Source organism: Chelativorans sp. Marseille-P2723 (assembly GCF_902809845.1).
GTDB lineage: Bacteria > Pseudomonadota > Alphaproteobacteria > Rhizobiales > Rhizobiaceae > Chelativorans.
On sequence record NZ_CADDWI010000009.1, the window covers coordinates 458661 to 515881 of the forward strand.

The 57221-nt window shown below is 62.2% G+C and carries 51 protein-coding genes and 4 pseudogenes (1 of these 55 only partly in view); 13 read left to right on the plus strand and 42 right to left on the minus strand.

Annotated features, from left to right (window positions below; genetic code table 11):
* Positions 1–38 precede the first annotated feature (38 nt).
* On the plus strand, positions 39–485 hold the full coding sequence (locus tag HUS57_RS09485; RefSeq protein ID WP_246727814.1) for a metalloregulator ArsR/SmtB family transcription factor: 447 nt from the start codon (positions 39–41) through the stop codon (positions 483–485).
* A 47-nt stretch (positions 486–532) separates the two neighbouring features.
* Here HUS57_RS09485 and cydX read toward each other — a convergent pair whose 3' ends face one another.
* The 15 genes and pseudogenes from cydX to HUS57_RS09560 all read right to left on the minus strand — a co-directional run bounded on the left by cydX (position 533) and on the right by HUS57_RS09560 (position 14143).
* Positions 533–676: a cytochrome bd-I oxidase subunit CydX gene (gene cydX / locus HUS57_RS09490; protein ID WP_144705199.1), complete on the minus strand. Its 144-nt coding sequence runs from the start codon at positions 674–676 to the stop codon at positions 533–535.
* A gap of 16 nt (positions 677–692) precedes the next feature.
* On the minus strand, positions 693–1850 hold the full coding sequence (gene cydB / locus HUS57_RS09495) for a cytochrome d ubiquinol oxidase subunit II (protein WP_173933078.1): 1158 nt from the start codon (positions 1848–1850) through the stop codon (positions 693–695).
* A gap of 4 nt (positions 1851–1854) precedes the next feature.
* On the minus strand, positions 1855–3432 hold the full coding sequence (locus HUS57_RS09500) for a cytochrome ubiquinol oxidase subunit I (protein WP_173933080.1): 1578 nt from the start codon (positions 3430–3432) through the stop codon (positions 1855–1857).
* A 67-nt stretch (positions 3433–3499) separates the two neighbouring features.
* A pseudogene (locus tag HUS57_RS09505) lies at positions 3500–5207 on the minus strand (ATP-binding cassette domain-containing protein).
* A pseudogene (gene cydD, locus HUS57_RS09510) lies at positions 5204–6867 on the minus strand (thiol reductant ABC exporter subunit CydD); the annotation flags it as partial. The pseudogenes cydD and HUS57_RS09505, both read right to left, overlap by 4 nt.
* A 152-nt stretch (positions 6868–7019) precedes the next feature.
* Positions 7020–7598, minus strand: coding sequence for a GbsR/MarR family transcriptional regulator (locus HUS57_RS09515; RefSeq protein WP_144705207.1), 579 nt, complete (start codon positions 7596–7598; stop codon positions 7020–7022).
* 223 nt (positions 7599–7821) lie between these two features.
* Complete coding sequence (gene sulP, locus HUS57_RS09520; RefSeq protein WP_173933083.1) at positions 7822–9627, minus strand: sulfate permease; 1806 nt, start codon at positions 9625–9627, stop codon at positions 7822–7824.
* Positions 9628–9648: 21 nt separating this feature from the next.
* Positions 9649–10092: a DUF6691 family protein gene (locus HUS57_RS09525; protein WP_144705211.1), complete on the minus strand. Its 444-nt coding sequence runs from the start codon at positions 10090–10092 to the stop codon at positions 9649–9651.
* Positions 10092–10523: a YeeE/YedE thiosulfate transporter family protein gene (locus HUS57_RS09530; protein ID WP_173933085.1), complete on the minus strand. Its 432-nt coding sequence runs from the start codon at positions 10521–10523 to the stop codon at positions 10092–10094. The genes HUS57_RS09525 and HUS57_RS09530 overlap by 1 nt, the downstream gene beginning before the upstream one ends.
* 3 nt (positions 10524–10526) lie before the next feature.
* The gene (locus tag HUS57_RS09535) at positions 10527–10868 is read right to left on the minus strand and encodes a metalloregulator ArsR/SmtB family transcription factor (protein WP_144705215.1); all 342 of its coding nucleotides are present in this window, start codon (positions 10866–10868) and stop codon (positions 10527–10529) included.
* Between the two features lie 3 nt (positions 10869–10871).
* The gene (locus tag HUS57_RS09540; protein WP_173933087.1) at positions 10872–11753 is read right to left on the minus strand and encodes an MBL fold metallo-hydrolase; all 882 of its coding nucleotides are present in this window, start codon (positions 11751–11753) and stop codon (positions 10872–10874) included.
* Entirely contained in the window at positions 11732–12220 is a 489-nt protein-coding gene (locus tag HUS57_RS09545; RefSeq protein ID WP_246727815.1) for a TIGR01244 family sulfur transferase, read from the minus strand. Before HUS57_RS09545 ends, HUS57_RS09540 begins: the two co-directional genes overlap by 22 nt.
* Complete coding sequence (locus HUS57_RS09550; protein WP_144705217.1) at positions 12217–12423, minus strand: DUF2892 domain-containing protein; 207 nt, start codon at positions 12421–12423, stop codon at positions 12217–12219. The genes HUS57_RS09545 and HUS57_RS09550 overlap by 4 nt, the downstream gene beginning before the upstream one ends.
* A gap of 138 nt (positions 12424–12561) precedes the next feature.
* Positions 12562–13761, minus strand: coding sequence for an MFS transporter (locus HUS57_RS09555; protein ID WP_173933089.1), 1200 nt, complete (start codon positions 13759–13761; stop codon positions 12562–12564).
* Positions 13762–13774: 13 nt separating this feature from the next.
* The gene (locus HUS57_RS09560; RefSeq protein ID WP_144705221.1) at positions 13775–14143 is read right to left on the minus strand and encodes a metalloregulator ArsR/SmtB family transcription factor; all 369 of its coding nucleotides are present in this window, start codon (positions 14141–14143) and stop codon (positions 13775–13777) included.
* A gap of 93 nt (positions 14144–14236) precedes the next feature.
* Here HUS57_RS09560 and trxC point away from each other — a divergent pair, with 93 nt between their 5' ends.
* From trxC to HUS57_RS09580, 4 genes are all read left to right on the plus strand, one after another.
* Positions 14237–14686 (plus strand): thioredoxin TrxC, encoded by a 450-nt coding sequence (gene trxC / locus HUS57_RS09565; RefSeq protein WP_144705223.1) that lies wholly within the window; start codon positions 14237–14239, stop codon positions 14684–14686.
* 38 nt (positions 14687–14724) lie between these two features.
* Positions 14725–16020, plus strand: coding sequence for an FAD/NAD(P)-binding oxidoreductase (locus HUS57_RS09570; protein WP_173933091.1), 1296 nt, complete (start codon positions 14725–14727; stop codon positions 16018–16020).
* Between the two features lie 12 nt (positions 16021–16032).
* Positions 16033–16410, plus strand: coding sequence for a hypothetical protein (locus HUS57_RS09575; RefSeq protein WP_173933093.1), 378 nt, complete (start codon positions 16033–16035; stop codon positions 16408–16410).
* A 170-nt stretch (positions 16411–16580) separates the two neighbouring features.
* Complete coding sequence (locus tag HUS57_RS09580) at positions 16581–17102, plus strand: hypothetical protein (RefSeq protein WP_173933095.1); 522 nt, start codon at positions 16581–16583, stop codon at positions 17100–17102.
* Here HUS57_RS09580 and HUS57_RS18100 read toward each other — a convergent pair.
* From HUS57_RS18100 to HUS57_RS09650, 13 genes and pseudogenes are all read right to left on the minus strand, one after another.
* Complete coding sequence (locus tag HUS57_RS18100) at positions 17092–19020, minus strand: IS3 family transposase (RefSeq protein ID WP_281409289.1); 1929 nt, start codon at positions 19018–19020, stop codon at positions 17092–17094. The two genes, HUS57_RS09580 and HUS57_RS18100, sit on opposite strands and share 11 nt — an antisense overlap.
* A pseudogene (locus HUS57_RS09595) lies at positions 19020–21366 on the minus strand (phosphoketolase family protein). The gene HUS57_RS18100 and the pseudogene HUS57_RS09595 overlap by 1 nt, the downstream one beginning before the upstream one ends.
* A 336-nt stretch (positions 21367–21702) precedes the next feature.
* Complete coding sequence (locus HUS57_RS09600) at positions 21703–22962, minus strand: nitrate/nitrite transporter (protein ID WP_173933097.1); 1260 nt, start codon at positions 22960–22962, stop codon at positions 21703–21705.
* An 8-nt stretch (positions 22963–22970) separates the two neighbouring features.
* Positions 22971–23195, minus strand: coding sequence for a hypothetical protein (locus HUS57_RS09605; protein WP_173933100.1), 225 nt, complete (start codon positions 23193–23195; stop codon positions 22971–22973).
* On the minus strand, positions 23155–23517 hold the full coding sequence (locus HUS57_RS09610; RefSeq protein ID WP_173933102.1) for a hypothetical protein: 363 nt from the start codon (positions 23515–23517) through the stop codon (positions 23155–23157). The genes HUS57_RS09605 and HUS57_RS09610 overlap by 41 nt, the downstream gene beginning before the upstream one ends.
* Positions 23517–24497 (minus strand): peptidylprolyl isomerase, encoded by a 981-nt coding sequence (locus tag HUS57_RS09615; protein ID WP_173933104.1) that lies wholly within the window; start codon positions 24495–24497, stop codon positions 23517–23519. The genes HUS57_RS09610 and HUS57_RS09615 overlap by 1 nt, the downstream gene beginning before the upstream one ends.
* Complete coding sequence (gene narI, locus HUS57_RS09620; protein ID WP_173933106.1) at positions 24494–25279, minus strand: respiratory nitrate reductase subunit gamma; 786 nt, start codon at positions 25277–25279, stop codon at positions 24494–24496. The genes HUS57_RS09615 and narI overlap by 4 nt, the downstream gene beginning before the upstream one ends.
* Before the next feature lie 13 nt (positions 25280–25292).
* Complete coding sequence (gene narJ, locus HUS57_RS09625) at positions 25293–25988, minus strand: nitrate reductase molybdenum cofactor assembly chaperone (protein ID WP_173933109.1); 696 nt, start codon at positions 25986–25988, stop codon at positions 25293–25295.
* Positions 25985–27511, minus strand: coding sequence for a nitrate reductase subunit beta (narH, locus tag HUS57_RS09630; protein ID WP_173933110.1), 1527 nt, complete (start codon positions 27509–27511; stop codon positions 25985–25987). The genes narJ and narH overlap by 4 nt, the downstream gene beginning before the upstream one ends.
* Positions 27508–30778, minus strand: a pseudogene (locus tag HUS57_RS09635) (nitrate reductase subunit alpha). Before HUS57_RS09635 ends, narH begins: the two are co-directional and overlap by 4 nt.
* A gap of 1093 nt (positions 30779–31871) precedes the next feature.
* Positions 31872–32108, minus strand: a complete 237-nt coding sequence (locus HUS57_RS09640; RefSeq protein ID WP_246727817.1) for a CBS domain-containing protein — start codon at positions 32106–32108, stop codon at positions 31872–31874.
* Positions 32109–32143: 35 nt separating this feature from the next.
* Complete coding sequence (locus HUS57_RS09645) at positions 32144–33220, minus strand: ATP-binding protein (protein WP_173933114.1); 1077 nt, start codon at positions 33218–33220, stop codon at positions 32144–32146.
* A 73-nt stretch (positions 33221–33293) separates the two neighbouring features.
* Positions 33294–34202 carry a CBS domain-containing protein gene (locus HUS57_RS09650; RefSeq protein WP_348640567.1) on the minus strand — a complete coding sequence of 303 codons (909 nt, stop codon included), beginning with the start codon at positions 34200–34202 and terminating at the stop codon, positions 33294–33296.
* A 413-nt stretch (positions 34203–34615) separates the two neighbouring features.
* On the opposite strand from HUS57_RS09650, the gene HUS57_RS09655 reads away from it, so the two are divergent.
* The 5 genes from HUS57_RS09655 (at position 34616) to HUS57_RS09675 (ending at position 42199) form a co-directional block, all read left to right on the plus strand.
* Positions 34616–36049, plus strand: a complete 1434-nt coding sequence (locus HUS57_RS09655; protein WP_173933118.1) for a YfcC family protein — start codon at positions 34616–34618, stop codon at positions 36047–36049.
* A gap of 11 nt (positions 36050–36060) precedes the next feature.
* Entirely contained in the window at positions 36061–37314 is a 1254-nt protein-coding gene (locus tag HUS57_RS09660) for an arginine deiminase (RefSeq protein ID WP_173933120.1), read from the plus strand.
* An 11-nt stretch (positions 37315–37325) separates the two neighbouring features.
* Positions 37326–38327 (plus strand): ornithine carbamoyltransferase, encoded by a 1002-nt coding sequence (gene argF / locus HUS57_RS09665; protein WP_173933122.1) that lies wholly within the window; start codon positions 37326–37328, stop codon positions 38325–38327.
* A gap of 1 nt (position 38328) precedes the next feature.
* Entirely contained in the window at positions 38329–39264 is a 936-nt protein-coding gene (gene arcC, locus HUS57_RS09670; RefSeq protein WP_173933124.1) for a carbamate kinase, read from the plus strand.
* A gap of 136 nt (positions 39265–39400) precedes the next feature.
* Complete coding sequence (locus HUS57_RS09675; protein WP_173933126.1) at positions 39401–42199, plus strand: cation-translocating P-type ATPase; 2799 nt, start codon at positions 39401–39403, stop codon at positions 42197–42199.
* A gap of 34 nt (positions 42200–42233) precedes the next feature.
* Here HUS57_RS09675 and HUS57_RS09680 read toward each other — a convergent pair whose 3' ends face one another.
* The 14 genes from HUS57_RS09680 to HUS57_RS09745 all read right to left on the minus strand — a co-directional run bounded on the left by HUS57_RS09680 (position 42234) and on the right by HUS57_RS09745 (position 55607).
* The gene (locus tag HUS57_RS09680) at positions 42234–43766 is read right to left on the minus strand and encodes a bifunctional aminoglycoside phosphotransferase/ATP-binding protein (RefSeq protein ID WP_173933128.1); all 1533 of its coding nucleotides are present in this window, start codon (positions 43764–43766) and stop codon (positions 42234–42236) included.
* Between the two features lie 104 nt (positions 43767–43870).
* Positions 43871–44797 (minus strand): F0F1 ATP synthase subunit gamma, encoded by a 927-nt coding sequence (locus tag HUS57_RS09685; RefSeq protein ID WP_173933130.1) that lies wholly within the window; start codon positions 44795–44797, stop codon positions 43871–43873.
* Positions 44781–45926: a F0F1 ATP synthase subunit alpha gene (locus HUS57_RS09690; RefSeq protein ID WP_281409290.1), complete on the minus strand. Its 1146-nt coding sequence runs from the start codon at positions 45924–45926 to the stop codon at positions 44781–44783. Before HUS57_RS09690 ends, HUS57_RS09685 begins: the two co-directional genes overlap by 17 nt.
* Before the next feature lie 38 nt (positions 45927–45964).
* Entirely contained in the window at positions 45965–46105 is a 141-nt protein-coding gene (locus tag HUS57_RS09695) for a hypothetical protein (protein ID WP_173933133.1), read from the minus strand.
* Positions 46089–46871, minus strand: coding sequence for a F0F1 ATP synthase subunit B (locus HUS57_RS09700; RefSeq protein ID WP_173933135.1), 783 nt, complete (start codon positions 46869–46871; stop codon positions 46089–46091). The genes HUS57_RS09695 and HUS57_RS09700 overlap by 17 nt, the downstream gene beginning before the upstream one ends.
* Positions 46871–47152 (minus strand): F0F1 ATP synthase subunit C, encoded by a 282-nt coding sequence (locus tag HUS57_RS09705; RefSeq protein ID WP_173933136.1) that lies wholly within the window; start codon positions 47150–47152, stop codon positions 46871–46873. The genes HUS57_RS09700 and HUS57_RS09705 overlap by 1 nt, the downstream gene beginning before the upstream one ends.
* Entirely contained in the window at positions 47149–47865 is a 717-nt protein-coding gene (locus HUS57_RS09710; RefSeq protein ID WP_173933138.1) for a F0F1 ATP synthase subunit A, read from the minus strand. The genes HUS57_RS09705 and HUS57_RS09710 overlap by 4 nt, the downstream gene beginning before the upstream one ends.
* Position 47866: 1 nt before the next feature.
* Positions 47867–48172, minus strand: coding sequence for an ATP synthase subunit I (locus HUS57_RS09715; RefSeq protein ID WP_173933140.1), 306 nt, complete (start codon positions 48170–48172; stop codon positions 47867–47869).
* Positions 48169–48507 (minus strand): AtpZ/AtpI family protein, encoded by a 339-nt coding sequence (locus HUS57_RS09720; RefSeq protein ID WP_173933142.1) that lies wholly within the window; start codon positions 48505–48507, stop codon positions 48169–48171. The genes HUS57_RS09715 and HUS57_RS09720 overlap by 4 nt, the downstream gene beginning before the upstream one ends.
* Positions 48500–48898, minus strand: coding sequence for a F0F1 ATP synthase subunit epsilon (locus HUS57_RS09725; RefSeq protein WP_210256069.1), 399 nt, complete (start codon positions 48896–48898; stop codon positions 48500–48502). Before HUS57_RS09725 ends, HUS57_RS09720 begins: the two co-directional genes overlap by 8 nt.
* A complete protein-coding gene (atpD, locus tag HUS57_RS09730) occupies positions 48895–50304 on the minus strand; it encodes a F0F1 ATP synthase subunit beta (protein ID WP_281409291.1) in 1410 nt (469 codons plus the stop codon). The genes HUS57_RS09725 and atpD overlap by 4 nt, the downstream gene beginning before the upstream one ends.
* 416 nt (positions 50305–50720) lie before the next feature.
* The gene (locus HUS57_RS09735) at positions 50721–51842 is read right to left on the minus strand and encodes an ABC transporter permease (protein ID WP_173933144.1); all 1122 of its coding nucleotides are present in this window, start codon (positions 51840–51842) and stop codon (positions 50721–50723) included.
* On the minus strand, positions 51842–54574 hold the full coding sequence (gene rbbA / locus HUS57_RS09740; RefSeq protein ID WP_173933146.1) for a ribosome-associated ATPase/putative transporter RbbA: 2733 nt from the start codon (positions 54572–54574) through the stop codon (positions 51842–51844). The genes HUS57_RS09735 and rbbA overlap by 1 nt, the downstream gene beginning before the upstream one ends.
* Positions 54575–54581: 7 nt before the next feature.
* Positions 54582–55607: an HlyD family efflux transporter periplasmic adaptor subunit gene (locus HUS57_RS09745; RefSeq protein WP_246727819.1), complete on the minus strand. Its 1026-nt coding sequence runs from the start codon at positions 55605–55607 to the stop codon at positions 54582–54584.
* Between the two features lie 549 nt (positions 55608–56156).
* On the opposite strand from HUS57_RS09745, the gene HUS57_RS09750 reads away from it, so the two are divergent.
* From HUS57_RS09750 to HUS57_RS09760, 3 genes are all read left to right on the plus strand, one after another.
* Positions 56157–56603, plus strand: a complete 447-nt coding sequence (locus HUS57_RS09750) for a universal stress protein (protein ID WP_173933147.1) — start codon at positions 56157–56159, stop codon at positions 56601–56603.
* Positions 56604–56680: 77 nt separating this feature from the next.
* Positions 56681–57067, plus strand: coding sequence for a hypothetical protein (locus HUS57_RS09755; protein ID WP_173933149.1), 387 nt, complete (start codon positions 56681–56683; stop codon positions 57065–57067).
* 148 nt (positions 57068–57215) lie between these two features.
* Positions 57216–57221 carry the start of an HPF/RaiA family ribosome-associated protein gene (locus HUS57_RS09760; protein ID WP_173933151.1) on the plus strand. It continues 318 nt past the right edge of the window, so only the first 6 of its 324 coding nucleotides appear in the window; the start codon lies at positions 57216–57218; its stop codon lies off the right edge, out of view.

Genomic DNA, 57221 nt, shown 5'->3' on the forward strand with positions numbered 1-57221 from the left:
ATCGAACCCACTTGTGCGACCCTGGAAGCCATCCCGCATTGATCCGGCTCAAACCCGCCGGCCAGCAGTGGTCCTGCGGTCCGCACAGCAGGCAAAATCGTGGCTTGCATATAACATTCAAAGAACTTAAATTCAAGAACATGAATGTTATGGATATGATTCCCGCTTCCGAATCCGCCGCCGAGCTGATGCGCAGCCTGTCTCATCCCCAACGACTGCTGGTGCTTTGCGCGCTGGTGGATGGCGAGAAGTCGGTTGCTGAATTGCGTCAGGAACTAGGGATCGAGCAGGTGCCGATGTCGCAGCAACTGATGCGCCTGAGGGCGGACGGGCTCGTCGAGGCCCGCCGTGAGGGAACGGCGGTCTTCTACAGCATTACCCAGCCACAGGTCCTGACGGTGATCGAAGCGCTCCACACCGCCTATTGCAGAAAGCAACCCTCAGCCCCCCGACCCGGCCAAAGGGGAAACGAGGCGGCGGACTGACGGCCAGACCAGGCTAGTTCGCCCGACATCCAGGTCGGGCCGTCCTGTCATTCGCCAGCCTTCCCTGCTCTTCCGGAGACTGTAACCGCCTGCTTCTTTGCCGCATCATCCATCAGTTCGTACCACATAGCGTTGAGGACGGCGACGGCCGCGGCAAGGGGCAGGCCAAGCAACCATGCAAAATACCACATTGCGAATTTCCCTTGTTCAATAGGCGTGGCCTGAGCCGTCAGTGATCGACTTCTCGTCCACCTTGCCCCACAGCACGCGATAGACCCAGGCGGTGTAGGCGACCACGATCGGCACGAAAACCACGCTGACGACCAGCATGATGAAGAGCGTCATATGGCTCGACGAAGCGTCCCAGACGGTCAGGCTGGCCTGCGGCTGGATCGATGACGGCAGGATGAAAGGAAACATCGACAGCCCGACCGTCGAGATGATGCCGAGGATGGAGACGGACGAGGCAAGGATCGCCGCAACCTCGCGCCTCGCGCGCATAAAAGCATAGGCGCCCGCCGCCCCGGCAAAACCCATCGCCGGGCCGGGCACCATCCATGGATGGGTGGCATAGTTCTCGAACCAGATACCTGGCGCCCGCTCCACCGTCTTGGCGAGGGGGTTGGAGGGGCCGGTCGTGACGACCTCGCTGGTGATACGATAGCCGTCGATGCCGAGCCAGAGCCACAGCCCGCCGATCGCGAACAGGGCGATGGTCACGAGCGCGGCAATGCTTCCGTAGGCACGCGAGCGGTCGGCGACCGGGCCTTCCGTCTTCAGAACAAGCCAGGCCGCCCCGTGCATGACCAGCATGGCGACGGACAGGAGGCCAGCCAGCAACCCGAACGGGTTCAGAAGTTCAAACAATGTCGTGCCCTCATAGAAGATGCGCAGATCGCTTTCGAACCGAAACGGAACTCCTTGCAGGACGTTGCCGACGGCTACACCCATGACGAGCGCCGGCACGCCGCCGCCGATGAAGAGAGCCCAGTCCCAGGCTGTACGCCATGCCGCGCTCTCGCGCTCGGATCGGTATTTGAAGCCGACAGGGCGCAGGATGAGGGCGAACAGGATGGCGAACATCGCGAGGTAGAAGCCGGAGAAGGAGACGGCGTAGAGCGGCGGCCAGGCGGCGAAGATCGCACCGCCGCCGAGGACCAGCCACACCTGATTGCCTTCCCAAACCGGGCCGACGGAATTGATGACGACACGGCGCTCGACATCCGTTCTGGCCACGAAAGGCAACAGGAATCCCGTGCCCAGATCGAAGCCGTCCATCACGGCAAAGCCGATGAGCAGCACACCGAGCAGCAGCCACCAGGCGACGCGGAGAATTTCGTAATCGATATATTGATGCAGGATCATAGTTCTACTCCGCAGCAGCGAACGAGGTCGGAACAAGTTTGGCCTCGGGCTCGTCATCGGGCTCCGGTCCGTGGCGGATCGCCCTGATCATCAAAGCCATCTCGATGATGAACAGCACCGTGTAAATCAGCACGAAGCCGGCGATGGTGGCGAGCACCGTCGCGGCCCCCAGATTGGAGACCGCTGCGGCGGTCGGCAGCACGCCCTCGATGATCCAGGGCTGGCGACCGAATTCCGCGACGATCCAGCCCAGTTCGGCCGCGATCCATGGCAGGGGTATCGAGAAGACGGCGACGCGCAGGAGGAAAGGATAGCGGTCGAGCCGGCGGCGCGCCGAGAGGTAGAAGAACACGGCCATCAGGGCAATGAAGAAAAAGCCCAGACCGACCATGATGCGAAACGACCAGAACAGCGTTGGAACGTGGGGAACCGTGTCCAGCGCCGCCTGATGGATCTGGTCTTCAGTCGCCTGACGCGGATCGTCGACATAACGCTTGAGAAGAAGGGCATATCCGAGGTCGCGGCCATTGTTCTCGAAGGCCGTGCGCACTTCCGGTGCAACATTGGCCCCGCCATTCGTCTCCCGGATCTGCTGGAGTGCGTCGAAAGCCGTGACGCCCCGACGAATGCGTGTCTCGGCATGCTCCACCAGTTCGTCTATGCCGGGGATTTCGGCGGTCAGCGAGCGCGTGCCGATCAGGCCCATCACCCATGGAATCCTGACCGCATAATGGGTTTCGCGAGCCTCCTGGTCGGGAAGCCCGAACAGGGTGAAGGCGGCGGGCGCAGGTTCGGTCTCCCACATGCCCTCCATGGCCGCCAGCTTCATCTTCTGGTGCTCGGTCGACAGATAGCCGCTCTCGTCGCCGAGAACGACGACCGACAGCGCCGCGGCAAGGCCGAACGAGGCCGCAACCGTCATCGAGCGCTTGGCCAATTCGGAATGCCGTTCCTTGAGCACATACCAGGCCGAGACGCCGAGGACGAAAACCGCGGCGGTGACGTAGCCGGCGGAAATCGTGTGCACGAACTTCGCCTGCGCCACCGGATTGAAAAGCACCGCATAGAAGTCGTTCACTTCCATGCGCATGGTCTGCGGATTGAAGACGGAACCGACCGGGTTCTGCATCCAGCCATTGGCAATGAGAATCCATAGCGCCGAAAGATTCGAGCCGAGAGCCACGGCCCAGGTGGCGGCGAGGTGACCGACCCTGGACAGTTTATCCCATCCGAAAAAGAAGAGGCCGACGAAGGTCGCTTCGAGGAAGAAGGCCATCAGCCCTTCGATCGCCAGCGGAGCGCCGAAGATGTCGCCGACATAATGGCTATAATAGCTCCAGTTCATGCCGAACTGGAATTCCATGACAAGGCCGGTGGCGACGCCGAGCACAAAGTTGATGCCGAACAGCGTGCCCCAGAACTTAGTCATCTGGCGCCAGATCGGTCGCCCCGTCATGACGTAGACTGTCTCCATGATCGCCAGCAGCACAGAAAGGCCGAGCGTCAGGGGCACGAAGAGGAAATGGTAAAGCGCGGTGATGGCGAATTGCAGCCGCGAAAGATCTACAATGTCCAGGTCCATTAAGTATTCTCCATTCGCCCATCATCGCAAGGTGTTGCCGGCAGTCTTTGATATCGGTCAATCGCCATCAGTCCGGTCGCAAGTCTTCGAGCAGGGAGGCAAATTCCGGCCCGCCGCGCCGGACGATGGTAGTGATCGATCCCTTGTCCATGATGACAATGCTGTCGGCGAGTTCGGCCTCCCGCCGGATATGCGTGGCCAACACTATCGAACGCCCTTCGGCCCGTGCTGCAAGACGGATCAGGACGTCACGCGCCGTCGGCCCGTCGAGCCCCTCGGTCGGCTCGTCGAGCAGCCATAGCGGCGCGTCGCGCAGGAACAGGCGAGCGAGCGCCAGCGCGCAGGAACAGGCGAGCGAGCGCCAGCCGACGCGCCTGCCCGCCCGAAAGACCAAACCCCCCTTCGCCGAGCCGCGTATCGAGCTTCTCCGGGAGAGCTTCGACATCCTCTCTGAGGCCTGCGGCCTCGAGTGCGGCAAGCAGTCGGGAATCGTCGGCCTTCGGATCGGCGAGGCGAAGGTTGTCGCGCAGGCAGTCCTGAAACAGTTCGGTCCTCTGTGTCAGCAGCGTTGCCACCCGTCGTTCGACCATACCGTGTTCGGCCGCTATTTCCCCGGCAATGAGGGCGAGCAACGTCGACTTGCCGGCGCCGCTCGGTCCCACGAGCGCGACTCGCTGGCCGTCACGGATCATAAGCGAGACATCGCGCAGCGTCGGCGCGGAAGCGCCCGCATGCCTGACCGTTGCATGCGCCAGACAGACGGAAAGGCCGGCAGGAGGACCGAGGGCGGCCGATTCGGGAGGAAGAACCTCCAGACGCGGCGCGATCCGACGCGCCGCAAGCAGTGTGCGCCCCAGCTCAAGGGCGCCTCTGCGCAGTGGCGTGAAAGGTTCCAGGGCCGCGAACGCCACGAGAATGCCGAGCGCGGCGACTGGCGCGTCGATGGAACCTGTCTCGGCAAGCAGCGTCATGGCGACGACGGTGGCCGACAACAGTAGCGTCCCGACAATACCGAAAGCGATGCCCGTCTTGGTTTCTATGCGATTGAGCGCGTCGTCGCTCTCTGCAAGATAGCGGTCCACCGTGGCGGCATCTTGCTGCCGGGCAGCAAGTTGTCCTGCCATGATCAATTCCGTATGACCGGCGACGAGGTCGATGATGTGTGAGCGCAGGATTTCAAGGCCATGCGCCCGTCGCTCCGCCGGCCTTTTCGCGGCAATGGCCGCAACGGTGGGAATTCCAGCCCCCGCCAGCACGAGCAAAAAGACAATCGCGGTTCCGAACAGCGGCTCGATCAGCCCCAGCACGGTACCGCTTGCCAGCGCCACGACAAGCGCGCCAAAAAGCGGCACCAACACACGCAGGTAGAGCGAATCCAGCGCGTCGATGTCGAGCGTCAGCCGGAACAGCAAGCGGGCCGGCCGCTTGATGAGGCCGGCGGCCATGTCGGGCCGGGCCCAACCCCGGAACAGCCCCTCGCGCAGTTCGGCAAGTACGCCGAGGGTTGCATCGTGCGTCGTCAATCGCTCGCCATAGCGGGCGGCGGTGCGGACAAGCGCGAGGAAGCGGATACCTGCTGCCGGGGCGAATACGTCGAAGGCAAGCGCAGTCGTGACCGACAGGCCGGCGATCGCCGTGGCTGTGATGAACCAGCCGGAAAGGCCGAGAAGCGCTACTCCGGCCAGAGCCGTGGCGGCTGAAAGAAGCGCACCGGCAACCGGCATGAAACGATTGCCGGAGAGGAAAAGCACGAGGATCGGTCGCAGGCTGGTCATGCCGCGCGCTCCAGTCGCCCCGGTGTCACGCGCACGATCCGATCCATGCGTGCCGCCAGCACAGGATCATGCGTAGCGACGATCAGAGTGCGGCCGTCCGCCAGCGCCAGAAGAGCGTCGGCGATCTGCCGGGCGGTTACCACATCGAGATGCGCGGTGGGTTCGTCGGCGAGGATCAGCCCGGTTTCGGGGGCTGCGACAATGCGCGCGAGCGCAAGCCGCGAGGCCTCGCCTCCCGACAAGCCAACACCGCCCTCGCCGACCGGCGCCGCCCCTCTCCTGGCGCACCGCCCTCGCCGACCGGCGCCGCCCCTCTCCTGGCGGCCACCGCGCCGAGGCCCACCAGATCCAGGGCCTTTCGGACCACCTTCCTGCTTATGCCGGGTCGCCCCAGCGTGACATTGCCTGCAAGTGTCGCGGGGAAAATGTGCGGACGTTGTCCGATGAACGCCATGCGTCGGCGCAGCGCTGCAGCTGTACGCTGCGACATGACCTCTCCTCCGATCAGGATGCGGCCGCTTTCGGGCAGCGCAAAGCCGGAAAGCAGCGCGAGCAGCGTCGATTTTCCGGATCCGCTGGAACCGAGCAGCGCCACATGCTCGCCGGGGACGACGTCGAGATCGAAGCCGTCGAAGACAGGCTCGGTATTGGAAGCGTGGCGAAAGCGAAGCTTTTCGATGCGAACACCTGGCGGCGAAGATGGAGCCGGCCCGAATGGCAAATCCTCATCTTGGGCCCCGGGAAGTAGCGTGCCTTGCTGTGCAAGATCGCGAACCGCCTGCATGGCCGCCTCGCCCGCGGCCCGGTCGTGCCAGACGGTGGAAAGGTCACGCAACGGTTCGAAGAAGGCGGGCGCGAGCAGCAGAATGAACAAACCTTCTTTGAGGGAAAGCGTCGTCTCCCAGGCGCCAAAGGGGAGTTGTCCCAGAAGGTGGAAACCGACGTAGACGGCGACCATGGCGACGCCCAGCGCGGAGCACAACTCAAGCACCGCGGACGACAGGAAGGCGATCCGCAGCACCGCCATGGTGCGCAGCCGGAGATTTTCCGCATCGAGCCTTAGCCTGCGGGCGGTCATGTCGACGGCTCCGAGCGAGCGGATCGTGGCAAGACCACGCAGCCGGTCGAGCAGGAAGGCGTTCATGCTCCCCAGTTCGACGAGTTGCGCCTTGCTCGCGGCCTTGGCGCGCCAGCCGATGAGCGCCATGAAGATCGGGATCAGGGGTGCAGCGATGAGGAGCACCAGGGCGGCGGCCCAGGACCAGACGAAGACGCAAGCGAAGATCAGCAGCGGCATGATCGTCGCACGCAGTCGCGCCGGCTGGAAACGGGCAACGTGTGGTACGATCGCCTCCGCCTGCTCGGCCAGCGTGCTCGCTGCGAGGCCGGAGGCAGGACGGGCGGGGTCGATCGGCGAACGGTCCGCGAGAGCGGCCAGGGCATCGCGGCGAAGATCGGACAGGCTATGACGCGCCTGACGAAAGGCTATGCGAGCGCCGGCGGCATCGAGAACCGACCTCAGCACTCCGAGGACAAACACGCCTGTCGCATACCACCAGACCGAAGCGGCGGCGTCTCCGGCGCCGATGTTCCCCACTGCCGATGCGAGCAGCCAAGCTTGCGGAATCCAGATCGTGGACGCAAAGATTTGAAGAGCCGATCCAGTCCGGGCTTTTGCATTCGATGCCGGTCGCATGGTCGCATGGCACTGATCGGTATCAGCGCCTCCCTCGCCGCGAGATGCATCGCAAGGACCGATGACCGCGGCTTCCGCTCGCCTATCTTCCGGCGCGCTGATGGAACCGGCTTTGGTCACACTCGCCCCTTCCCGTCTTTTGTTTTCCGACGACCCACGGAGACGATCTTGTCGCTGGCATCGAGCAACCTGGAGATGCGGGAACCCAACCCAAGCAAGGTCGCGAGCCGCTGGGTGTCGAGCTGCTTGACATCATCATACCAGGTCGTCAGTTGCTCGATCAGGCCGTGCATCTCGGTCATGCGTCGCTGCGCGAAGCGTTCGCTCTCGCCCTGCGGATCCTGCATCAGAATTTCGCGCAGCACCGAAAGCGTAGGATCGATTTCGCGCTTTTTTCTTTCCTCGATCAGCGTGCGCAGGATTTGCCAGACATCATCCGGCGCGGAGAAGAACTCACGACGATCGCCCGGCTTGTGGCTTAGCAGAACAAGGCGCCACGCTTGCAATTCGCGCAAGCTCATCGAGACATTCGAGCGTGAAATGCCGAGTGCCTCGACAATCTCGTCGGCACATAGCGGCTTCGGTGAGACATAGAGAAGGGCGTAGATCTGGCCGACCGTGCGGTTGATACCCCAGCGACTCCCCATCTCTCCGAAATGAAGAACAAAAGCCTGAATGAGTGGCGGAAGGTTCACGGCGGACTTTCACGGAGTTCAGAAATTTCTGAAACTTCTATATATAAAGACGTGATTGCGCAAGTCTGCATTGCTAGCGCCTGAGGTGTACATCGCGAAAGACAAGGAACCTTCAACACATCTCGTCAGCTCAAAATGGCCATGCTTTATCGAAGCCGTGAGAACTCTGGATCGGTCAACCCCGGAAGATAGTCCGTAGGGCGCCAATGTCCGTATTCGTGGCTTATGACGTCGTACGCGCTTCCATCGGCAAGGAACAAAGGTCGTGGTCACCACTGGCTGACGGTGCATGCCCGCATATGTCTCGTTCTTCCGTGAGGCTGCGGAACGCCTCGAACTGACTGAGATAGACGGTTCCCGTCAGGTGATCGAGGAACGCGGCACGCTTGAGACGATCCATCACGGGACCCTTCACCTCGGTCAGATGGAAGGTGATACCGGCATCCTTCAGCCGGTGATTGATCTCCTCCAGGCTTTCCAGCGCGCTGGCATCGACGGTGTTGACTGCCGAACACATCAGCACAACGTGGCGCAGGTCAGGACGCTCGGCCACAAGTTCGGCAATGCGGTCTTCGAGATAGCGACTGTTGGCGAAATAGAGGCTTTCGTCGACCCGGATCGACAGGATGTGCGGATCGATCTGGACCTGATGGCGTTCGACGTTGCGGAAGTGTTCGGTCCGTGGCACCAGGCCGACGACCGCCATGTGGGGCTTGCTCGTGCGGTAGAGGTGAAGAACGAGCGACAGCGCTACCCCAGCCACCACGCCAGGCTCCACGCCCCACAACAGGGTAACGAGGATCGTCGCCGCCATCGCGGAAAAGTCGGCCTTCGAATAGTCGAAGACCTGGCGGATCGCCTTGAGGTCGACGAGCGACAGGACGGCGACGATGATGGTTGCGGCAAGGGTAGCCTGCGGGAGGCTGGTGAGGAGCGGCGTCAGGAACAAGGTCGCAAATGCGATACCGGCGGCCGTGAATACGCCGGCAGCGGGCGTTTCGGCCCCAGCGTCGAAATTGACGACGGAACGGGCGAAGCCTCCCGTCACCGGATAGCCGGTGGAAAGGCCGGAAGCGATGTTGGCAGCGCCAAGCCCGATCAGTTCCTGATCCGGAACGATGCGCTGTCGCCGTTTCGAGGCGAGCGTCTGCGCAACCGACACGGATTCGACGAAGCCGATAATGCTGATCAGGAAGGCTGGTGCGGCGAGGGTTATGACCAGATCGATGGAGATCTGGGGCAGCCCGAATGCAGGGAGACCCTGCGGGATCGTGCCGACCAGGGCCACACCCTCCCCGCCAAGGTCGAGCGCGGCTGCGATGAAGATCGTCAAGGCCACGGCAAGAATCGGCGCGGCCTTGGTCATCAGGTCCGCCGGCCGTTTCGCGATGCCGAGGCCGATCAGGAGCGGCTTCAGCCGCATACGCGCGAAATAGAGGAAGGCGAGCGCGCCCACACCGATGGCTACCGTGTAGGGATTGATCCGGGCTGCCGTCCTTGCCAGCGCGAAAACAATTTCGGGAAGGGTATCGCCACCCGCATGGACGCCGAAAATATGCTTCAACTGGCTGGCCGCGATCAGGAGTCCCGAGGCGGTGATGAAGCCGGAAATCACCGGGTGGCTGAGGAAATTGGCAAGGAAGCCGAGCCGGAACAGACCCATCAACACCAGCATCGCCCCCGACAGCAGCGCCAGCACGATTGCCGCTGTGAGATAATCCGTCGTACCTTGCGCGGCGATCTGCCCAATGGCCGATGCCGTCATGAGCGACACGACGGCGACAGGCCCGACCGCGAGTGTCCGGCTGGCGCCAAACAGCGCGTAGGCCACCAGCGGCAGGATCGACGCGTAGAGGCCGACTTCAGGCGGCAGCCCCGCGAGCATGGCATAGGCCAGCGATTGCGGGATAAGCATGATCGTGACGATGACCGCGGCAACCAGATCGCTGACCAGCGTCGTCCGATCATAGGTACGCGCCCAATCCGTCAACGGCAGATATCCGTTTATCCGCCTCGCAAGGCCGCCCATCTTCGTATCACCTTCCGCTGATCAGGCCGCGTCCGACTGCGTCCGCACTGCCATCGCGTGTCGCGCCAGGCGCGCCGCAGCGATGCCGCCCAACATCGAGCCGACAAAGAGCAGCGCGTCGGCTTCGCCCAGGCCGAGAGCCGGGATGGCACCTCCTGGACAGAAGCCGGTGATGCCCCAACCGACGCCGAACACCGCCGAACCCGCGATGAGCGCGGGGTCGATATTGCGGGCGCTCGGAAGATGAAAGGTTCGATCGAACAGGGGCTGCGGACGTCTGAGCACGAAATGATAGCCGATGGCGGTCACGATGAGCGCACCACCCATCACGAACGCGAGCGAGGGGTCCCACACGCCTGCCACATCGAAGAAACTGAGCACCTTGGCCGGGTTGGCCATACCGGAAATCGCAATTCCTGCGCCGAAGACGAGACCTGCGAAAAGGGCGGAGAGGGTCCGGATCATCAGAAGCCTCCAAGAAGGTGACGAACGATGAAGACGGTCAATGCCGTCGATGCCATGAATGTGAGCGTCGCGGCGATGGAACGTGGCGACACCCGGGCGAGCCCGCAGACGCCGTGTCCGGACGTGCAGCCGGAGCCGAAATAGACGCCAATGCCGACGATCAGCCCGCCGATGACGAGCCATGGCGCTGGTACCGCGCTCTCAAAAGGAATGACCGGCTCACCGGCAATGGCAATGATCAGGGCTGGTGCGGCGATCGCTCCGGCAATGAAGGCCGCCCGCCAGGTCCAGTCGTCCGAGAATGGCGGCAGAAGCCCAGACAGGATGCCGGTCATCCCGGCGATGCGGCCATGGAAGGCCATCAGCAGGACGGCGGCAACGCCGATCAGCGCGCCTCCAAAAAGGGAGGCAACCGGTGTGAATTCAGTCATCGATCAGTCTCGTCGTTGCGGGTTTGCGGCATCGCTCGTGCAGAACAGCCGGTGCATGGTGTGAATGAATGCTGCCACGCGCGGGTCCGCGAGGTGGTAAAAGACATGCTTGCCCTCCTTGCGACCCGCAATCAGCCCTGCCTCGCGCAACTCTGCGATCTGCTGCGACAGGCCCGGCTGGCGGATGCCGAGCAGATCCTCGAGGTCCCGAACGGAGCGCTCGGCCTCAAGGAGTGCGCAGCAGACCAGCAGTCGATCGGGATTGGACAGCTTCTTCAGAAAGCCCGATGCCTCCTCGACATTGGCCTTCAGGTCGGCTGCTTCGCAGGAAAGCGGCTCAATCACGTGTCAATCCCATGGCGCGCCGCTCAGCACGTCGAGCGGGATCTTAAGGTAACGGCGTCCGTTTGATTCGGGTACGGGCAGCCGTCCGCCATTGGTGTTGATCTGCAGCGAGTGCAAGATCAGCTTAGGCATGGCAAGCGTCCTGTCGCGGGCCTCGCGGGCGGCGACAAACTCCGCTTCCGTCCTGTATTTCGCCATATGGATGTTCTTTGCCTTCTGCTCGCTGACCGTCGATTCCCACAGCGGTTCGCGACCGCCGGGCTGGTAGTCGTGGCCGGTAAAGATGCGGGTCTCGTCCGGCAGGGCGAGGATGTCCTGGATGGACTTCCACAGCACCTTGGCGCTGCCGCCCGGGAAATCGGCGCGCGCCGTGCCGCTGTCGGGCATGAACAGCGTGTCGTGTACGAACGCGGCATCACCGATGACATAGGTGATCGAAGCGAGCGTATGACCCGGCGAGAACATCACTCTCGCGTCGATATTGCCGATCGTGAAGGTGTCGCCGTCAGCAAAGAGGCGATCCCACTGGGAGCCGTCGGCGGGAAAATCCGGCCAGTTGTAGAAGTCCTTCCAAAGCTTCTGGACCTCAGTCACCTTCTCGCCGATCGCTGTGGGCGCTCCGGTCTTTTCCTTGAGGTAGGCGGCGGCCGAGAAGTGGTCGGCATGGGGATGGGTGTCGAGGATCCACTCGACCGTGTAGCCCCTCTCCTTCACGAATTCGAGGATGCGGTCGGCGCTCTTCGATGCGGTCTGGCCGGATTTCTCATCGAAGTCATAGACGGGGTCGATGATCGCGCATTTCTTCGTCTCGGGATCAGCGACCACATATTGGATCGACCAGGTCCGCCGGTCGAAGAAGCCGGTCACTTCGGGTTTCTGTGCCATGGGAATTCTCTTTCTGCGTGCTGCTCTTGGATGAAGGTGCTAGCGGCCATGTGTGGCGAGCCAGGCCACGCCTCCGGACAGATCGAAACCATGCCTGGCTCCGAACTGCATGAGGTCGGTCTTGGCCATCCGGCCGTCGAGGACCCTCCGATTGCCCAGAGCGTCAACGATCGTGTGCCGGAGCGGCAAAAGGCAACAACGGGTCCGGCGCTTTCGGCAAGCGTCTTCTGAAAATCGCGCACGAGCTGTTCGGTGATATCGGGCCCTCGCACCGGCAGATGGGCCGAACGCAGTCCGGCCTTCTCGGCGGCGTCGGCGATTGCGCTGGCGGTCGGCTGCAGAAAGCCCTCCCCGTCCGGCCGGTTGTTGACGATTGTCGCATACCCGGCTTGCGCAAGACCGCTGATGTCCTGCGGACTGATCTGGCCGCAAACGGCAAGCCGTTCGTCGATCTGGACCGGCTTCATTTGCCACCTCTCTTAAGTGGACAGGTGTTCAGGCCAAAGATCGAATAGAGCGGGCAGGTTGAGAACAGGCCCGTGAAAAGCGGCACGAGGCCGACCAGTCCCCACCAGCGTGCGTTGCTCTCGAGGACCAACAGGAGCGACAGAAGCCCCAGGCCGATGATGATTCTCAGGGTGCGATCGACGCCACCGACATTCTTCGTCATGTCCGTTCCTCGTCATTGTTTCCGGTTCAATTCCGGCTTCTTCCTTACGTACATACGATTGCAAATAAATGCAATCAATAAAATGTTTCGAACCTACAGTTCTCTCCGGAATTCTTTCTTGCGTGGTGTGCGCCGTCGTCAGGTCGTGCCGGGTGCCTCCTGCTTTCTCCTGCTCATGCGCCACAGAAGCGGGACCAGAACGAGGGCAATCGTCGGAAATATCAGCCAGTTGATGGTCTGCCAGCCGGCCGCCGTCAGCAGCGTTCCGGAAAAGAACGAAGCTGCGGCGACGGAGCCGAAGATGAGGAAGTCGTTCGCGCCTTGCACTTTGCCGCGTTCATCTGACGTGTGGCAGTCGGTTACCATTGCGGTTGCGCCGATGAACCCGAAGTTCCAGCCAACGCCGAGCAGGATCAGCGAGATATAAAAATCGGAAAGGTTTAGCCCGGAAAGTGCGACGGCCCCGGAGCCCGCGATAAGAAGCAGTCCGGCGGCGGTCACCTTCTCCTTGCCGAAGCGACCAATGAGATGGCCGGTGATGAAGCTTGGCGCAAACATGGCGAGCACATGCCACTGGATGCCGAGCGCGGCCTCCCCGACGGTAAACCCGCAGCCGACCATAGCGATGGGGGCCGCAGTCATGACGAAGCTCATTAGCCCATAGGAGACGATGCCGGCCGCTGCTACGAGCATGAAACGAGGCGCAAGCAGGATCTCGCGAAGGGGTCGGCCGCTGCTCATCGACAGGCGGGCCTGCGCCACTTTCGGAGCGCGCAGCATTGCCAACACGGGAAGCGCCAGAAGCGCCAACACCGCCTGGCTCAGGAAGCTGCCCGCGAAAGGCGCTGCTGGCAGCGCGTCGCGCGTCCAGATCACCAACTGCGGTCCGATGATGGCTGCGATCAGCCCGCCGATCATTACCAGAGAGATCGCCCGTGCCTTGAAGCTGTCGGGGGCTGCATCGGTCGCGGCGAAACGATAGCTTTGAACGTATGCGCCGTAGAAACCGGCGAGAAAGGTGCCAAGGCAGAAGACGACGAATGCTGCTGCGACCACTCCGAGTGTCGCGACGAGGCCGGAGATGATGCCGATCCCCGCACCGAGCAAATATCCTGTGCGACGACCGAAATGACGCATCACGACCGCGGCGGGGATCGTTCCGAGCGCAAGGCCGAGATTGTAGAGGCTGACCGGCAAGGTCACGAAGGCGGGATCCGGCGACAGGACCTGATCGACGATGCCGCCGAGCGAAATGATGATCGGCGGGCTGGCGGCCCCGAGCGCTTGGGCTGCCGTCAAGATGAATACGTTCCTACGGGCAAGTGCCTCAGCCGGCATAAACAATCCCCAGTCAGTTCTGGGGCGCTTTGCGGCGCCCGATGGCAGGGCCCTCCGAGGCTGCAGCTGCCTTGGCCACCCGTGGTTCGCAGAAAGACTCGTACAAAATGGTCAGCACGTTGCGCGCGGGCTCGCTCTGGATCCGGTACCAGATCATCTGGCCGTCTCGCCGACCGGCGATCAGCCGGTCGCGGCGCAAGAGCGCTAGATGCTGGGAGACGGTCGAATCCCGGATCCCGAGATACTCCGCAAGCTGTCCAACCGACTTCTCGCCATCGATGAGCTGGCACAGGATCAGGAGACGATGCCGGTTGGCAAGCGCCTTCAGCAATTCGCTGGCATCGTCGGCGGCGGCTTCCATGATTTGAAGATCGATTTTCATTATTGCGAACCTACGCAGATTTGAATATATAGTCAATGAGAAATCGCCCTGCCGACGGCACTGCCCCGGCAAGGCGCGCTGGAGATCGGATGTATGACGAACGGTGACCGTAACGTTGTCTGCCCGCATTGCGCGGCAGTGAACCGGATTGCTACCGGGCGGGACGCCACGGCGGCCCGCTGCGGATCGTGCAAGGAGAAGCTGTTCGACGGACATCCCGTCGATGCGAATGCCCGCATGTATGATCGCCAGATCGCGCGCAGCGACATCCCGGTTCTTGTCGATGTCTGGGCGCCCTGGTGCGGGCCCTGCCGGGCGATGGCGCCGGCCTTCGCCCAGGCCAGCACCGAACTCGAGCCCGATGTCAGGCTGATCAAGCTCAATTCCGATAACGAACCGGAGGTCGCCGGACGGCTCGGCATTCGCGGGATCCCGACCATGATCCTGTTCCGCGGAGGCAGGGAGCTTGCCCGCACCTCCGGAGCCATGACCGCCAGGCAGATTTTTGACTGGACGCAAAGACATTTGGGCCCGGCAGCCTAGAACAAAGCTGATTTTGCCGTTCGGCGAGGAGGTGAGAGATGAACAGACGAGAACTACTCCTTGGCGTCAGTGCGGCCGGTGCGCTTTCCGCATTGGGCGCGTTTCCAGCCCGTGCTCAGATTTCGTCGGCGCGTGCCCGCATTGTCATCGCGGGAGCCGGTGCCGCCGGCCTGTCGCTGGCCTCCAGATTGTCGCGGCAGATGGAGAATGCAAGCATCACCATCATCGACGCCAAGCACGAGCATCATTTCCAGCCAGGCTACACCTTAATCGGCGCCGGTCTCTGGCAACCGACGGACGTGACCTTCCGGAACGCCGATTTCATCCCCCCGGGCATCGAGTGGATCGAGGAGGGTGTGGCGGAGTTCGATCCTGACGCCAATCGGGTCGCGACCACTTCGGGTCGTAGCGTGAATTACGACTTCCTCTTCGTGGCAACGGGTTTGATGCTGGATTATCGCGGCATCCAGGGTATGGACGAGTCGCTCATCGGAACGGACGGGATCGCTTCGATCTATGCCGGACCCGAGGCAGCCGCAGCCTCGTTCATGGAGATCGAAACTTTCATCGACAAGGGCGGCGTCGGCCTGTTCGGCCGGCCTCCGACGGAAATGAAATGCGCCGGCGCGCCGCTGAAGATCACCTTCATCACCGACGACAGGGCGCGCCGCAGAGGCCGGCGCGACAATGTGGAGCTGATCTACAACGCACATGCTGGCGCGGTGTTCGCAATTCCGCCGGTCAACGACAAGGTCAAGGAGATGTTTGCCGCCCGCGACGTCGCGGTGAACTATAATCATGTGCTGTCGGCAATCGACCCCGATGCGAAGAAAGCCACCTACCGGACCGAAGGCGGCGACGTCACGCTCGACTATGATTTCATTCACGTCGTACCGCCCATGCGCGCTCCTGAGGCCGTCAGGAACAGTCCCCTGCCCTGGCAGGACGGTGCGCTCGCCGCGGATGGCTGGATCGAGGCAGACAAGGCGACGCTCCGCCACCCGCGTTTTGCCAATGTCTTTGCAGTCGGCGACGTGGCCGGTGTGCCCCGCGGCAAGACAGCAGCGAGCGTCAAATGGCAGGTCCCTGTTGTCGTGGACAATCTCGTTGCCGAGACGGCCGGACGCGATCCGACCGCGACCTATAACGGCTACACCTCCTGCCCGATGGTGACCGCCTACGGCAAGGCGATGCTGATCGAGTTCGACTATGACGGCACTCTGATCCCCTCCTTCCCGTTCATCGACCCGCTCGAGGAACGCTGGATCTCCTGGGTGATCGAGGAAAAGGGGCTCAAGGGAGCCTACCGCGCCATGCTGCGCGGACGTGCGTGAGGAGCAAGGACAATGGCTGATTTCAATCCTGTGACGCTTTATTTCATTCTCTATGAAAGCATGGGCGTCTGGCTCTTCATTCTCGCCGGCGTGGCAATTCTCCTCCTTGTCGGCGTGATCATGATGACGTTCCGTCTGGGCCGTACGGGTCGTCCGGCCAAACGGCCGGCGATGGCGGCAATCGCGGCGGCGCTCGTCGTGACGGTCGTATTCTTCTTCCTGGTTCCCCGCTGGACGCTCGCCGGCATCGGCGCGTTGAGCGGCGTTGTCGATTATGCCTTCGCTGCTCTTCTTGCGCTCGTGCCAGGAGTCGCGGCCGGAGCGATCGTGTTCATGCTTGCGGCGCGTCGTTGTACTGCGAAAAGCATGAGACAGCCGGTCTCGGCCTGACGAACTCACGCGACCGCGGCAATGTGGGAACCGAGGGACAAGTCAGGTCGATTCAGCGAGGTCCGACAGGTCAACCCTCCGACCCGCCGGGCCTCGTCGCAAAAGATGGTAGCAAGACCTCTTGCACCTTCTTCACTTTCAACCGGAACACCTTGCTTAAGGCGATACAGATGCCGTCTGCGCGTACTTTCCTTCTCGCGGTCGCCGCAGCCGGCCTGGTTGGCGGATCTATCGCCTGGGTTGCTGGCGAAGAGTGGTCGCGATGGGCATGGTCAGCGGGAACGGCCGTTGTCCTCACCGGGCTGATTATCGAGATTGTCACCAGCCTGCGACGCGGCGAGGTTGGGCTCGACCTTGTCGCCGCCCTGTCCATGTCGGCGGCGCTCGCCTTTGGCGAGCCGCTGGCGGGCAATATCGTCGCGCTGATGTATGCTGGGGGTCAGTTTCTCGAAGGCTATGCCGAGGGCCGCGCGCGCCGCGAAATGACGGCGTTGCTGGGCCGCGTGGCGCGTGAAGCCAGCCGCTACGTCGATAGCAGGCTCGAAACTGTGCCGATCGAGTCGCTCCAGCCTGGCGATCGCATTCTGGTGCGCCAGGGCGAAGTGGCGCCGGTCGACGGTGTGCTGCTTTCTGCAACAGCCATGCTTTGGCCTGACCCCATAGGGTGGTCCGGTTTCAATCTTAGTTCATGATCGGCCTTGGGGCTATTGCCTGGGCAGATGACGGTGCTGCTCCGCTTGCTGGCGCAGGCCAGATGATGGCCTCGGGTGCCGGTGGCTTGTATCCAAGCGACGAGTGTGGCCTCTCGGTGTTGTAGTACCGCCGCCAGGCTTCGATGATGATCTTGGCCTCGGCGAGGCTGTAGAAGATCTCACCGTCGAGCAGTTCGTCGCGGAGCTTCGAGTTGAAGCTCTCGCAGTAGCCGTTCTCCCAAGGGCTTCCAGGTTCGATGAACGCTGTCTTTGCGCCGACGGCTACGATCCACTCCCGTACAGCCTTGGCGATGAACTCCGGGCCGTTGTCGGAACGGACATGGCCGGGCACACCACGCAGGATGAACAGGTCCGACAGGGCGTCGATGACGTCGGTCGAGTTGAGCTTGCGATCGATGCGGATTGCAAGGCATTCCCTGGTGAACTCGTCGATGATGTTGAGCATGCGGAATCTCCTGCCATCGTGGGTCCGACCCTCGACGAAGTCATAGGACCAGACATGGTTTGGATGCTCGGGTCGAAGCCGGATGCACGATCCGTCATTCAACCAGAGCCGCCCCTTCTTCGGTTGCTTCTGGGGAACCTTCAGCCCCTCCCGCCGCCAGATCCGTTCGACACGCTTGGCGTTCACCGTCCAGCCTTCAGACCGCAGCATCGCCGTGATCCTGCGATAGCCATAACGGCCATAGCGGGAAGCGAGCCGGATGATGTCGGAGGTCAACGCCTCTTCATCGGGCCGGCCTTGCGGCTTTTTGCGCTGGGTCGAACGATGCTGGCCATCGGTCGGGATGATCCTGACTTCCACGCTGCTGGTCGGATTACTTACGATTGGATCGTGGCGCTGATTTCCGGCATCATCAATCGAAATGCCCAGCCAGCGGAGCCTGTCGCAAATCCCCCAGCGCACAGTGGCGGAATGCTCGCCGATCCCGGCCGTGAAGACGAGACAATCGAGGCCGCCCAAAGTGCTTGCCAGCGCGGCAATCTCGCGAGCGGCACGGAAGACGAAAAGCTCGACTGCTTCGCGGGCGTGAGGATCTTTACTTTGCTCCAGATCGCGCATGTCCCCGGATATGCCGGACACGCCGAGCAAGCCGGAGTTCTGATAAAGCAGGTCCTGCAACTTGTCCGGCGTCATGCCGTCATGCTGCAGGAGGTAAAGGAGGATGCCCGGATCGATGGTTCCGCAACGTGTTCCCATGACAAGCCCGTCCAGCGCGGAAAATCCCATGGTGGTGTCAAGGCTATGGCCATGCCGCATAGCGCACAGGCTCGCGCCATTGCCGAGATGGGCAACCACAGTGCGCTGATCCGCTTTCCCCTCCTGCGCCAGATACGACGCGATATACTCGTAGGAAAGGCCATGGAAGCCGAAGCGCCGGATGCCTCTTTCCTCATAAGCGCGAGGCAGGGCATAGCAACCGGCCGGCGGCTCGATCGTGCGATGAAAGGCAGTGTCAAAACAGCCAACCTGCCGCAACCGCGGGCGCAGTTCCGCCATCGCATGGACCGGCGCGATGCTGCGCGGCTGATGCAGCGGCGCAAGCGGCGCCATTTTCTCGAGCGCATCGACAGTCGGCGGCGACAGCAGGACAGGATCTGAGAATACGGTGCCTCCGTGAACGATTCGATGGCCACAACCGATCAGCCGCCGCTTGCCGAACTCCTGCTCCACCCAATTGACGAGGGCGTCGATTGCGTCGCTGACATCTTCCCTTCCAACCTCACGGTCGACCAAAGACGCTCCTTCGACCGACCTGGCGACGAGCCGCGGTGTTCTGTCTGTTCGGATTGCTCCACGTGCCGCCGTTGCAGGTTCGCCTGCTTCGCCGACGTCATAGACGCCGAATTTGATGCTCGATGAACCCGTGTTCAGCGACAGGATCGCGTCGCGCATCAGTCGCCGGCCTCGGCCGCCGTTCCATAAGGCCAGGTCCAGTCGCGGATTTCGGGCATGTCCTCGCCATGCTCGCAGACGTAAGCTTTGTGCTCTTCGAGTTTCCTTTCCAGCGCGGCGCCGAATTGGGCCGACCGTTCGGCAAGTTGTGGCAGGCGGCGTAACGCAGACAGCGCCAGATGAAAGCGGTCGATCTGGTTCATCACCGCAATGTCGAAGGGCGTGGTGGTCGTGCCCTCCTCGTGAAAGCCATGAACGTGGAAATTGTCGTGGTTGTTGCGCCGGTAGGTCAGCCGGTGGATGAGATAGGGATAGCCGTGATAGGCGAAAATGACGGGCTTGTCCGTGGTGAACAGGCGGTCGAAGATCTCGTCCGCGAAGCCGTGCGGATGCTCGCTATGGGACTGCAGCGTCATCAGATCGACGACGTTGACGACACGGATCCTGATCTCCGGAAGCGCCGTGCGCACAAGATCGACGGCGGCCAGCGTCTCCATTGTCGGTACGTCCCCCGCGCAGGCTATCACGATGTCCGGTTCCTCGCCGGACGGGCCCGTGCAGGCCCAATCCCAGATGCCGGCGCCGGCCTTGCAGTGCCTTTCCGCCGCATCGGCGCTCAGCCATTGCGGCGACGGCTGTTTGCCCGCCGTGATGACGTTGATGCGATTCCAGGTCCGCAGGCAATGATCGGTGACCCAAAGCAGCGTGTTGGCGTCCGGCGGGAAATAGAGCCGGACCGTATCGGCCTTCTTGTTGGCCACGAAATCGGCGAAGCCGGGATCCTGATGGGAAAAGCCGTTATGGTCCTGGCGCCAGACATGGGAGGTCAACAGATAGTTCAACGAGGCGATCGGCTTGCGCCAGGGCAATTCCGCCGAGGTCTTCAGCCATTTCGCATGCTGGTTGACCATGGAGTCCACGATGTGGATGAAGGCTGGAAAACAGGCCATGCCGTCCAGTCAGCAGATAGCCCTCCAGCCAGCCCTGGCAGAGATGCTCCGATAGAACCTCCATGACCCTGCCTTCACGGGCAAGATGGACGTCATAGGGCTCGATTCCTTCCATCCAGACACGGTCCGTCACATCAAACACGGCGTCCAGCCGGTTCGATGAGGTTTCGTCCGGCCCCATCAGGCGGAAGTTCCGCGCTTCACCGTTCAGGCTGATGACATCGCGCAAATAGGCGCCCATGAGGCGGGTCGCTTCTGCGATCCTGCCGCCCGGTTCCGGCACCTCGATGGCAAAACTCTTCCAGTCGGGCAGGACGAGGTCCTTCTTTAACAAGCCGCCATTGGCATGCGGAAGCGCGCCCATGCGCTTTTCTCTCTTGGGTGCGAGCGCCGCGATTTCGGGCAGCAATCGCCCTTCCGCATCGAACAGTTCCTCCGGCCGATAGCTGCGCATCCATTCCTCAAGGATCTGGCGATGAGCGGCATTGCCGCGCGCATTGGAGACGGGCACCTGGTGCGAGCGCCAGAAATCCTCGACCTTCTCGCCGTCGACCTCTTTCGGTCCGGTCCAGCCTTTCGGGCTGCGCAGGATGATCATCGGCCAGCGGGGCCTGTCACCCGCCCATCCCTCCTTACGGGCGCCAGTCTGGATGTCCCGGATGCGATCCATCGCCTCGTCCAGCGTGGCCGCCATCAAACCGTGCATGGCCATCGGATCGCTGCCCTCGACGAAGAAGGGATCGTAACCATAGCCGGTGAAGAGGCTCTTCAGTTCACCGACGTCCATACGCGCCAGCAGCGTCGGATTGGCGATCTTGTAGCCATTCAGATGCAGGATAGGCAGCACCGCGCCGTCCACCCGTGGGTTGAGGAACTTGTTGGAATGCCAGGCGGCGGCCAGCGGGCCGGTCTCCGCCTCGCCGTCGCCGACGACGCAGGCCACGATCAAATCCGGATTGTCGAAAGCCGCTCCAAAGGCGTGGACCAGCGCATATCCAAGCTCCCCACCCTCATGAATCGAACCGGGCGTTTCGGGCGCGACGTGGCTCGGCACACCGCCGGGGAAGGAGAATTGCTTGAACAGCTTCCTCATCCCCTCGGCGTCTCGGCCGATGTCTGGGTAAATCTCGCTGTAGCTGCCCTCGAGCCAGGTGTTGGCAACCATGGCCGGGCCGCCATGTCCCGGGCCGCAGACGTAAAGCACGTCGAGATCGCGTTTCCGGATCAACCTGTTCAGGTGCACATAGATGAAGTTGAGACCCGGCGTAGTCCCCCAATGTCCAAGCAGTCTGGGCTTCACGTGCTCGGCACGCAGAGGTTCTCGCAGCAGCGGATTGTCCATCAGATAGATTTGTCCGACGGAGAGGTAGTTGGCGGCACGCCAATAGCGATCCATTATCTTCAGCTCAGCCGAAGTCTGATTCACGGTTCAGCCCTTTGCGTTTCTCGCGACGATATTCCTGATTCATGTCAACAACACATCATGCCCATGATTTTTGTCATGTAGCTGGAACCAGAGTCGCCGATTACGGCGTCGTCTGACGCAAAGGTTCGCCGGTCGGATAACCACGGTGCTGTACCTATCGGAATGCACATAGTATTGCCTTGGCTGGTTTCGCAGCAGCCAGCGATGCAGCAATGCTGGTTGCCCCGATAGCTGCGAAGGTCATTTTTTTCGCGCCTTGGGGATACGCGGCGGGTACACGTTCAAGACTCTCCGGATGATTTGGGGTTATCTGCCGTTGGAGGTTACACTCTCGCCCATTACGGGCGCGCGACGCACTTCCGTCAGATAATTCAATACCAGAGATACCGCGACGATCCCGTAAAGCAGCATGAAGCAACTCGAGTTTACGCCGAGCCCGTCGAGAATGACTCCGAACATGATAGGCAGTAGGAAGCCGCCCAGGCCGCCGGCCATGCCGACCACGCCGGAAACCACGCCCATGTTCTCCGGGAATTCGTCGCCGATATATTTGAACGTCGAGGCCATGCCGCAGGCGAAGGCTATGCCGAGAACAAACAGCAGAGCCGTAAACAACCAGGACGGCAAGGCGATGCCGAAACCCCGTGGACCTTCGATCGTATGAACGATCAGTTCCGTCTTGGGATAGGAGAGCAGGAACAGGCAGACCCAGGCGATCCACAGCACCCACCAAGTCACCGCGTGCGCTCCGAAGCGATCCGACAACCAGCCACCCAGGGCGCGAAACGCGCCGCCGGGCAGTGCGAATGCTGTGGCGAGTAACGACGCCTGAGCGATGGAGTAGCCGTACTCCGTCGTGAAATACTGCGGCATCCAGATCGAAAGGGCCGTGAACCCGCCGAATACGATCGAGTAGTATTGACAATATTTCCAGACCCGTGGATCGCGCAGGACCGTCAACTGCCGCATCATGGACGGCGTTGAATTGTCCGACCGCGCCGGGTCGGGCGCGGAGAATATCCAGAAGAGCGCCGCCGTGACCACCAGCGCCGCCGCATAGACCTTCGGTACCATCTCCCATCCATACTGCTCGATGAGGAATGGCGCGACGAACATGTTGAGCGCGGCCCCCACCGTGCCGGCGCCGAACAATCCCATGGCGAAGCCGCGGCGCTCCTTGGGAAAGAAGCGGGCGACATAGGGTGTTCCGACCGCGAAAGACGCGCCGACGAGACCCAGTGCGAGCCCGAGGAGAAGGAACTGCCACAAGGCGGAGGCATAGGCCGAGATCCAGAGTGGCACAGCACAGCCGAGCAGAAGAAGTAGCATGATACGGCGCCCGCCGAAACGGTCCGTCCAGATCCCGAGCGGCAATCTGAACAGCGCTCCTGTCAGCACGGGCGTGGCGGTCAAAAGGCCGAATTCGGTCGAATCGAGGCCGAGTTGCGCGCGAATCGGAATCCCGATCACGCCGAACATCATCCAGACTGCGAAGCAGACCGTGAATGCTAGCGTGGTGATCAACAGGACGGTGAAGTCACCCTGCTCGCCGGAGGTGTAGGACATTGTACCCCTCAGAAGACGATGAGGACGATCGCCACGATCACGCAAACGATCGTTGCGGCCGCCCAGATGACTGGCCAATAGGCGCCCTCGTCCTTCTTGAGGGAAACGCTTTCCATTGGATCGGTGCCCTGGTGATCGGCGCCATAGGTCGCGTCATGCACCTGCTTCATCGCCGGATTGAGCGGCGAAGCGTCAGGTGTGGAGCTTGGCCGGGGCGGCGGGACGGTGCTCATGATCTATCCTCGTCGAAGGGTCAAACACGTGGTCTTCACATACAGGCGCGGCCATGCGCCAACGCACCATGACCCTGAGGCAGGCCATTCCAGGATCGTCGCTGTCGCGCACTGTACGGCTGAGCTGCGCCCAGGCCTCCTCGTCGGCAAAACGGCTGAAATCGGCGACGGCCATACGAAGATAACCGCTCAGGGACCCGCCATCCGCAATAGCCGCCGTCTTCACCGCCTCTGCAAGTTCGGGATCGGCCGCTTCAGCCCATATCTCGAACGTCGCCGCCGAGCGCCTTGCCGAGCCCAATATGTCGCCGAGCGTTGCCATCAACTCGCCCCGATCGATTCTGGATCCATCAGTACGCCCTCGATATCCGCCGAACGCGCCAGTTCCGCCGCATAGCGCGCGCTGGCGACCGTCCACGCACGGGCGTCGAGCATATCTGCGATCCGCGGCATGACGATATCGAACGGCAGCGTCCGCCCCTCGATCTTGCGTTGCAGGCGCAGCACATGCCAACCGAAACGGGAGCGCACGGGCTCGCGGGCGGTCGTGCCTTCCGGGAGCCGTTCCAGCGCTTGCTGCACGGCTGAAACCAGTTCGCCTCGCCTCACCTGACCGAGCGACCCTCCCTGATGCGCGGTCGGGCATTTAGAGAACTCCCGGGCGGCTGCGGCGAAGTTTTCCGGGTCATCACCCAATTCGGCCGCGATGGCGTAAGCTTCACCTTCGGCTGCCGCCCAAGCGGCATCGTCCTTTCCTTCCGGTTCAATGAGGATATGCGAGGCTTCAAACAGGTCGGGCGTGCGGAACCGATCGACGCGGCTTTCATAATAGCGTCGGCATTCTTCTTCTCCGGCCTTTGCAGGCTCAACCTCTCGATCAAGTAGCATGCGGATTGTTGCATCCTCCGGCGTCTCGCCGCGCCCCTGCTCGTCTTGCTCGGGTTCAGGCTCGATATGGAGCCTATGTGCCTCCTGCAGAAGAAGCTCGCGGAGCACCAAAGCTCGCGCGGCCTCCTTCCAGGCCGTTTCGCCGTCAGAGGCAGGATGATGCTGGATTTCCTGCGCAATCTCTTCGGGCTCGATTTCGACGCCGTTGACCAGCACCGTCCCGAAACTCGGCGGCGCTGGCCGCAGCCGCGAATCGGGCGATGGTGAGCCGCAGCCGCCGCTCTCGCACGCCCCCGGCATCACAGGGGCGGAATGGACGCAGCCGCCGCTCTCGCACGCCCCCGGCATCACAGGGGCGGAATGGACGCGGCGCGTGCGGGCCGATGCCCTTGCATCGAGTATGGTATGGGTCATTGTGCACTCTCGCTGTGGGAACGGGGGATGGAATCGCCACCGAAGCTCGGAGCGAGGCCGGCGGGGCCTCGCGTCGGAGTGGTGCTGGCGCCGCTTTTCGCGCGCGATCGCACGATCTGGTAGCCCGGCCTGAACAGATACCAGACGGGCGCGCTCCAGATGTGGACCAGCCGGGTAAACGGTGTGATCAGGAACAGCGTCAGTCCCAGCACGATATGCATCTTGTAGACGAGCGCGGTGTCGATGATCAGCGCCGACGCGCCTGGGTTGAACTGAGTAAGCCCACTCGCCCAACCCATGAATAGCACCATCTCGTGACCGTCGAGCGCGTTCACGGTCCAAATAGTCGTCGCGAGCCCTAGGACAAGCTGAAGCCAGATGAGAACGAGAACGAGGATGTCTCCGATTGACGAAGAGCGTCGAATACGAGGATCGAACAACCGCCGATGAAGCAGCAGAGAGCAGCCGATGAAAGCGAATATCCCGGCAATCCCTCCGACTGTAAGCGCCGTCACCTGCTTGAAGCCGTGAGACACGCCGACGAAGCTGAAGACGGCCGCGGGCGTGAGCAGGCCGACTAAATGCCCGACAAATAGGATCAGCACGCCGAGATGGAACAGGTTGGAGCCCAGCATCATCTGTCGGCGGCGCAAGAACTGCGAGGATTGCGAGCGCCAGGTGTATTGCCCCTTGTCGAAGCGCAGGATACTTCCAACGATAAGAACCGTGATCGCGAGATAGGGATACCAGCCAAAGAGCAGGTAATTGACGAATTCTCGCATGGTTCTCTTCCCTTCAGTCCTTGATCGTCGCGGTCACCGCCCGGCGTGCTGCCCGGATCTTTGCAACTATCCCGGTTGGCCCACCGCCATCATGCAGAGGCGCCCCGAAATTGACTGGAGCTTCTTCCCATTCATCGTCGATGGATTTGTCGTCTTCCGGCTTTGCGCGGTCACGCAGCTCTGCGATTGCCGCTGGATCGGGCTTGGCATCGGGAAGCGCCAACAGCGCGTGAAACACGGCGGCATAGGACGATCCCCGTTCCGATAGCCGCTGCTCGATGACCACCAGAACGTGCGCCGGCTCGCTCAGCCATTCACGAGCCTCTTTGGCAGATGAGCAGGAGAGGAATTCAAGAAACATGGGCAGGAAATCAGGCAATTCGCTTGACTCCATAATGAATTCTCGATCCACATATTGTTGGCCAAGATCGATCATCGCCTGGCCGCGTTCGCGGCTCTCTCCATGAACATGCTCGAATAGATGAAGCGAGAGCGACCGCGAACGGTCGAAAAGCTCGCTATAGGCTACCTGAAGGTCAAGCAGATCCTCCGTCTCGAAGGAGCGCAGCAAAGGTTCAAGCCGCGCGAGGGCTTCATCAGGAAGCACCGCTTCCGAGCGAAGTGCTACCCGGACTTCGGCTATGTTTTCCTTCAGTTCGGCGGATGGATAGCCGAGCAATGCCGACAATGCGCGTAGCGTTAGCTTCATGTCGGGATGTCCATGTAGGGTTTGCGCGGCGTCCGCTTCGGCCCCCCGAACAGGTTAAGCTTCGTGGATCCATTGGTCGGTTCCTTGAAGCCAAACCCCGTCGAACCGCGCAGGAGGTAGGCATCCTCGTTCAATTCACGGTGCGTGGTCGGGATAACATAGCGGTCCTCATAGGCCGCTAAGGCCATGTAGCGGTACATTTCCTCGATCATGGGACCGGTGAGACCGACATTTTCGGCGATGCTCTCATCAATGCGACCATCAACCGTCTTCGCACGCATAAAGCCGCGCATTGCAAGCATTCGTTCCAGTGCGGCAACGATCGGCTCCTCGTCGCCCGCGGTAAGAAGATTCGCGAGATAACGCATCGGAATCCGAAGAGAGCGCACATCGGGCATGCCGTTGTTGACCGACATCTTGCCGGCTTCGGCTGCGGACTGGATGGGCGACAAAGGCGGCACGTACCAGACCATCGGCAATGTGCGATACTCGGGATGGAGCGGGAAGGCGACCTTCCACTCCATAGCCATCTTGTAGACGGGCGAGCGGGTCGCAGCCTCGATCCACGCCTCGGGCACCCCATCCAGTCTTGCCTGTTCCTGGATGGCCGGATCATAGGGATCGAGGAATACTCCCAACTGAGCGGGATAAAGATCCTTCGGATCCTCGACCGATGCCGCCGCCTGGATGCGATCTGCATCGTAGAGTACGACGCCCAAATACCGAATGCGCCCAACGCAGGTTTCGGAACAGACCGTCGGCTGCCCCACCTCAATGCGCGGATAGCAAAAGATGCATTTTTCGGATTTGCCGGTCGACCAGTTGTAGTAGATTTTTTTGTAGGGACAGCCCGACACGCACATGCGCCAGCCACGGCACTTGTCCTGGTCGATCAGGACGATGCCGTCCTCCTCGCGCTTGTAGATCGCGCCTGAAGGGCAGGAGGCAAGGCAGGACGGATTAAGGCAATGCTCGCAAAGCCGTGGCAGATACATAAGGAAGGTCTGCTCGAACTGGCCGTAGATTTCCTTCTCGACCCCCTCAAAGTTATAATCTTGCGAGCGCTTGGAGAATTCGCCGCCTAGGTCGTCCTCCCAGTTGCCGCTCCACTCGATCTTCTTCAGCACCTCCCCCGTCACGAGCGAGCGAGGCTTGGCCGAAGGCTGGGCCTCCAGTTCTGGCGCTTTTTGCAGCCATTCATATTCGAAAGTGTAAGGCTCGTAGAAATCGTCGATCTCAGGGAGGTCCGGGTTGGCGAAGATCTTGGAGAGAATCCGCCATTTGGAGCCTTGCCGAGGCACGATCTTGCCATTCTTCTTTCTGACCCAGCCGCCCTTCCAGCGGTTCTGATTTTCCCAATCCTTCGGGTATCCGACGCCCGGCTTGGACTCGACATTGTTGAACCATGCGTATTCAACGCCTTCGCGGTTGGTCCATACGTTCTTGCAGGTGATCGAGCAGGTATGGCAGCCGATGCACTTGTCGAGGTTCAAAACCATCGCGATCTGCGCGCGGACCTTCATGGCACCACCTCTGTCGTCGTCGCCGACCTGCGGCCGGTTCCCCAATCCGCCGTGGCATGCCCGCTGGCGCTGTCGTCGGCCGCCTTGTCGAACCAGTTTATCTCGCTCATCTTGCGGATGATCACGAACTGGTCGCGGTTGGCGCCGACGGTCCCGTAGTAGTTGAAGCCGTAGGCGAACTGGACATAGCCCCCGATCATATGCGTCGGCTTCATGTTGATCCGGGTCACCGAATTATGGATGCCGCCGCGCTGCCCGGTGATCTCGGAGCCGACCGTGTTCACCATCTTTTCCTGCGCATGGTACATGATCGCCGAGCCCGGCATAATGCGTTGCGAGACGATCGCGCGCGCCGTCAGAGCGCCGTTCACATTGAACGCCTCAATCCAGTCATTGTCTTCGATGCCAGCCTGCTTGGCATCGACCTCGCTGATCCACACCGTCGGCCCGCCGCGGTTGAGGCTGAGCATGATGAGGTTTTCGGTATAGGTCGAGTGGATGCCCCATTTCTGGTGCGGCGTCAGAATGTTGAGCTGGATCTCGGGGTTGCCGTTTGGCAGCTTTCCGAGAACCTGCTTGACCGACCTGGTGTCGATCGGCGGTCGCCAGGTCACAAATCCCTCGCCGAATGCCAGCATCCAATGATGATCCATGTACATTTGCTGACGTCCCGTCAGCGTCCGCCAAGGGATAAATTCATGAACATTTGTGTAGCCGGCATTGTAGCAGACATGCTCGCTTTCCAGCCCGGACCAGGTTGGCGAGGAGATAATCTTGCGCGGTTGCGCCACGACATCGCGAAACCGGATCTTCTCCTCCTCCTTGCCTTTTGCGAGATGGCTGTGATCCCGGCCGGTCGCCCTGGATAGCTCCGCCCAGGCTTTCACCGCGACTTCGCCATTCGTTTCCGGCGCGAGCATCAGAACAGTCTCGCAGGCATCGATGTCGGTATCGATCTTTGGACGGCCCGCCGCCGCGCCGTCCGGCGTCACGCCGTTCAGCGTCGCCAGCAACTGCACCTCATGCTTGATGTCCCAGGTCAACCCCTTTGAGCCATTGCCGTGCTTTTCAAGTTCGGGGCCTAGCGACGTGAAGCGCGCATAGGTCGAAGGGTAGTCGCGTTCGACAATCGCGATGCTGCTCATTGTCTTGCCCGGGATTGGTTCGCATTCGCCCTTTTTCCAATCGAGCGGCTCGTAAGGTTGGGCAAGTTCGAACTTCGTGTCGTGCATGATCGGCGTCATCACCAAATCCTGTTCGACGCCGAGCACTTCGGGTGCCACCTCCGAGAATTTCTTCGCGATCGCCCGGAAGATATTCCAGTCGCTTTTGCACTCCCATACCGGATCTACCGCCGCCGTCAGGGGATGAATGAACGGGTGCATATCCGTCGTATTGAGATCATGCTTCTCGTACCAGGTTGCGGTGGGAAGCACGATGTCGGCGTACAGGCTCGTGGTCGACATTCGGAAATCAATATTGACGATCAGGTCGAGCTTTCCGACTGGCGCCTCCTCGTGCCAGACGACTTCATCGGGCCTCTCGATGCCACCGCGCTCATCGTCGGTGCCGACAACACCATGCAGGGAGCCGACGAGATGCTTCAGGAAATATTCGTGTCCCTTGCCGCTTGCACCCAACACGTTGGAGCGCCAGAAAAACATGTTGCGCGGCCAATTCCGAGCATTGTCCGGGTCATGACAGGCAAGCTTCAGCTCACCCGACTTGAGGGCCTCGGGAATGACTTTATTGGGGTCTGCTCCGTTCTCTGCGATGCTGCGGCCAAGTTCGATCGGATTGCTCTCGAGCTGCGGGGCAGATGGAAGCCAGCCCATGCGCTCCGCCCTGACATTGTAGTCGATCATCGCCCCCGACCAGTCGCCAGGAGGCGCGGTCGGCGACAGAATATCGGAGATCTTGAGCGTTTCGTAGCGCCACTGGTTGCTGTGCGCATAAAAGAACGAGGTGCCGTTCATCTGCCGGACCGGCCGTAGCCAATCCGTCGCGAAAGCAAGCGGCAACCATCCGGTCTGCGGACGCAGCTTCTCCTGCCCGACATAATGGGCCCAGCCGCCGCCCGACTTGCCGACGCAGCCGCACATCACCAAAAGCGCGATGATGCCGCGGTAGCTCATGTCCATGTGGTACCAATGGTTGAGTCCGGCCCCCAGGATCACCATCGAGCGGCCGTTGGTCTTTTCAGCGTTGCTCGCGAATTCGCGCGCCACCTGGACGATCGCGTCACGTGGGACACCGCAGACTTTTTCTGCCCAGGCTGGCGTGAACGGGATATCCTCATCGTAGCTCGAGGCGGCGTTCTCACCCCCGTAACCACGGTCGACGCCGTAGTTGGCGAGGAAGAGATCGAAGGTCGAGGCGACATAGCTTTTGCCTCCGACGAGATTGATCTCCTTCACCGGCACGTTGCGCATCAGGATCTCGTCGTGGCCGGTGGCGACGAAGGTATCCGGCGCAACGGTCCCGAAATAGGGGAACGCGACAGGAACCACCGCATCTTCCTGTCCGGCGAGGCTGAGGCGGAGCTTCACTTCGCGGCCCTGGCCGTCCTTTTCCTCCAGGTTCCACTTGCCGCCATCGCCCCAGCGGAACCCCGCCGAGCCGAGCGGGCAAACCGGCTCTCCGCTGATCTCGTCGATCGCGACCGGCTTCCAGTCGGGATTGTTGGTCTCGCCCAATCCGCCCTCGAAATCGGCAGCCCTGACCAAGCGGTCGGGCACCAGGCGGCCATCCCGCTCGACAAGCTTTACCAGGAAGGGGAAGTCGGTATAGCGGCGGGCGTAGTCGGCGAAGTAGGGCACTTCGCGGTCGACGTAATATTCGCGCAGGACGACGTGGCGAGCGCCAAGCCGCCACCGGCGTCAGCGTCTTGCGCGCTTCCCTCCAGGCGCGCAGCAACCGGGCGCGAACGAGCGGATATTTTATGCGGGTTCCCGAATAGAGGTACCAGCTGTAGCTGGCGCCGCGGGGGCAGCCGCGCGGCTCGTGATTGGGAAGGTCGGGGCGCGTGCGCGGATAGTCCGTCTGCTGCGTCTCCCAGGTGACGATGCCGCCCTTCACGTAGATTTTCCAGGAGCAGGATCCGGTGCAGTTCACTCCATGGGTGGAGCGCACGATCTTGTCCGCCGCCCAGCGTTTCCGGTACGCATCTTCCCACTCGCGGCTCTCATTCGTAGTGATGCCGTGGCCGTCGGAAAAGGGGTCTTGACGCCTACGGAAATAGGTCAGGCGGTCCAGGAAATGGCTCACGCGATCCTCCCTGTTGTCGGGAAGTCATCCAACCTCCCAGGGAGAAGCCTAGAACTTAGCGCGTCTTTAGCAACCCTTCAAATGCGCGGGCCCTTGCCATCACGAATGAATGCCTAGGATATGCATGGTTCGTTCTCCGTGCCGGGTGTGGTTCTAAGCACCTGATCTGGGAGTGGCCTGGATAACGCAGTCGTTGTTACAATTTGTTACATCGCAGCGCACAATGTTTCGAGAATTAACCGTGGCGATTATAGGAACTTGACTTTTTTGCGCCCTACAAAGCTGTGCGACGCTGGGATCGTTCAAACGCACTGGATCGTGCTATGCTGATGGCGAGAAGCAACGCCAAGGTAGCCGACCATCAGGTGTAGATGCTCAACAAGGATAAAGAAGCGGCCGATGGTGTCTAAACCCAATCTCGTCGTCGACATGGCGGCGACGCCGTCGCCTTCGTACAGACTGAATTTCGACCCAGCCACCATCGACCGTATGATTAGTCGATGTGGGCTCCAGTTACGTGTCGTGCGCCGGCTGCCCCGGTCTCTCGCCAGTCCATTGCCCAAAAACGAGAAAAGCACGTGCTAAAGCCCATTGGTAAAGATTGGGCTCATGGAAACATTCAAATTTCTGTGCAGCTCGCCGTCTATTGGGCGGGTGTTTGATAATTACCGTGAAGGGCGCTGCGTCGCGTCGGAAACAGAAAGCTGCACATCCAAATCCGCGTCCGTCTTCACGACAGCGCCGCATGATGCCCCTCCCCTGCGCGCATCAGCTTGCCTCTCATTCAGTCGGGTCAATTCGACTAGAAGCCGCAAGGTTGGCGCACAGGATGACAACATCAGGAGCAGAATCCAACGGCATTCATTCGTCTGGTCGCTGCACTGCCAGAGTGGAGAACCGTGCTGTCGCGGTGGATGACAACTCCGGGCGACAGGCTGTCTCCAGCCGACCTTTGCCATGATATGGAAGACGCTTTCTGGAATGGCCGATTGTGAAAACGGCAGCTTCGGGTCATCTTCTTTATGCATGACCAAGCGCGTCGGCCTTGTGGGCTGCAATAGGCCGCCCTATCGCTCTTGATCTCGTACTGCAGTTATCGGTATCCGACGCACGAGACGTAATCGCTCAGCAACTGCTCTTCATACTCTACGTCTTCAAGCAGGACTTGAAGCACGTCCCTGGCGTTAAGGACTCCAATCGGCACGGAGTTCTGGTTCACAACAGGTAGGTTTTTCAGACGCCGCTCCTTGATGACGGACCATACGTCGTTCACCCAATCGTCTGGGCGGCAGAATGCAACCTCCGATGTCATCACCTGCGCCACCGCCATCGTGCAACTGCAACCGGTGCAATGACTGATACGGCTCACCACATCGGTCTTGCTGATGACACCAGCCATTTTGCCGCTATCGTCGCAGACCACAACGAGGTTGAATTCCCCAGCGTGGGGTGCAACTCTTCGATGATCGGTGCGCCGCACGCAGCGTCCTCGCAGGTCACCAGCACGTTGACTTCGTAACGAGCGAACGGCCCTCCCAGTGCAGGATCGACAGCAAACACCTCTTCGCCCCCCGCCCTGCCGATAAATGTGGCGACATTGTCGACAAGGTCGGCCTGCACCGCGTCGAGATGCTTCAGGACGGCCGGAAGATCGCGAAAACCGGCCCTTGTCTCGTCGATGGATTGACTGACGGCGCGGGCGGCAATGTCGCGATCGAGCCTGCGAACCTCGTTGCGTCGCTCCTTCTCCCAGGAAGGCAGAAGACGCACCACGCGCTCCAGTTCCTTTTCCAGCTCCCTGGTGGTTTCTTGTACTTCCCGCTTCTTCGTATCGTCCCAGGCATTGAACTCTTCGGGTGAGACGACCTTGCCTTCCCGTGCAGGTGCCAGAGCAAACCTCATCGGCGTTCGGATGAGGACGAGGCCCCGACCCTGTGCCCTGGCACCCAGCTCAGCGAACGCATCGGCCTGCTTCTTTTGGAAGGAATCGTCGATGGAGCCGCGCAGCGTCTGGTAGTCCTCGCTTTCGAACGCGACCGGCAGGGCGACCTTCAAGTCCTCGATCAGCTCCCGCATAGCGTCCCGGAAATGCGGCGCACGACCCGCAGGCAAAGCGATGGCGACCGGCCGATGGGGTTCTGCGAAATTGTTGATGTATACCCAGTCGGAGGGAGGGTCTTCCGCTGCCGCCTGCCGATTCAGCATGGCCTGCACCGTCGCGCGCATTCGCGCCTCCGGCGCGCCGATGACGAAGAGGTTGAAACCGGGCTTGTTAATCCGACTGCCGAAGCGCACCGCTTCAACAGCCCGTTCCTGGCCAATGATCCCTTCCTCAGCCCCGATGTCGGCGGTCGTTTCAAAACGTATCGTCGACAGGTCAGCGCGACGATAAAGGGCCGTTGGCGCAAGAGCGGCCGGCATCACGGTGTCGGTGCGATCCATGTCCGAGAAGCCCTCCTTCTGAAAACACAGGAAACCCGCACGGAATGTCTATCAGGTCTGCGCGGGCGGTTTCCTATGGCTGGAACAAGTCTTCCATGTCTTGGGGCAGCTGTCCCCGGATGTCCTCGATCTGCCCGGTAGAGACGCTCTCGGCGATCGCCTTGCAGATTTGCTGGAGGACTTCACCTGCCCGCTGAGAGGCAAGTCCCAGGGAGCGGGTCAACTCGTCCTCAATGGCTTTGGTCGAGACGGCACGATCGGGACCATCGGCGCACTGGTCGAGCCGCCCCTGAAGGAGCGTAGGCAATTGGGCGATCAAATCTTGCGCCTCGTTGGGAGCCAGACGCCGGCACAGCATGCAACTCACGATCAGCAAGGCCCGCTCGGCCGGATCGCGCTCCAGTCCGGCAGCCTCGGCCACCGCGTTCAGCATGCGGCCGTAAGAAGACTCGGCGCGCGCCTTGGCTCGCATCAGAGCGCGGGCCCTCGATTGCGCCGACCTGCCGGCGCTTGGATGCAGCATTCCCGCCGGCTTCTGGGGCGCCTCGACCTCGAGCTGCGCGGCGACGATTTCCCGCAATGTTTCCGGGCTTACGGATTTGTTTACAACAAGGTCATCGAAGGTCACGAGCCCGACGGGGCGGCCTTCCTCGACCAAGGGGATTCGTCGGACGCCGTGCTCCCGCATCAGCTCCGCCGCCTGCTCGACGCCGGCCCCCATCTCACAGACGGCTATCTCCTCGGACATGACGTCTCTGAGACGGGTCGTCTTCGGATGCAGATCGCTCCCGAGAACGGCCAGCGCGAGATCGCGGTCGGTCACGATTCCGGCAATGCCACGTTGATCGCTGACGAGCACCGCGCCGATATGGTTGTCCGCCATTGCGCGCGCGGCCTGATATGCTGTCGAACTCGCATTTAGAATCACCATGCGTGTTCTTCGAAACCGTTCGAGAGACATAGCGCCAAGCACCCCCTTCATTGGTGTGAATGTTTCATGGTCTTCCGACCTGTCATTGTGTCAGCCGCTGATCGCCAGCACACGGGCTGACAACTTCTTCAGGGGCGCCAAATCATCCCATGGAACTGCATGGCGCCTGAATGGACCCGAATCCAATCGGTTGTTTCACAAGAGGCAAGCAGTCGGCTCCGCTCATGTCATTGATGCACGTCAAAGCTTTCACCTAACAGACCACACCAACCCGACCTCCGACGTAAGGAACGCGGTATCTCGGCTGGCGCCTGCCGTGCAATTCTAGAGTAATTCGAGATCAAGTCCTCGATTTGCGACAGATCAAATCAATCGAACGCACCCTGTCCTAGAGATCAGATCATACGAGGCGTCGACTATCAGGCGTGGCGCCTTGTGATGGGTCAAACCAGATGGGAGCCGACATGAGCGCCATTTCCGAAACTGCACAGAGCGGGAAGTTTCGTTTTCCGACCGCTTTCACAATCCTGTTTGGGCTCATCGTATTTGTGGCGGCGTTGACCTGGATTATCCCGGCCGGCCAGTACGAGCGGGTCATCAATCCGGCGCTCGAACGCGAAGTGCCGGTCGCGGGCACCTACGCGCCGACCGACCCGAACCCGCAAGGGATCTTCGAGGTGATCATGGCGCCGATCGCCGGCTTCTATGATCCGGCCACCAACGAGGCCAACGCGATCGACGTGGCGCTGTTTGTGCTGGTGATCGGCGGCTTCATCGGGGTGGTCGCCTCGACGGGCGCCATCAATGCCGGCATCGGTCGGGCGATGACCGCGCTGAAGGGCCGCGAGAAATGGATGATCCCGGTTCTGATGGCGCTGTTCGCCTTCGGCGGCACGACCTACGGCATGGCCGAGGAGACGCTCGCCTTCTACGTGCTGCTGATCCCGATCATGATCGCCGCCGGCTATGACGCCGTCACGGCCGTTGCCATCATCCTGCTTGGCGCCGGCGTCGGCGTTCTCGGTTCGACGGTGAACGCCTTCGCCACCGTGATCGCCTCCGACGCCGCCGGGGTACCCTTTACGCGCGGGATGACGCTGCGGCTCATCATTCTCGGCCTCACCTGGCTCGCCTGCGTGGCCTATGTGATGCGCTATGCGGAACGGGTGCGGCGCGATCCAACGAAATCGATCGTATACGACCGCAAGGCCGAGAATGAGGCGCATTTCCTTTCCGGTCAGCAGGAAGGGACGCTGGCTTTCACCGGCATGCACAAGATCGTACTGGCGATCTTCGGGGCGACCTTCGTCGTGATGGTCTGGGGCGTGCTGAGGGGCGGCTGGTGGATGGGCGAGATGAGCGGCCTGTTCCTCGCTGCAGCCATCCTGATCGGCCTGATTGCACGGCCGGGTGAAGAAAATTTCGTCAACGCATTCCTCAACGGCGCGCGCGACCTGCTTGGCGTGGCGCTGATCATCGGGCTGGCGCGCGGCATCGTCGTCATCATGGACGCAGGCCGGATCAGCGACACGATCCTGCACTGGGCCGAACTTTCGGTCGCCGGACTTGGCGAAATTGCCTTCATCAACGTGATCTACTGGATCGAGGTGCTGATGTCCTTCTTCGTGCCTTCGTCCTCCGGGCTGGCTGTGCTGTCGATGCCGATCCTGGCGCCGGTCGCCGATTTCGCCAATGTCGGGCGCGAACTGGTGGTCACCGCCTATCAGTCGGCCAACGGACTGGTGAACCTGATCAACCCGACTTTCGCGGTGGTCATGGGCGCGCTCGCCATCGGGCGGGTGCCATATGAGCGGTGGCTGCGCTTCATGTGGCCGCTGCTCATCATCCTGACCGTCATCATCATGGCGAGCCTCAGCATCGCCACACTGATTTCCTGAAGGAGAGAAAAATGCCGTTCACCTATGGCGTCCACTCGGAAGTGGGCAAGTTGAGGCGGGTGCTTGTCGACCGCCCCGGCGCTGCGCTGGCCCGACTCACTCCGTCGAACTGCGATGAGTTGCTTTTCGACGACGTGCTTTGGGTCAAGCAGGCCCGCGTCGACCACATGACCTTCGTCGACGCCATCCGTTATCGCGGCGCCGAGGTCGTCTTCCTGCGCGAGGCGCTCGCGGAAACCATGCAGGACGCCGAGGCGCGCGGCTGGCTGCTGGAGCGCCGTATCAACGAGAACACGGTCGGCGTCGGACTGGCCGACGACCTGCGCGCGGCGCTTATGGAAATGGATGCCGACGCCCTGTCGCTCGTCCTCATGGGCGGCATGAGCAAGGCGGAACTGCCGGTCGAGCCGAAAGGCGCATTTGCACCCGTACTGCGGCCTGAGGACTTCATCCTGCCGCCGCTGCCCAACCACCTGTTCACGCGCGACACCACCTGCTGGATCTATGGCGGGGTGACCCTCAATCCCATGCGCTGGAATGCGCGCAAGCTGGAGACGGTCAATGTCGCCGCCGTCTACCGCTTCCATCCCGATTTCCGCGATGCCGATTTCCCCGTATGGTGGGGCGAACCCGACGCCGATTATGGCCTGGCGACGCTGGAGGGCGGCGACGTCATGCCGGTCGGGGCCGGCCTCGTGCTGGTCGGCATGGGCGAGCGCACCACGCCGCAAGCGGTTGGCGAGCGCACCACGCCGCAAGCGGTTGGCCAGCTTGCCCGGGCGCTGTTCGCGCAGGGCGCCGCAGAACGCGTCATCGCCTGCAAGCTGCCCATTGAGCGCGCGTCCATGCACCTCGATACGGTCTTCACCTTCTGCGATCGCGACCTCGTCACGCTGTTTCCCGAAGTGGTCGACGGCATCACCGCCTATTCGCTGCGCCCCGGCGAACAGGACTGGCAGATCGACGTGCGCGAGGAGGCCGGTCATCTTACCCAGGTGGTTGCCGAGGCTCTCGGCCTGCCGAAGCTGCGCGTCGTCCAGACCGGCGGCAACGCCTATATCGCCGAGCGCGAGCAGTGGGACGACGGCAACAATGTCGTCGCGCTCGAACCAGGGGTCGTCGTCGCCTATGACCGCAACACATACACCAACACGCTGCTGCGCAAGGCGGGCGTGGAGGTCATCACAGTCCCCGGTTCGGAGCTTGGCCGCGGCCGCGGCGGCGGCCATTGCATGACTTGCCCGCTGATCCGCGACCCGGCTTGAGGAGAAGAGAGATGCCAGTCAACGTGAAGGGACGCAGCGTCCTGAAGCTGCTCGATTTCTCGCCGGACGACATCCGTTTCCTGCTGAAACTGTCGGCGGCGCTCAAACAGGCCAAGTATGGCGGCTACGAGGAACAGCGCTTGAAGGGGAAGAACATCGCGCTGATCTTCGAGAAGGATTCGACGCGCACCCGCACCGGCTTCGAGGTCGCCGCTTATGATCAGGGTGCCCATGTCACCTATCTCGGTCCGACAGGCACCCAGATCGGCAAGAAGGAGTCGATGAAGGACACTGCGCGCGTGCTGGGCCGACTCTACGACGCGATCGAATATCGCGGCTTCGGCCAGGAGCAGGCGGAGACGCTCGCGGCCTATTCCGGCGTACCGGTCTACAACGGTCTGACCGACGAGTTCCATCCAACCCAGGTGCTTGCCGATTTCCTGACAATGCGGGAATTCACGCGCAAGCATCTTTCGCAGATCGCCTTCGCGTTTCTCGGCGACGCTGCCAACAATATGGGGAACTCTCTGCTCACCGGCGCCGCGCTGATCGGGATGGATGTGCGCCTGGCGGCGCCAAGGGCCTGCTGGCCCGATGCGGCGCTCGTGGACGAGAGCCGGCAAATCGCGGAAGCGACGGGCGCCAAGATTACGCTGACCGAGGATCCGATGGAGGCGGTGCGCGGCTGCGACTTCATCTATACGGACGTCTGGGTGTCGATGGGCGAGCCCGATTCGGTCTGGGAGGAGCGCATCGAACTGTTGACGCCCTATCGCGTCACCTCCGACATCATGCGCGCCAGCGGCAACCCGCACGCCAAGTTCATGCACTGCCTGCCCGCCTTCCACAACCGCGAGACCGAGATCGGCGAGCAGATCTTCCAGAAATATGGCGTCGAAAGCATGGAGGTGACGGAGGAGGTCTTCGAATCCGGAGCTTCCGTTGTTTTCGATCAGGCCGAAAACCGCATGCACACCATCAAGGCGATCCTTGTCGCCACATTGGGAGCCTGAGATGCGCGTCGTCGTGGCGCTCGGCGGAAACGCGCTGCTGAAGCGCGGCGAGCCGATGACGGCCGAGGTCCAGCGCGCCAATGTTCGCAAGGCTGCCGAGGCGCTTGCTTCGCTGGCGCGCGAGCATGACATCATCGTCGCCCACGGCAATGGACCGCAGGTGGGCTTGCTGGCGCTGCAGGCCGCCGCCTACAAGGCGGTGGCCCCCTACCCTCTCGACATTCTCGGCGCCGAAAGCGTCGGCATGATCGGCTATCTCGTTGAGCAGGAACTCACCAACGCCCTGCCTGCGGCGACCAGGTTGGCGACGCTTCTCACCCAGATCGAGGTTGATCGCGACGATCCGGCTTTCGGCAGGCCGGAAAAGCCGATTGGCCCAGTTTACGACGACGTCGAAGCGGAAAAGGCGCGCACGGCCCATGGCTGGGCCCTGGTTGAGGAAGCACAGGGGAAATGGCGACGAGTCGTGCCATCCCCCTTGCCCAAGCGCATCATCCAGATCGAGACGCTGCGGCTGCTCGTCGATCTCGGCGTCGTCGTAGTTTGCGCGGGTGGTGGCGGAATTCCGGTCATCCGCGACGAACAGAACGATCTGATGGGCGTGGAGGCAGTCATCGACAAGGATCGGGCGGCCGGGCTTCTTGCCGAAGAACTCAGCGTCGACGCCTTCCTGATGCTCACCGATGTGGACGCCGTCTATGCGGATTGGGGAACGCCGCAGCAGCGTGCGATTGACCATGTCCGGCCTGACCAGATCGACCCAGCCGACTTCCCGGCCGGTTCAATGGGCCCCAAGGTCGAAGCTGCTCGCGCTTTCGCCTCCCGCCCGGGCCGCATTGCGGGAATCGGCAGGCTCGAGGATGCTGCCGCAATCCTCGAGGGACGAGCCGGAACGCTGGTGAGCGCTACCGCCAATCCGCCTGCCCGCGGCGTTTGAGCAAACCCGCAAGACGGGAACTGATGACGGACCCTGGTTCTCCGTCCGGGTTCCGTCCTCGAAACAGCGCGTCTGTTCGTCCCTATGCCAGCAAGGGAACCGGACCGCCTGCTTGCCTTAAGGGATATGCGCGCCGATGACTTCCGACAGTTCCGAAGCGCAGGCCGTGGCCCCTCACTCGCTCACAGCCGACGATGTGCTGTCCGCGCTGAACTCGGACAGCGAGTGTGGCCTGACCTCGGAGGAAGCGTCGCAGCGTCTCCGACGTTTCGGACCTAACCGCCTCAAGGCCGCGCCGCAGGTTCCGGCTTGGCGTAAGTTCCTCGCGCAATTTACCGACATCCTCGTTCTCCTCCTGATCGCCGCGGCGCTGGTGTCGGCGTTGCTGTGGCTTCTCGATCGCGATACCGCGCTGCCCTATGAAGCGATCGCGATAGCGGCCATCGTGATCCTCAACGCGGTGATGGGCTATGTGCAGCGGGCCCGCGCGGAGAAGGCCGTGCAGGCGTTGCGGCAGATGACGGCGCCGCAGGCAAGTGTCATCCGCGACGGCGAAAGACAGGAAATTCCCGCCCTGGGACTCGTGCCGGGCGACATCATCTATATCGAGGAAGGGGACACGATCCCCGCAGACGCCCGGATCATCGAGACGGCGAGCCTGCAGACCTCCGAGGCCACCCTTACGGGCGAAAGCCTGCCTGTCTCCAAACAGACCGCGCCGGTTGCGGCAGAGTCCCCGCTCGGCGACCGCTCCAGCATGGCCTTCGGAGGAACCGCCGTTTCTTACGGCCATGGACTTGCGGTGGTCACCGCGACGGCTATGGCGACCGAGATGGGGCGCATTGCCGGGATGCTGGACAGCGCGCCGGAAGAGAGCACGCCGCTCCAGATTGAACTCGACCGCCTCGGTCGAACGCTCGGCAGGATCGTCATCGTCATCGCCGCAGTGACGATCGGCGCCGTGCTCCTGGTCGGCGAGATCGACGGTTTTTCCGCGCTGTTCGATGTCCTCATCCTGGGCGTGGCGCTCGCCGTGGCGGCAGTGCCTGAAGGATTGCCGGCGATCGTGACCGCGGTCCTGTCGATCGGGGTGCAACGCATGGCCGGCAAGAAGGCCATCGTGCGCCATCTCGCCGCCGTCGAGACATTGGGCTCGGCCAATGTGATCGCATCCGACAAGACTGGAACGCTGACGAAGAACGAGATGACCGTGCGCCGGATCGTCACCGCCAGCGGCGCGGCTCACCTGAACGGAACAGGCTATTCGGCTGAAGGCAAAATACGCTTCGAACCCGAGGCCGGCTCCCTGGAGACGCTCCACGCCGAAGTAGCGCGCGCTTTGGCGGCCGCAGACCGCGCGAACAATGCGGTGCTTCAGCGTCACGGCGACAGATGGGAGGCGCAGGGCGATCCTACGGAAGCAGCGCTCATCGTCGCCGCCCGCAAAGCGGGGCTTGAGGAGGAAGCGCTGGACCAGCGTTTCGATCGCATCGGCGAAGTCCCTTTTTCCTCCGAGCGCAAGCTCATGAGCACGGTCCACACGGATACGGAGCGCGCTGAAAGATTGCGCAGCTTCACCAAGGGCGCGCCGGACGTGCTGCTTTCCCGGTGTTCGAACGAACTGATCGGGAAGGATGTCCGGCCGCTGGGCGATGGACGCCGGGCCGATATCCTGAAGGACAATGAAGCGCTTGCCGACGAGGCCCTGCGAACGCTCGGCGTCGCATTCCGATCACTCGAACCGCAAGATCCGCCGCCCGCGGAATTCAGCCCCGAGGTGGAGCGCGATCTCGTCTTTCTAGGCCTGATCGGCATGATCGATCCGCCGCGCGAGGAAGCGCGGCTGGCGGTTGCGCAAGCGAAAGCGGCGGGAATTCGTCCAATCATGATCACAGGCGATCATCCGGGCACGGCGGTCGTGATCGCCGCCGAACTCGGCATCACGGATGATCGCCGGGCGGTCACGGGCGCCGAAATCGAATGCATGACCGACGCCGAGTTCAAACAGGCCGTGCGCGAAATATCCGTATACGCGCGAGTCGATCCGACCCACAAACTGCGGATCGTCGAGGCGCTGCAGGCCGACGGCTCCATCGTCGCCATGACCGGCGACGGGATCAACGACGCGCCAGCGCTGAAGACAGCCGATATCGGCGTCGCCATGGGCATCACCGGGACGGATGTCTCCAAGGAGGCCGCCGATATCGTGCTCGCCGACGACAATTTCGCCACCATCGTCAGCGCCGTCGAGGAAGGGCGCGCGATCTTCGAAAACATCCGCAAGTTCCTGCGCTACCTGCTTTCGTCCAATATCGGCGAGGTGATGACCGTGTTCTTCGGCGTCCTGCTGGCCGACGCCCTCGGCCTCCTCGCTGCGGACGGCGGACTCATCCTTCCCTTGCTGGCGACCCAGATTCTGTGGATCAACCTGGTCACCGACGGCGCTCCCGCCCTCGCGCTTGGCGTCGATCCGGCCTACCAGGGCATCATGGACAGGCCGCCGCGTCCGGCTGGAGAGGGCGTCATCACGCGCCGCATGTGGCGCAGCATTGTCCTGGTTGGCGCCGTCATGGCTGCAGGCACGCTAATGGTCATCGACGCAGCCCTTCCCGGCGGCCTGATCAAAGGTACCGGCTCCGTCGCCTACGGCCAGACCATGGCCTTCACGACGCTGACGCTCTTCCAACTCTTCAACGTCTTCAACGCCCGCTCCGGAACACGAAGCGCATTTGCGGGCCTCTTCGAGAATGCATGGCTATGGGCGGCCGTCAGCCTGTCGCTCCTGCTTCATGCGGCGGTGGTCTACGCGCCTGTTCTGCAGCAGGCCTTCTTGACGGTCGCTCTTGACCTGCGGGATTGGTTGTTCTGTGCGGCCGTCGCAAGTTCGGTCCTGTGGGTGCGCGAACTGGACAAGCTGCTGGGAAGACTCCGCTGAGTGTGCGCCGGCACGCCGAGGAGGCCGCCGCGAGTTACCGCCCGCCTCTTTCAAGAGCTTCCAGCACGGAGGCGACGATCGCGTCCGGCGGTCCCTCGACATCGACGGGATCCCACTCTACGGCGCCGGCCATTCGATCCAGCTGCTGCGCGAGTATTTCGACCGTGGCGTCGGAGGAGCCGCCTTTCCGCGCCGCAACGCGCCGGCTGAGGACATCCGCTTCCGCTGTCAGCCATACGCCCCGGAACGATATGTCGTTTCCTGTCGCCACATCCTCGATCATGGCGCGATCTTCGAGGCGCTCGAAGACGGCGTTGGCGACGACAGTGCCGCCGCCGGCGAGAATGAGGTCGGCGCGCACCGCCATCTCGCAATAGACCTTCAGTGAGACTTCCGGGAGATAGGCTTCCTGCGGAAGACGGGTTTCTGCGGAAACCCCGTGCATGGCCTTTCTGATCCGGTCGCTTTCTATGATCCGCGCACCGGGCGGCGCGCCGAGATGCGGCGCCAGCCGTTCCGCGATCGTTGTCTTTCCGGATCCGCTGAAGCCGCCGATCGCCACCAGACGGGGCCTATGTCGCGACAGCAGGGAGTTGGCAAGGCGGAAATAGGATCGGGCTTCCTTGATGGTCTCGCCGGCCTGCGCGCCCTCCCCGGCTGCCTGCGTGGCGAGCACATGCGCGCGCACCGCCGCCCTCACAGCCATGAAGAACGGAAGGAGCGGGAACCCGCCCTCATCATCCATTTGGTCGAAATATCGGTTCATCACGAGATTCGCGAGGTCGGCGAATCCCCGGCGCCACAAATCCATGAGCAGGAAGGCGAGATCGTAGAGCACGTCGACCGTCGCGATCTCATCGTTGAACTCGATGCAATCGAACAAATGTGGCTCGCCGTCCAGCAGACATATGTTCCTCAAATGCAGGTCGCCGTGGCAGCGGCGCACCCGGCCGGCCTGCGAACGGCGATTGAGCAGTTCGGCATGTTTCGCAAGAGCCGCCCGCATCGCGCCATGGAAGCGTTGCAGTTCGCCCTGATCGAAGACTCGGCTCTGCGCGAACCCGGCTTCGTTGATGTCGAGCACATCCGCCATGCGCGCCGATCCGCTCTTCGTCCGGTCGATGGGCGCAATACGATGGAAATGCTCGATCTTGCGCGCCGTCTCATCCATCATCTCCGGCGTGAGCCCGCCCGCGAGCGCGGTCCGGTCGAGCAGGCAATCCTGCTCGAAACGCCGCATCTCCACGACGCCGTCGACCAGTATTCCCTCGCCGTCGAACTGGAGCGCGCCATCCGCGCCCTGCGTGATCGGGTGCGCCGCGAGATAGAGGTCGGAAGCCGTCAGCGAATTGAGCTCGACCTCCCTGCGACAGCTCTCCAGACGCAGCTCCGGAGTGGAGAAGTCCACATAGGGAAGCTTGACTTCGCGTTTCATCTTCCAGGCGCGGTCGCCCGCTAGGAAGATGCGCGAGATGTGCGTCTCGATGATATCGACCTTGTCTGCGATCCCATGCGTGCCGGGGTCCGACAGGAAAGCGACCGTTTCGTGCTGGTTATCTGCAGCCATTGGCGTTCTCCGCATTGCTCGACGGGCGTCGCCATGACGCCTCAAGCTTCCGCCGCTTATCGCGGACGGCATGGTTGATTCGCTTCAACGCCTGTGGAGCGGCGTCATCCTGACGCTCGCGCGGCGCTTTTCCTGGTCCGGCGGTCGTCCTCCTTGGTCAAGGTCTCGAAGCCGGCGACGATGTCGAGGAGTTCTTCCGTGATCGATTGCTGACGCCCCTGATGGTACTCGACGGCCAACACGGACAGATGATCCTGGATGTTCTTCTCGGCGGCTTGCATGGAGGCCAGGCGGCTGGCGTTTTCGCTGGCCATCGACTCGGCAAAGGCGCGGTAAAGCGAAACGAAGAGATGCTGGCGGATCAGCGCTGAAAACAGCTCGCGCCAACCCATGGTGAAGGTCGGCAAGGAGCGCGAGTCCCAACTTCTTTCCGCCAAGCCCCTCAGCCAGGCCGCGTCGATGGGCAGAAGCTGCACCGTGGCGGGCGCGCAGCCGGCGGGAGCGATTGGCCTGTGATGGATGAGGAGAAACTGTTCGATCCCTTCCCGGAAGCGCAGTTCCTCGACCTTGAGCAGCACGTCCTGGACCGCCGAAGCAATACCCGAAACCGTGCTGGGAATCGGAAACTGCTCGCGAACCGCGCAGCCGGCATCCTCCAACCGGCCGACGACCCTCGCCCCGACGACGAGGACAATCCGGTCTTCTTCCCTTTCCGGAAGGGCTTCGATCGCATCGATCGCGAAGGCAGCCGCCTGTTCGTTGAAGGAGCCGCACATGCCCTGGTCAGAGCCGAATATGATGATCCCGCGACGCTTACCCGACAAGGAATTGGCCGGAACCGCCTCCGGGCGATTCCACAAGACGACCTGCAGCCCCGTCTCGATCGTGCGATTGTATTCGGCAAGCGATTCCACCGCCAAGTCGCATTGACGGATGCTGGCGGCGGCAAGCGCCTTCATCACCCGCACGACGCCGTAGAGATCTTCCGCACTCTCGATGCGGCGGCGCATGAATTCAAGCGTTTGCGCCATTCTCCGCCTCTCCCATGTCTGCGACGATGGCGCCGATGACCCGGCGCAGATCGTCGCGATCTTCCGTCGTCAGCTTGGCGCCCGAAGCCATGCGTCCGGTAAGGTCCGGAAGTTCCGCCACGACCGCCTTGCGGATGGCCTGTTCCGCTTCGGCTATCCTTTCGAGCGGAATTGCGTTGAGGAGGCCTTCGCTTGCGGCGAGCAGGACGGCTACCTGTTCCGGAGCCGGAAGCGGCTTGTATTGCGGCTGCTTCAAGATTTCGCGGACGCGGCGACCGCGATCCAGCATCGCTGCGGTGTCCTCGTCCAGCCTGGTCCCAAACCGGGAGAACACCTCCAGTTCCTCGAACTGCGAATAGGAGAGCCGCAATTCGCCCGCCACCGCGCGATAGCAAGGCAGCTGCGCCTTGCCGCCGACGCGGGAGACGGAGCGTCCGACCTCCACCGCCGGCAGGATTCCCTTGCGGAACAGCTGTGGCGACAAGACGATCTGGCCGTCGGTTATGGAGATCAGGTTGGTGGGGATGTAGGCGGAGATGTTCTGGGCCTGCGTTTCAGCGATCGGCAGCGCCGTCAGGGATCCTCCGCCATATTCCTCGCGCAGTTGGGTCGAGCGTTCCAAAAGCCGCGAATGGACGTAGAAAATATCTCCCGGATAGGCCTCGCGGCCCGGTGGACGGCGCAACAACAGGGACAATTCGCGATAGGCCCGCGCATGGCGGGTAAGGTCGTCATAGACGATGAGAACGTCCTGGCCTCGTTCCATGAAGAACTCGGCCATCGTGGTCGCCGCATAGGGGGCTATGAACTGCACTCCCGGCGGTTCGTCACCGGACGCCACGACAACGACGCAATAGGACAGGGCGTCGTAGCGGCGGAGGTATTCGAGAAACTTAGCCACGGCCGAGCTGCGCTGACCGATGGCGCAGTAGACGCAGATGACGTCCTTCCCCCGCTGGTTGAGAATCGTATCGATGGCGATCGCCGTCTTTCCCGTCTGGCGGTCCCCCAGGATCAGTTCTCGTTGTCCGCGGCCGATCGGCAGAAGCGAATCTATCACCTTGAGGCCGGTCTGCAGTGGCCTTGCCACGGGCGCGCGGCGCAGGATCGGGGGAGCAGGCCGCTCCACAGGACGCCGCTCGGGCAGCCGAAGGGGGCCGCGCTCGTCTAGCGCCCGACCTCGCGCGCCGTCAGTTCCGGACGACCCGTCGCAACCACCTCTTCGAGGAGGGACAGCGTCTCGCGGACGGAGTCGCGCAGCGGCTCCGACGAGCCGCGGCGCTCGGCATGCTTACTGGAGCCTTGCATGTTTCTCGGCGTTCTCATCCAGGGCTTCGAACAGGCTGGCCTCCAGGCCCTCGAGATAGGAATCGACGTTCCAGACGAAGCGGTGCGAAGGGGTCCGCAGTTCGACGCCGCAGATTATATCCGCACTGGTCGTGAACCGCGCCTCGACGCTGTCGTCCAGCTCGCGCTGCAGCGCCAGGGACAGACGCTCCCGCGCTTCCGGCGAGATCGGAAAGGCGGTGCGGACCTCGATCTCGCGATCCGCCTCGCGCACCGCCGTCGCGATAGCGTTTCGCTCCGCCGGATCGAGCGTTTGCAGACGTTCCAGGAAGACTTTCAGGATCTGCTCCTCCAGAGCTGCGTCGGCAAGTTCGCTCAATCCGCGGCGCGCCAGCGAAAAGACTTCCTGTCCCAGACGCTCGCGGAAGTCCTGCAGCAATCCCTGCCGTTCGCGCTGCAGCGCCTCCAGCCACTCCACCTGCGCCTTCTCCGCGTCGCGGCGCGCAGCCTCCATCAACTGCTCGCGATGGACCTCGGCTTCGTCCCCGGCCCGCGCCAGCATATCTTCGCGGTTAGCCTCGAATTCAAGGTTTCGCGCCCGGAAGAGTTCCGCCTCGGCCTCGGCCGACGCCCGCTGCCGCGCAGCCTCGTCGAGACGGCCGGCGATCTTCGCTTCCCGTTCCTTCATCGCTCCAACGATCCGGCCATAGAGGAAGTGCTTGAGGAGCCAGACGAGGACCAGGAAGTTGATGATCTGGGCGATAAGGGTGAACCAGTCGACACCCACTACTGACCTCCCGTCAGGGCCACCACATGGTTCCAGAACGGGTTGGCGAAGATTAGAATTATGGACACCACGAAACAGTAGATCGCCGAGGATTCGCACATCGCGACGCCGATGAACATCGAGCGTGTGATGACGGGAGCCGCGTCCGGCTGCTGGGCCAGGGCGGTCAAGCCGCGCGACACGGCCCAGCCTTCGGCGATGGCAGTGACGGGAGCGCCGATGCCGACGGTTGCTCCGGCCATGATGATCGAGATCATGCCTATCAATTCCACGCTGCTCATGGGCCGTCTCTCCTTTTCTCGTTGATTGAGGCGGTCTGCGCCTGCTCCTGATGGGCCTGGTTGGCGGAAGCGATGAACACCAGCGCCAGAATCGCGAAGATGTAGGCCTGGATCAGGCCGATCAGCAGTCCGAGGGCGCTCATGATGACGGGAAAGAACAAGGGAGCGATGGCGAGCGCCGCGGCCACCATCATCGTCCCGCTCATGACGTTGCCGAACAGACGCAGGGCTAGCGCAACCGTACGCGTCAGTTCTCCGATGATGTTGAAGGGCAGCAGGAATGCGCTCGGCTGAAGATAGGCCCTCAGGAATCCGCCAACGCCGCGCTCCGCTATGCCGAACAGCGGCACTGAAACGAAGACGCACAGGGCCAGGGCGGCGGTGGTCGAGAGCGAGCCCGTGGGCGGGTGAAAGCCTGGAACGATCGCCAGGATGTTGGAAACGGCGATGAACAGGAACAAGGTGCCGACGAAGGGAAGGTAGCGGGCCGGTTCCTGCTGCGTCACGTCCCGGATCTGCTCCTGGATGATCTCCACCACGATCTCAAGCAGGCTCTGTCCCCGCGACAGGGTCGTCTCCGTGCTCAGGCGACGCGTCACGAGCCAGGAGCCGCCCACCAGAATCGCCATTACGAGCCAGGTGAATACAAGGGTGGCGGTAATCCTGACCGATCCCGCCTCCCAATAGACGATGGCGTCGGGCGTGATGTCCAACTCACCCTCCGTTCTTCTGCGGGGAAAGGTATGAGTCTAACTCCGTCCGCATCCGTGAAACCAAGATCAGGCGGACCATCATGAAGCCCGCGAGGCAGGCCAGCATGCGCTCCCAGCGTCCGTCCATCACGAAGTAGAAGCCGACGACGACGACGGCCGTGCGCCCTGCGAAGCTGGCCAGGACCAGCGGCATCGGCGATTTCACGGACGGAAGCCGTTGCACGGTCAGCCACAAGCCGCCGAAGTAGAACAGTCCCAGGCCCAGTCCGGCCAGCCAGGCCAGCGCCATTGGCAGAAACGGACTCATGGTTCGGCTTCCTTTTCTTCCTCCTCGATCGCCTTGGCCTCCAGGCTGACCCAGTACCATGCGCTGAGGCAACCCAGCGTCGCGCCGCCCAGGATCATGGCCAGTGTCCACGAGAAGCCGCCTGGCCAGAGACGGTCGAACCAGAGTCCGAGGACGATTCCGATGATGGTTGGAACGGCCACCGACCAGCCGATCACGCCGAATGTCCCCACGCCGATCCAGATCGTTCTATCCTTGGCGTTCCGCGCCCGGATCCTGCGCTTCTCCCTTGCGCCCACCTTCTCGCTCAATCGTTGGGAGGCGGCTGTCGTCGCCTTGTCTCGTAGATCAGACATGGCTGCCACCTTCCCACTCGAAGATCTGGCGCACGAGGCTGGCCTCCAGATGATCCAGCGCAAGGCGGGCCTGCCGCTCGCGTTCATCTGTAACGCGAAACTCCGCGCTGACGGCCCGCCGCAACTCGCCCAGCCGCCCCAGCACGGCATTTCCGGTGGAAACGAGCACTTCGGCCCCGCGCTTGACCAGTATGCCCTCATCAACGGCAAGAAAGGTCTCCTTGCCATCCGGCCCGCCAAGCGCCAGGATGCCCGGAACCAGTGCTGCCGCGAAATCGACATGGCGCGGCAAGAGGCAGAAGGAACCGTTCTGTACCTCAGCCACCACCTTCACGGCCTCCTGCTCCAGAAGAATGCCGGATGGCAGGATGACCTTTACGGCCATGTTCATGGCTTCCCTGCCTCATCGACCGCACCGATCATGTAGAGCGCTTTTTCCGGATGGCCGGAGAACTCGTCGTTCAGAATGCGCTCGCACCCTTCTAGCGTGTCCTCCAGATTGATCATCTTGCCTTCAAGCCCCGTGAACTGCTCGGTCGTGAAGAACGGTTGCGTTAGGAACCGCTCCAGGCGACGCGCCCGGTGAATCCTGCGTTGGTCCTCCCGCGACAGCTCCTCCATCCCGAGCATGGCGATCACGTCCTTCAGTTCCTCGTAGCTCGCCAGGGTCTCCCGCACCTTGCGCGCGATGCCGTAGTGCCGCTCGCCCGCCAGCGGCGGCGTCAGCATCTTGGACTCTGAGCGCAAAGGGTCGACCGCAGGATAGAAGCCCTGGCTGGCGCGCTCGCGCGAGAGCACGATGAGCGATGAAAGGTGGCCGAACGTGTGCGTGATGGCCGGGTCCGTAAAGTCGTCCGCCGGAACGTAGACAGCCTGCACGGAGGTGATGGCCGCGTCGCGCGTCGTGCAGATACGCTCCTCGAGTTCGGCGAGTTCGGTTCCCAAGGTGGGCTGATAGCCCATTCGGGAGGGCAGCCGTCCGAGCAGACCCGACACTTCCGAACCGGCCTGAATGAAACGGAAGACGTTGTCGATCAGCAGAAGCACGTCCTGCTTTTGATCGTCACGAAAATATTCCGATACGGTCAAGGCCGCGTGCCCGACGCGAAACCGCGCGCCCGGCGACTCGTTCATCTGGCCGAAAACCAGCACGGTCTTGTCGAGCACGCCTGCGTCTTGCACGTCGCGGACCAACTCCTCCGCTTCCCGCGAGCGCTCGCCAATACCGCAGAAGACAGTGACGCCGTGGTGACGGCCTGCAACATTGTTGATCAGTTCGGTGATGAGCACTGTCTTGCCGACGCCCGCGCCGCCGAACAGCCCCGCTTTGCCGCCGCGCTCCAGCGGAGCCAGGAGGTCGATGGCCTTGATCCCGGTGATGAAGATTTCGCTCGTGGTGCCCTGCTCGGCCAGCGACTTCGGCGACGCATGCAACGAGCGCCACTCGCCGCCCGCAAGTTCCGCCCCGCCATCGATCGTATCCCCGAACACGTTGACGACGCGGCCAAGAAGTCGCTCGCCCACGGGAACCTGAAGGGGATGACCCATATCGAAGACGGGCATGCCGCGAGCGAGACCGGCCGTCGGAGTCAGAGCGACGCCACGGACCGTTTCCGGATCCAGATGGTTGACCACTTCGATGACGATACGGCCATCGTCTCCAGCGCGGAGTTCGCTGTGGAACTCGGGGAGAGGATCGGGAAACCAGGCGTCCACAACGCTGCCGCGCACCGAAAGCACGGCGCCACGTCGATGATCGCTGCAACCTTCCGAAGATATCTGCTCAGAGATGTTCAACGGTTTCTCCGTCCGCCGAAGTCGGCGGCAAATGTGCCTTCGCAATGGCCCTCCTCAACACACCTCAAGGAGGCGGCTCGGCCAACGATTACACAATGAAGGCAGAACTTCCTTGATCTGCATCAGTGCGAGAGCCCTCAACCTTGCATCTGCGCATAAGGCGCCAACTCGTTGGGTCATTGAGGAAAAAGCGATGTTCAAGCATATACTGTTCTGCACCGATGGTTCCGAATTGGGGACAAAGGTGTCGAGCATGGTCTGGTGCTCGCGGGCCAGCTCGGTACGAAGATCACAGCGCTCGGTGTCACGGAACCCCTTGGGCCGCATGCGGTCAAAATGACCCACCTCGAATACATCAGCGGCTTTTACAACCCGCGCCGCAAACACTCGGCCCTCGGCTGAAAGTCACCCGCTACTCAGCCTCCGGTGACCGAGCGACGGAAGATGATGAGGCTCAGCATGAGCGTCGCGGCGCCCAGCACAAAGGTCCAGAGGAATTCCGTCCAGATGAGATCAAGCCCTGCGCCGCGATAGAAGATCGCCTCGGCGAAGGACATGTAATGCCGGGAGGGCAGGAGCCAGGTGATTGGCTGCAGCCAGGCCGGCTGGCTTTCGACTGGAGTCATTCCGCCGGAGAGGATCATCATCGGCATGATCACCAGCATGATGAGCAGCGCAAACTGCGCCATCGTGCGCGCCAACGTGCCGAGCAGCAATCCGATCGCGCCAGCCGCGAAGATGTAGATCGCCGTGCCCATCAGCAGCAATGTCTGCGATCCGGCGAACGGTATGCCGAGCGCGCCCTCGACAATGATGAAGAGCGAGAAGGTGAAGGCAATGAGGATCACGCCGCCATTCGCCACGATCTTGGCGAGCGCGATTTCGATGGCGGTGACGGGCATGAGCAGCAGATGCTCGATCGTGCCGTGTTCGCGCTCGCGGATCAGGGCAGCGCCAACCAGCACGATGGTCAGCATGGAGAGTGAATTCAGGAGTCCGCCGATCGCCGCGAACCAGACATTGTTGCCGGAAGGATTGAACGAGCGGCGCACCACTAGCTCGACGGCGGGAACGCTCACCAGGTCCTGTTGCGCGGCGAAGCGCTGCACCTCCTGGGTCAGGATCGCGGTTAGATAGCCGGTTCCGATGGCTGCCTGCTGCGTCTTGGTGGCATCGATATTGATCTGCAGGGCGACGGGCCGCCCGCTGCGAATGTCCATTTCGAAACCGCGCGGCACCACGACGGCGAAGATGACCTCGCCCCAATCCATCATCGGGTCGATCTGGCTCGCCTCGATGGTGCGGGGCGGGAGGAACCAGGGCGGATAGAGCGCCGTCTGTAGCGACCGCGACAGTGCCGAATTGTCCTCATCGACAAAGGCGACAGCCGTCTTGCTGATCGTCTCACCCGCCGCAATCGACTCGACATACATGCCGGGCCCGAAAGAGTAGAACACCAGCAGAAGCAGCAGGAGATCGCGCCAGAGCGTGCGCAATTCCTTGCCGGCAAGCCAGGAAATATTGCGGAGGCTGCGCATCAGCGCTCCTGTTTCCTGAGAAAGAACGTGGCGATGCCGACGGAGGCCGGCGCGAAAGCGGCGATAAGGAGGATGTTGATCGCCAGTTCGCCGAAGCCGAGGCCCTTGTTGAAAGCGCCGACGCTCATCTGCATGAAATAATTGGTCGGCCAGAGCTGGCCCATGACCCGCGCCGCGCCTTCCAGCGTCGAGACTGGCTGGAGGAGGCCTGAAAACTGCACTGTCGGCAGCATTGCCAAGATCATGGTTGCGAACACCGCCGCAACCTGGCTGCGGGTGAAGACCGCGACGAGCATGCCGAACCCCGTCGCGGCATAGACATAAACGACCGCCCCGAGCGCCAACGCCAGCGCGCTGCCGGTCAACGGCACCCCGAAGAGCAGGATCGTCATCAGTGTCAGGATCAGCCAGTTCACGAAGCCGATGCCGACATAGGGCAGCTGCTTGCCGAGCAGATATTCCAGCCGGCCGGTCGGCGTCACATGGAAATTGGTGATCGTGCCGATCTCGCGTTCCCGCGCGATGCTGACCGCCATCAATATGGCCGGAAACAGCATCAGCAAGATGGCTGGAATCGACGGCGCCATGGAGTACAGGCTCTCGAAGCCAGGATTATAGCGGTAGCGCGGCTCCATCTCCACAATGGGTCTGGCGAGATCGCCGACCCCGGCAGCGACGGCGCGCTGTGTCAGGAAGGTTGCGTGCGCACCCTGCACATAGCCTTCGATCGTTGCGGCGCGCATCGTGTTGGCACCGTCGATCCAGGCCGCGACGCGGCTCGGTGCGCCTGTCGTCACAGCACGGCCAAAGCCACGCGGAATTTCGAGGGCGAGCGAGATCGCCCCCGCGGCCATCCGTTCCTCGAGCTGGTCGATGCTGGTCACGGGCGCCTGTTCGACGAAAGTGGGGGAGCCCTGGAAATTGGCGATATAGGCTCGGCTCTCCGGCGTATGGTCCTGGTCGAAAGCCGCGAATGTCAGGTCCTCGATATCGGAGGAAATGCCATAGGCGAACATCAGCATCAGGATCATCGAGCCGAGAAAGGCGAAAGCCAGCCGGACCGGGTCGCGCATCACCTCCAGCAATTCGCGCCGGCTGACCGCGAACAGCCGGCCAAGTCGGGGGCCCAGCGAGATTGACGTCGTCGCCGGCTCTTTCGCCAAGGCAGGCGCGGGCGCAGTCTCGCCCTCCGCTTGCCCGATCGCGCCCTCGATGTAGCGGATGAAGGTTTCCTCCAGAGAGGATGAGCCCTCCTCGCGCGCCAGATTCTGCGGCGTATCGTAGACCAGAACTTCACCGGCATGCATGAGCGAGATGCGATCGCAGCGCATGGCCTCGTTCATGAAATGGGTCGAGAGGAAGATGGTCACCTCGTCCCGCCGCGACAGATCGACCAGTAGCGCCCAGAATTCGTCCCGCGCCACCGGATCGACCCCCGATGTCGGCTCGTCGAGGATCAGCATGTCGGGGCCGTGGATGATGGCGCAGGCAAGCGACAGGCGCTGGCGTAGGCCGAGCGGCAGCGAAGCGGAAATCGCGTCGGCATGGGCCTCGAGGCCGAACTGCGCCAGCAATGCGGCGATGCGCGGACCGATTTCCTCGGTCGGGAGATGAAACAGTCGCGCATGTAGCATCAGGTTCTGGCGCACGGTCAATTCGCCCCAGAGCGAGAAATTCTGAGACATGAAACCGACGCGCTTTCGGGTTTCGATATTGGTCGCGTCGACCGGCTCGCCGAACAGCCAGGCTTCGCCTTCCGAAGCAGGCAGTAGACCGGTGAGCATCTTCATCGTCGTCGTCTTGCCGCAGCCATTCGAGCCGAGAAAACCAAAAATCTCGCCGCGCTCGATCTCGAAGCTCACATCGCGAACAGCGGTGAAATCGCCGAACCGGCGTGTCAGCCCCCTGGCGACGATGGCCGGGCTGCCACCCAGCGAGGGGCGCGGCAGAATATGCAGGCCAGTCTCGCTGCCGCGCTTTTCCGGAGGCAACAGGGATACATAGGCTGATTCCAGATCTTCCGTGCCGGTCTGCGCACGCAGTTCACCCGGCGCGCCGGAAGCAAGGATATGCCCCGCATCCATGGCGACCAGCCATTCGAAGCGCTCGGCTTCCTCCATATAGGCGGTGGAGACCAGCACGCTCATCTGCGGCCGGTCCGCCCGGATCTCGTCGATCAGGTTCCAAAACTGGCGGCGGGCAAGCGGATCGACGCCCGTGGTCGGCTCGTCGAGAATCAGGAAGTCGGGATCATGGATCAGGGCACAGCAGAGTCCGAGCTTTTGCTTCATGCCGCCGGAGAGCTTGCCCGCCGGCCGGTCCGGGAAGGGATCGAGCCCTGTGGCGCGCAGCAGCCGATCCATCCGCCGACGCCGCTCGGCCGCGTCATGGCCATAGAGCCGGGCAAAGAAATCGAGATTCTCCGCGACGCTCAGTTCCATGTAGAGGTTCTTGCCCAGCCCTTGCGGCATATAGGCAGCACGGGAAAAGACTTCGGCGCGATGCCTCGCCTTTGCCATCGATCCGCCAAGTACGGTGATTTCGCCCACCTGCATCTTCCGCGCGCCGGCAAGAAGCCCGAGCAGGGTTGATTTGCCGACGCCATCCGGGCCGATCAGCCCGAGCATGCGACCCGAAGGAAAATCGAGCGTCACATCCTCGAGCGCGACCACGCTGCCATAGCGATGCGTGACGTTGCGGACGCGTACAACCGGGGCGGAATGGCTAGCCATTGCCCGCTCAGTCCTCGGGAGCAAGGCCCGGCGGCAGTGACTCGGGCGGAATCGGCTGGCCGACAATCTCCGCCGGCCACGCAGCGTCTTCAGCGCCCATCAGCCGGATATAGGCAACCCCACGAATCCCGGTCTTCACCTGGGCGATATAGGCGCGCACCAGCTCCTCCGGCACGCGCACCTTCACCCGGAACATCAGTTTTTCGCGCTCATCCCTGGTCTCGACCTGCTTGGGCGTGAATTGGGCTTCGGGCGAGACGAAGCTGACGAAGGCCGGGATAGCATAGTCGATCGCGTCCAGTCGGATGCGCGCCTCTGCACCGATTGCGGTGCGCGCCGCTTCGGCGGCGGGCAGGAAGATTTCCATATAGACTTGGCTGAGATCCAGCAGCGTCAGCACCTTGCCGCCGCCGCCCAGCACTTCGCCCGGTTGCACAAGCCGGTAGAGGATGCGGCCGAAGGCTGGTGCGGTCAGCGTCGCATCGGCGATCTGAGTCTGATACTGATTGACGAGCGCCCCGGCGGCGTCGACGCCGCGCTCGGCGGAATTCAGTTGGGCCAGCGTGACATTGAGCGCCGCTTCCGCCGAGGCCCGCCGCGTCGCCTGCTGTTCCAGTGCCGATTGCGAGCTGACCCCGCGCTCGGCGAGGGTACGCGCGCGTTCATACTCGTCCTCTGCCAGGCGCAGATCGGCGCGGCGCTGCTCGATCAGGGCGCGGACTTCGAGAACTTGGCTTTCGGCTCGCGCCACATCGGCCTCGGCCCGCTGCAGCTGCGTTTCCAGCTCGCGTGTATCCATGATCGCCAGCACGTCGCCCGCCTCGACCAACGCGCCTTCCTCGACATTGATCTTCAGCATCCGCCCCGGAGTGCGCGTTGCCACGTCGATCTGCTCGGCCTCGATCCGGCCATTGCCCACGGCGATGCCTTCGGGCAATCCGCCGGTCGTCTGATCCCAGACATACCAGGCGATTGCTGCAATCGCCGCAAGGACCGCGACGATGGCGATCGGTATGCGAAGATATTTCATCATGGTTGTACTCACTGCCAATCGGAGGCGGCGACCTACCGGTACCATCCGGGGCATGGGATGACTATGGACTGCTGTTGCCCCGCTCTACGAACCAACAGGGCAATTCAATTCATGCCCGGGTTATGAGCCTGATTGCGGCTTTTGGGTTAGCTGCGAAACCCCTCGGACTGTTTCCGGATCGATGTGGTTGACCACTTCGATAACGATGCGGCCGTCATTTCCGGCGCGCAACTCGCTGTGGAACTCGGGAGGAGGATCGGGAACCAGGCATCCACGACGCTGCCGCGCACCGAAAGCACGGCGCCACGTCGATGATCGCTGCAACCTTCCGAAGAGATCCGCTCAGAGATGTTCAACGGTTTCTCCCGTCGCTGAAGCCGGCGGCAAATGCGCCTCCGCAATGGCCCTCCTCAACACACCTCAAGGAGGCAGTTCCGCCAATGATCACACGATGAAGGCAGAACTTCCTTGATCTGCATCAGTGCGAGAGCCTTCAACCTTGCATATGCGCATACGGTGCCAACTCGTTGGATCGTTGAGGAAAAAGCGATGTTCAAGCATATACTGATCTGCACCGATGGTTCCGAATTGGCGGACAAAGGCGTCGAGCATGGCCTGGTGCTCGCAAGCCGACTTGACGCCAAGGTTACGGTACTCAGTGTGACAGAGCCCCTGGGGCCACGCGCGGTGTCCGCTGCGAAGCAGGCCGGCATCGAAGATCCGGTGTTGCGCTACGATCAGCAGGTCGACCGAGAAATGCAGGACCGATTTGCCACCATAACCCAACGCGCGGCCTCCCACGGGGTCAAGCTTGAACTGGCCCATGAAGTCGATGACTTTCCCGCAGAAACAATAGTCCGCTTTGCCGAGCTCAAGGGTTGCGACCTGATCGTGATGTCGTCCCACGGCCGACGCGGGATAAGTCGCGTCCTTCTGGGCAGCCAGACCGCGGAAGTGGTGACGCATACGGAAATCCCGGTTCTTGTCGTACGCTGACACGAGTTGGACGGGAGAAATCGACAACCAGTGGCGCAAGGTTCCGGACCGTAGAGTCGAGGAAGAAGGAGATCGTGATGACTGACACAAAAGGCCTCACCCCCAAGTTCAAGCATGTGCGGCTTCTTCTGGCCCGGGAGAAGGGCCGTCCGTCGGGTGACAGTGAGGAAGGCTATGATTTGCTTGTTCCGCTCGATTCAGAGGGGCGCCTCGATGCTGCCGAGTGGAAAGCTCACCAGGAGTCCTGTCGGGTCCGTTGGTTCAGCGCGAACGAGGAAGATCGCATCGGTCGACTGCGGCGAAAGCCCGGCGGCCAGTGGTTCTTCGACTATGTCGAAGGAGAAAGCGATGACGAGATCGGATTTCGCCTGGGGGAGGAACGGTTCATCACCGGAGAATATGTCTCTGTGAGTGGCAAGGAAGGCATGCGCACCTATCAGGTGGCACGGGTAGAGCGACCCTGACACTGTTAAGGCAGACTTGTTGACCGGATGCGCGATCACGGCGGTATTCGTGAGACGAGGTCAGCCAGCCGGGCGGCGGGAACATCCTGGTGAAACCATTACGATGTAGAAAGGTCGTGGTTGAACCACGACAGGAAGAGAGCAAGCTATGCTC

What these genes read in the sequence shown, in the direction of transcription:
- cydX (WP_144705199.1), bottom strand. Translation starts at nt 676, where the DNA reads ATGTGGTATTTTGCATGGTTGCTTGGCCTGCCCCTTGCCGCGGCCGTC.
- cydB (WP_173933078.1), bottom strand. Translation starts at nt 1,850, where the DNA reads ATGATCCTGCATCAATATATCGATTACGAAATTCTCCGCGTCGCCTGG.
- HUS57_RS09500 (WP_173933080.1), bottom strand. Translation starts at nt 3,432, where the DNA reads ATGGACCTGGACATTGTAGATCTTTCGCGGCTGCAATTCGCCATCACC.
- sulP (WP_173933083.1), bottom strand. Translation starts at nt 9,627, where the DNA reads ATGGGCGGCCTTGCGAGGCGGATAAACGGATATCTGCCGTTGACGGAT.
- HUS57_RS09525 (WP_144705211.1), bottom strand. Translation starts at nt 10,092, where the DNA reads ATGATCCGGACCCTCTCCGCCCTTTTCGCAGGTCTCGTCTTCGGCGCA.
- HUS57_RS09530 (WP_173933085.1), bottom strand. Translation starts at nt 10,523, where the DNA reads ATGACTGAATTCACACCGGTTGCCTCCCTTTTTGGAGGCGCGCTGATC.
- HUS57_RS09540 (WP_173933087.1), bottom strand. Translation starts at nt 11,753, where the DNA reads ATGGCACAGAAACCCGAAGTGACCGGCTTCTTCGACCGGCGGACCTGG.
- HUS57_RS09545 (WP_246727815.1), bottom strand. Translation starts at nt 12,220, where the DNA reads ATGAAGCCGGTCCAGATCGACGAACGGCTTGCCGTTTGCGGCCAGATC.
- HUS57_RS09550 (WP_144705217.1), bottom strand. Translation starts at nt 12,423, where the DNA reads ATGACGAAGAATGTCGGTGGCGTCGATCGCACCCTGAGAATCATCATC.
- HUS57_RS09555 (WP_173933089.1), bottom strand. Translation starts at nt 13,761, where the DNA reads ATGCCGGCTGAGGCACTTGCCCGTAGGAACGTATTCATCTTGACGGCA.
- HUS57_RS09560 (WP_144705221.1), bottom strand. Translation starts at nt 14,143, where the DNA reads ATGAAAATCGATCTTCAAATCATGGAAGCCGCCGCCGACGATGCCAGC.
- trxC (WP_144705223.1), top strand. Translation starts at nt 14,237, where the DNA reads ATGACGAACGGTGACCGTAACGTTGTCTGCCCGCATTGCGCGGCAGTG.
- HUS57_RS09570 (WP_173933091.1), top strand. Translation starts at nt 14,725, where the DNA reads ATGAACAGACGAGAACTACTCCTTGGCGTCAGTGCGGCCGGTGCGCTT.
- HUS57_RS09575 (WP_173933093.1), top strand. Translation starts at nt 16,033, where the DNA reads ATGGCTGATTTCAATCCTGTGACGCTTTATTTCATTCTCTATGAAAGC.
- HUS57_RS09580 (WP_173933095.1), top strand. Translation starts at nt 16,581, where the DNA reads ATGCCGTCTGCGCGTACTTTCCTTCTCGCGGTCGCCGCAGCCGGCCTG.
- HUS57_RS18100 (WP_281409289.1), bottom strand. Translation starts at nt 19,020, where the DNA reads ATGCGCGACGCGATCCTGTCGCTGAACACGGGTTCATCGAGCATCAAA.
- HUS57_RS09600 (WP_173933097.1), bottom strand. Translation starts at nt 22,962, where the DNA reads ATGTCCTACACCTCCGGCGAGCAGGGTGACTTCACCGTCCTGTTGATC.
- HUS57_RS09605 (WP_173933100.1), bottom strand. Translation starts at nt 23,195, where the DNA reads ATGAGCACCGTCCCGCCGCCCCGGCCAAGCTCCACACCTGACGCTTCG.
- HUS57_RS09610 (WP_173933102.1), bottom strand. Translation starts at nt 23,517, where the DNA reads ATGGCAACGCTCGGCGACATATTGGGCTCGGCAAGGCGCTCGGCGGCG.
- HUS57_RS09615 (WP_173933104.1), bottom strand. Translation starts at nt 24,497, where the DNA reads ATGACCCATACCATACTCGATGCAAGGGCATCGGCCCGCACGCGCCGC.
- narI (WP_173933106.1), bottom strand. Translation starts at nt 25,279, where the DNA reads ATGCGAGAATTCGTCAATTACCTGCTCTTTGGCTGGTATCCCTATCTC.
- narJ (WP_173933109.1), bottom strand. Translation starts at nt 25,988, where the DNA reads ATGAAGCTAACGCTACGCGCATTGTCGGCATTGCTCGGCTATCCATCC.
- narH (WP_173933110.1), bottom strand. Translation starts at nt 27,511, where the DNA reads ATGAAGGTCCGCGCGCAGATCGCGATGGTTTTGAACCTCGACAAGTGC.
- HUS57_RS09640 (WP_246727817.1), bottom strand. Translation starts at nt 32,108, where the DNA reads ATGGCGGTGGCGCAGGTGATGACATCGGAGGTTGCATTCTGCCGCCCA.
- HUS57_RS09645 (WP_173933114.1), bottom strand. Translation starts at nt 33,220, where the DNA reads ATGGATCGCACCGACACCGTGATGCCGGCCGCTCTTGCGCCAACGGCC.
- HUS57_RS09650 (WP_348640567.1), bottom strand. Translation starts at nt 34,202, where the DNA reads ATGAAGGGGGTGCTTGGCGCTATGTCTCTCGAACGGTTTCGAAGAACA.
- HUS57_RS09655 (WP_173933118.1), top strand. Translation starts at nt 34,616, where the DNA reads ATGAGCGCCATTTCCGAAACTGCACAGAGCGGGAAGTTTCGTTTTCCG.
- HUS57_RS09660 (WP_173933120.1), top strand. Translation starts at nt 36,061, where the DNA reads ATGCCGTTCACCTATGGCGTCCACTCGGAAGTGGGCAAGTTGAGGCGG.
- argF (WP_173933122.1), top strand. Translation starts at nt 37,326, where the DNA reads ATGCCAGTCAACGTGAAGGGACGCAGCGTCCTGAAGCTGCTCGATTTC.
- arcC (WP_173933124.1), top strand. Translation starts at nt 38,329, where the DNA reads ATGCGCGTCGTCGTGGCGCTCGGCGGAAACGCGCTGCTGAAGCGCGGC.
- HUS57_RS09675 (WP_173933126.1), top strand. Translation starts at nt 39,401, where the DNA reads ATGACTTCCGACAGTTCCGAAGCGCAGGCCGTGGCCCCTCACTCGCTC.
- HUS57_RS09680 (WP_173933128.1), bottom strand. Translation starts at nt 43,766, where the DNA reads ATGGCTGCAGATAACCAGCACGAAACGGTCGCTTTCCTGTCGGACCCC.
- HUS57_RS09685 (WP_173933130.1), bottom strand. Translation starts at nt 44,797, where the DNA reads ATGGCGCAAACGCTTGAATTCATGCGCCGCCGCATCGAGAGTGCGGAA.
- HUS57_RS09695 (WP_173933133.1), bottom strand. Translation starts at nt 46,105, where the DNA reads ATGCAAGGCTCCAGTAAGCATGCCGAGCGCCGCGGCTCGTCGGAGCCG.
- HUS57_RS09705 (WP_173933136.1), bottom strand. Translation starts at nt 47,152, where the DNA reads ATGAGCAGCGTGGAATTGATAGGCATGATCTCGATCATCATGGCCGGA.
- HUS57_RS09715 (WP_173933140.1), bottom strand. Translation starts at nt 48,172, where the DNA reads ATGAGTCCGTTTCTGCCAATGGCGCTGGCCTGGCTGGCCGGACTGGGC.
- HUS57_RS09720 (WP_173933142.1), bottom strand. Translation starts at nt 48,507, where the DNA reads ATGTCTGATCTACGAGACAAGGCGACGACAGCCGCCTCCCAACGATTG.
- HUS57_RS09725 (WP_210256069.1), bottom strand. Translation starts at nt 48,898, where the DNA reads ATGAACATGGCCGTAAAGGTCATCCTGCCATCCGGCATTCTTCTGGAG.
- HUS57_RS09735 (WP_173933144.1), bottom strand. Translation starts at nt 51,842, where the DNA reads ATGCGCAGCCTCCGCAATATTTCCTGGCTTGCCGGCAAGGAATTGCGC.
- rbbA (WP_173933146.1), bottom strand. Translation starts at nt 54,574, where the DNA reads ATGGCTAGCCATTCCGCCCCGGTTGTACGCGTCCGCAACGTCACGCAT.
- HUS57_RS09745 (WP_246727819.1), bottom strand. Translation starts at nt 55,607, where the DNA reads ATGATGAAATATCTTCGCATACCGATCGCCATCGTCGCGGTCCTTGCG.
- HUS57_RS09750 (WP_173933147.1), top strand. Translation starts at nt 56,157, where the DNA reads ATGTTCAAGCATATACTGATCTGCACCGATGGTTCCGAATTGGCGGAC.
- HUS57_RS09755 (WP_173933149.1), top strand. Translation starts at nt 56,681, where the DNA reads ATGACTGACACAAAAGGCCTCACCCCCAAGTTCAAGCATGTGCGGCTT.